Source organism: Marinobacter sp., assembly GCF_052091845.1.
GTDB lineage: Bacteria > Pseudomonadota > Gammaproteobacteria > Pseudomonadales > Oleiphilaceae > Marinobacter.
Genome location: NZ_JBQDCO010000017.1, coordinates 1 through 57,671, shown reverse-complemented (window position 1 = coordinate 57,671; position 57,671 = coordinate 1). Strand labels below are relative to the sequence as shown.

Sequence of the window (57,671 nt, the reverse complement as noted above, 5' to 3'; positions counted from 1 at the left end):
GCCCAACGCTTGGGGCTGTGTATCGCCGGGCCTATCAATTCTCCCGGCTGTTTGATCCTATGCTTGCCATGGAACTGGAAACCGGCAAGCAAAAGGCTCGGCTGGTTACACGCATGGAAGGCAATATCCACGACCCTCATTACTTTCTGCGAGAGAGCATTCTGGTTATCTGGCACCGGCTAGGCAGCTGGCTGGTAGGACAGCCGGTGGGGCTTGAGAAAGCGGAATTCAATTACCCACGCCCACCCCATGGCGATGAGTATCGTCACATTTTCCATTGCCCCCTGGAGTTCGACTCCGATTGCACGGCGCTAACGTTCGATAAGCGTTTTCTATCGGCGCCTGTGATCAGAGACACACCGGAAATTCGTCAATTCCTGAAAACCTCACCAGCGGATCTACTCTCCCGACCCGACGAGAGCAATACGTTTACCGGTAAAATACGTGCGCTCATCGGTCGGGATTTCTCAAAGCCTCTGCCCGATTTTGAGTGGATTGCCAGCGAACTGCACACCAGCCCGCAAACCCTTCGCCGAAGGCTGAAGCAGGAAAACACGTCGTTTCAGGAAATCAAGGATCTTTTGCGGCGGGATATGGCGATCTACTATCTCAGTCGGCAAGAGCTCTCTATTAACGACATTGCTGCCAGAATCGGGTTTACCGAACCTTCTACCTTTCACCGGGCTTTCAAGAAATGGACAGGTGTTACCCCGGGCGCCTATCGTGAAGGCGAACGGGGCAACGACAAGCCGGAGCGTTAGGAGCCCGCAGAGCTGGTTTGCAGGTTCCGGATCAGCTTACCCAGAGTTTGCGCTATTTCCTCAGCCTGGCTTCGGTTTGGCGAAAGCTTCAACAGGCGGGAGCCGTCTCGTGGGTCGTATATCCAACAGGTTGCCACAGCTTGTTCGCAACCCCATTCCACCTGAGGGTTGATACCAAACACCGGAATTTGTGTGGTTTTACGAATGATGCCGGTTGAGCTGTCACGTTGAATTTCCTGAACGGAAACCGCGTTATCGCCTGTACTCAAGCGATACTCGATATCGGCTGGTCGGTCCAGGCGCACAACCGCCTTATCCTGCCGCCACCCGGCAACACCCAGAAGACTATTGAGGTGCAGAACAAGGGCCTCGCGATCAGAATCTGCCAGATACAGCTTGCGCAAAGAGGCGGTTCGTTGGTCCCCTGCGGGCTCAATTACGGCAACTCTGGATTCCTCACCAACCGGCGCTGCCTGAGCCTTCTCTTTTCTTGCCCGCTCAATTCCGGTAATGAGCTTTAAGGATTTTTGGTAATGACTGCCTTCCGTACCTGCCTTTGTTACATAGGCTTCAAGTGCTGCCTGGGCTTCATTAAAATGAGAAGATTGCAGCATAACCCGGCCACGGTAATAGTGATAAGCCGCAGGTTTTTCACCTTCCAGTTGCCGTAAGCGATTCAGGTATTCACTGGCTTCGCCCCAGTTTTCTGCAGTAACGGCTTCTTCGGTAGCCAGCATCAACCGGCGGGTTTCGTGTTCAGGTGCCAACGCGGCGGCCTGCCCGGCTATCAGTGCCGAAACAACAATTGCTGCTTTGGCTAACTGGCGGCCTTTTGACTTTCTGACCGGTAAACGGCTATTCCCAAAACCTACTGCCATGGCACTTACTCCTGCTCGTTATCTGCACCAACTGCCTGTTTTTCCGAATCCGGCTCGTCGTCGTTTATGTCTCGATCAGTGTCCACTTCTGCCTGATCCGTAACAGCTTTCGGCAGCTCCTTTTTTACCCGCACGCCCAGCTCCACAAACCGGTTGGCCTGGGAAATAAGATTGCCTCGCCCCCGGGTCAGCGTGTTCATGGCCGAATCGTAGGTAACCTGTGCGGTATGGAGCTGCCCACCCAGGCGCTCCATGGCTTCCACAAACACCCTAAGTTTGTCATAAACCGCGCTTGCGCGCTCTGCTATCAACCGAGCGTTTTGGCTCTGGCGCTCATATCGCCAGATATTTTCAATGGTTCGTAGCGTTGCCAACAGTGTTGTGGGAGTTACTACAATAATCTTTCGCTCGAAAGCTTCTGCGAAAAGGTTCTCGTCCTGCTGAAAAGCCGCTACAAAAGCCGGTTCTATTGGCATAAACAGGAAAACAAGGTCTGGCGAGTGCAAACCGCCTAGCTGGCTGTAATCCTTTTCGCTGAGCGTGCGGATGTGGTTACGTACGGCATCAACGTGATCTTTCAGCGCTTCTTGCCGGGCACTGTCGTCGTCTTCTGTCATCCACCTTTGGTAAGCCAGCAGCGAGACTTTGGAATCAATCACCAGGTTTCGGCTATCGGGAAGGTTGACCACCACATCGGGTCTCAGCAACTGGTTGTCACTATCCCGATAGCTGCCCTGGGTTTCATATTCTATGCCCTTGCGCAGACCGGATTTTTCCAAAACCCGCTCCAGAATAAGCTCGCCCCAGTTACCCTGTATTTTTTTGTCGCCCTTCAAGGCCCGGGTAAGATTGGAGGCTTCTTCAGTAATCTGGCGATTGAGGTCCTGAAGGGTTTTTATCTCGCTGCGAAGGGCCTGTCTGTCGCGGGTCTCTGTGGTGTAAACATCTTCCACGCGCTTACGAAAATCCTGTAGCTGGTCGCGAAACGGGTTGAGCAACGTATCGAGGCTTGTGCGGGTTTGCCGGGAGAAATGCTCACTTTTTTGCTCAAAAATCCGATTGGCCAGATTTTCAAACTCCTGCTTCAGAGCGTCTCTGTTGTGCTCCAGCAATGCCAGCTTTTCAGCTGCAGAGCGCCGCTCCTCCTTCAGCATAACCTGCTGCTCTCGCAACACCGCCCGGGCTTCGCTCAACTCGGCCGCAAGCTCTTCATTCCGCACTTGCTGGCCTTGGCGTTCCCCCAGTAGCTCGTCTATCCGGCGGCCGTGCGCGGCCACATCCGATTGCAGGCTTGCAGCTCGGTTTTCTGCCCTGGCCTTCGCCAGCAGCACGGCAACAATACTTGTAATGGCTAACAGCAAGATAACCAATGCCGCGACAAACCCCGGCTGGGAACCTATAAATTCACTGACGGCTTCGGGCACAGCCAACACTCCCTCGGGGTTTCGATATTTATCCGGATTAACGTGAGCTTACACACGCATTACATTCTACCGGAAGATAGCAGCCTTTTATCCGACCCATACAGGCCGGGGGCGCACACACTGCCTGCATCTCGACTGTTTGGCAATTTGGCAATGCGCGCGAGTCCGGTTCTGGACGCGCAACGTAATTTGGATTAAAAGGGTAAGCGTCACCGATGATCAATAGCATTACGCTTTTTTAACGGCTTTTTTGGGTCTGGCACACAGCCACAATGGATACAGAACCATGCTGAAAGAACTCTGGCGAAAGCTGGGCACAGAATTTCTACAAACGAATTACACTGAAGATGAGTGTATAGAAACTGCGCCCGGTTTTTATGACCCACCCGAGTTTCGGATTCTCCCTCATATCACTCATACGGGGGAGTTCCACCTTGAGCGGCTAACCGCCATACTCGACAGCCGGTATGGTAGAAGTTATGCCGCCATGGGAGCCAGCAGCGAAGACGGCGTACGTGCGCTTATTCTGTTTGCCGCTCGCATTCAGGACCAGGACGTACAACGGGAACTTTTGCTGCTGTACCTGAACTGCTCTCCACTGATGCAGGAATACCTGCGTTCCAGCGAAATTCTGGGAACAAGCCGCTTTCTTTCGCCGCCTCTTAACCAACGGTAAAGCAATTGGGCGGGTTGCTGATGTATACTCTCGGCCCAGTTATTCTCCGTCATACATTCTCAGACCGTCACAGCATTTTATTCCGGGTGTGTGCGGCAACCGGCTCAGGGGTTTTTCATGCGTTCCAAACGAATTCGAGCTGGTCTATCGAGGCTCTCCATTATTGTTATAGCAGGCACAGTGCTGCTGACGGGGTGTTCGACAGACAAGTATTTCATGGTTCCCAAATCCGACCTTAGCGATTTAAACACTTCGGTTCAAAGCCAGCGCGCCACGTTGGTGACCATGGAGAACAATGCAACAATTCGCCAAGACCTGTATTTGAGGCATAACGAAAACGCCACACAGAAGGTGCTGGAAGCTATCGCAACCCAGGTTGAGAAACCCTCCTGCCCCCCTGTACCAGCTCAGAAAGCTTGCCCCGCCACCAAAAATGAAAAGGGCAGAGCCGACCGGCTTAAAGGAAAAGTTGTGGTGGGTGAGGTTGAGAATTTTTACCTTGCTGGCCCGGGCCTGGTTTATAAAGCCAGAATTGATAGCGGAGCGGAAACTTCCTCCATCGACGCACGCAACATTACTCGTTTCGAACGCGACGGCAATAACTGGGTACGCTTTGACGTACCCATGCCAAACACAGAAGACTTTGTGACCCTTGAAAAAGAAATTTCACGGCGCGTGAAAGTCATTCAGTCCAGCACTGACGAAGCAGAGCGGCGCGTGGTTGTAGAGCTTCAGTTCACTATTGGCGATCACCAGCAAGTGGCAGAGTTTACCTTGGCGAATCGCAGCAACCTGACCTACCAGGCACTTGTAGGCCGCAATGTGCTCAGGGATGTCATGCTCGTTGATGTTGGCAAGGAATACGCTACCGAATTACCAGAATCCATTCGCACCGATATCAACGGGAAATCAAAGTGAACAGTCCCTCCCGCCTACCGTTTTATATTGCCGTTTTCCTGTTAATTGCTGCAGGCATCTCACTCGCAACATGGCGGCACATTGAGCTGGGAATTCCATGGTTAACCGGGGAGCAGCGACCTGTTTGGATGGTAGAAGCCCGAGTTGATTTTGATGGCAGCAACGACCCGGTCGTTGCCAGCCTGAATGTTCCCGAGCAGCCACCTGGATTTCTGATTTTAACAGAGCAGGCTGCATCACCAGGTTTTGGCTTCACCATTATAGATAGCGCCGGCAGCCGCCGGGCTGAATGGACCAAGCGTGAGGCGGCTGGCCCACAAACCCTATATTTCAAGGCCCAGTTCCTACCGGATCCCGGCGCAGAATCTGCGCCACCCGCCCAAAAGCCCGAAACCCAAAAGCTGTTCTGGGAAGAACCCCAGGCAACCGCGGTACGGGAGATTCTGGCCCAGGCCAAAGCACGTTCCAGCACGCCGGAAAGCATGACCCGGGAGCTCATCCGGCTGATGCAACCGGATACTCGAGTGCAGAACACCACCCTGCTGGTTTCTGAAGATAACTATTTGCCACTGCTGGTTAACATGCTCAATCACTCCGGGATCCCGGCAAGAACCGCCGACGGCCTAAAGCTGGAAGATGCCCGCCGACGCCAGCAACTGACAGCGTTTCTGCAGATATACAACGGCGAGCGATGGTTAACGCTCAACCCCAGAACCGCCGCTCAGGGCATTCCGGAGGACATACTACTATGGCGTCAAGGCTCGGAGTCTCTGCTAGACGTAGTAGGCGGCGGCAATTCCCAAGTCAGCTTCTCAATGCTTCGGCAAACCATACCGGCGCTTCAGCTATCTGCCATGCAGGCCGATAGCAACGGCCTTGGCTTTTTGAGCTTCTACGAACTCCCTATTGAAGAACAGAGTATGTTTCGCATGCTTTTGCTGTTACCGCTGGGAGCGCTTGTGGTTGCGTTTATGCGCATCGTGATTGGCATTCGAACGTCGGGCACCTTTATGCCGGTGTTGATTGCGGTTGCCTTTGTGCAAACCACATTGGTACCAGGGCTTGTGGCGTTTTTATCGGTGGTTTCCATTGGCTTGTTAATGCGCGGATATCTCTCCAGTTTGAACCTGCTGCTGGTTTCCCGGATATCAGCGTTAATCATTCTGGTAATCTTCATTACCGCCGGCTTGAGCGTGTTTGGCTACCAGATGGGTTTCAACACGGGTATGACTGTCACCTTCTTCCCCATGGTCATCATCGCCTGGACCATTGAGCGCATGTCCATTCTCTGGGAAGAAGAAAGTGGCAAGGAAGTCCTGATTCAGGGATCCGGCAGTTTGTTTGTTGCCATCTGTGCCTATTTGCTGATGAGTGCACCCCTGGCGGGCCACCTGACGTTCAACTTCCCCGAACTGCACTTCGCTGTTCTGGGACTGATTCTTTTGATGGGCCAATACACCGGCTACAAGCTCACCGAGCTTAAACGCTTCACGCCAATGAAGGCCTACGACTGATATGGACTGGATATCTCCACGCTCACTGAAGCGCCTTGGCATGTTGAACATGAACCGGCGTAATGTGGACTACATAGCGCGCTATAACGAGCGCTCGTCGTACCCGTTGGTGGACAACAAGCTTAAAACCAAGCTGGCTGTTGCCGAGTACGACGTAAAAGCGCCAAAGCTATTGCAGGTAGTGAAACAACAGCACGAGATCTCCCGCTTTCGGGAAATGGCTGCAGACCTGGCCGGCTTTGCCATCAAACCTGCAAAGGGCTCGGGTGGCAAAGGCATTACCGTGATCACCGGCCGGGACGGTGATCACTTTGTGAAAGCCTCTGGCGCCCGCGTGGGCGCACCTGTATTGGAGCGACACCTGACCAACATTCTGGCCGGGCTTTACTCCCTTGCGGGCGCACCCGATGTGGCGATCGTTGAAAACCTGGTGGAGTCCGAGCCTTCACTGGCCCGTTATTCTCACCAGGGCGTGCCCGACATTCGCATCGTCGTATTCCAGGGCTATCCGATTATGGCCATGCTGAGACTTGCAACGGCGGCATCTGATGGCAAAGCGAACCTTCACCAGGGAGCGGTGGGCGTAGGCCTGGATATTGGCACAGGGAAAAGCCTGAATGCCGTGCAGTTCAACCGGCCTATCACACTTCATCCGGATACCGGACTGCCTCTGGGGAATATCCAGATTGATGCCTGGGATGAAATGCTGGAAATGGCTTCTCGCTGCTATGAAGCAACGGGCCTTGGCTATATGGGCGTAGACCTGGTGGTAGACGCCCACGAAGGCCCCTTGCTGCTTGAACTCAATGCCCGGCCAGGCCTGGCAATTCAAATGGCCAACGGACGTGGCTTGCTACCAAGACTGGGGGCCGTTGAAAGCCTGAAGCGTCCTCACTTTACCCCCTTGGAGCGAGCTAACTACGCGATGGAAACCTTCGCCCGTTTGTAAAGCGCGCGACGTTGTATTCATCTTGATGATTACTGCCTTGCTCTACTTTTAGCGCATAAAAAAACCGGAACAAAGTCCGGTTTTTTTATGCGTAGCTACTTTACGTCATCTCACCTCTGGAGATAAGCAGCTTCCGCTCGTGGGTCAGGCCTTTCAGCAAGCCCCAAGTCATGATCAGCAAAATCAACGTAAATGGCAGCCCTGCACTAACAGCGATTGCCTGGATCGCACCCAGAGCATCGGAGCCACCACCAAAGATTAACGCAGCCGCTATCGCACCTTCCATGACCACCCAGAACACACGCTGAGAGGTTGGCGCATCGGTTTTGCCGCCGGCAGTAATACTGTCTACAACCAGGGACCCGGAATCTGACGAGGTAATGAAGAACACCAGTACCAATACAATCCCCACAAACGACAAAATGCTTGTAAGCGGCAGGTTTGCAAACATCTGGAACATCGCGAGAGACACTTCGGTAATACCATCACTGGCGAGTGCACCTACACCTTGATCAAGCTGCTCTAACGCCGCGCCACCAAACGAACTCATCCACACCGCGGTTATAACCGTGGGAATCAGCAGAACTGCCGTTACAAACTCCCGAACTGTCCGGCCCCTGGAAACCCGCGCGATAAACATACCAACGAACGGTGACCAGGAAATCCACCACGCCCAATAGAACACCGTCCAACCATGGAACCATACGTCGTCCTCACGGCCAAACGGGTTACTCAGTGGCACAACGTTAGTCACGTAACTGGATACCGTCACCCAAAAGTTTTCAAGAAGGCTCATGGTTGGGCCGGCAAAAATTACGAAAAACAGCAGAATGCCAGCAAGCGACATGTTGAGGTTACTCAGTATCTTAACGCCGCCATCCAGGCCACGCAGCACTGACATAAGTGCAACAGCCGTCACACCCACGATAATGGCCATCTGGACATTAATACCAGACCCCCAGCCAAACAAATAATGCAGGCCAGAAGCCGCTTGCTGAGCGCCAAACCCGAGAGACGTCGCCAAGCCAAAAATCGTCGCAACCACGGCGAGGATATCAATAATGTGGCCAGGCCAGCCCCATACTTTGTCCTTCAACAAAGGGAAAAAAGCCGAGCGGATAGTCAGCGGCATGTTTTTGTTAAAAGCAAAGAACGCCAACGATAGAGCGACTATTGAGTAGACCGCCCAAGGGTGAAGCCCCCAGTGATACATGGTACCGCCCATGGCAAGTTCGCGTGCTTCGGGCGTATTGGCGGGCACATTAAAAGGCGTTCCAGACCAGCCGGTGTAGTTTGCCACAGGCTCTGCTACCGCCCAAAACATCAGGCCAATACCCATGCCTGCCGCGAAAAGCATCGCAAACCAGGAGATAGTAGAAAACTCGGGTTTCGAGTCCATGCCGCCCAGGCGAATCTTACCCACCGGCATGAAAATTAGCGCAATACACACGATAACAAAGAGGTTGGCGCTTAACAGAAAGAACCAATCAAAGCTTGCGATGATGTCGTTCTTGGCACCATCCAGTAAACTTTTGGCGGCTTCCGGGTACATTAGTGTTCCTACAACAAACAGGATCACCAATATTGCAGTGACCGGAAATACCGGTGCGTGCAGATCCAGCCCGAACGGTTTGATATTGTCCTGGCCGGCTACATAATCTGTTTGATACTCGTCTTTAACTATGTCGCCCACGTGTTGGCGCCTCCTAGTTCTGAATTTAGTATCGAAATATTTAATGATCTGAGGTTCAAATGTTACAGGCGCGCCATACTAATGTTTTGAGTTCAAAACATCAAAAGCCTGAAAACCTCAACCAATCGAGTCAAGCATAGACCAAAGTAGAGCCACGGATAGTGGAAAGTGCAATCAATCGGATAGCAGTCAGGCGCCGTATCTATATACTGGGCACCAACGCAAAAATGCTTGTCACTCACCGCTCTCACGAAGTAAAGCGAGATATTCATGGAGAAAACTACCACTTTCCCGATGCGTTACTCGGCCTACGTTATTAGTGTTGTCGGCTTTACTGCCTCACTGGCGCTTAGTCTGAGCTACGAATCCTGGTATTTAATACCCGCCATATTCGGCGCTTTGGCTTTACTTGGCACCTACGACATACTGCAAACCAGACACACCATCAGCCGTAACTATCCGATTATGGTGCATTTTCGCTATCTGTTTGAATCCATAGGCCCTGAGATTCGTCAGTATTTTATTCAATCTGATAACGACGAACAGCCGTTTTCCCGAGACCAGCGCACCATTATTTACCAGCGCGCCAAAAACGTGCTGGATAAGCGCCCTTTTGGCTCACAGCTCAAAATGTACGACGAGGGTTTTGAGTGGATCAATCACTCGCTGACGCCGTCCAATATTGCCGATAGTAATTTTCGCGTTCATATTGGCCCTCGTTGTGCCAAGCCTTATAGCGCGAGTGTTTTCAATATCTCTGCCATGAGTTTTGGCTCGCTTTCGGCCAACGCGATTCTAAGCCTGAATACTGGCGCAAAAACCGGCAACTTCTATCACGATACCGGCGAAGGCTCTATATCTCGCTACCACAGACAACCCGGTGGCGATTTGGTTTGGGAGATTGGGTCTGGCTACTTTGGCTGCCGCAATAAAGACGGCTCATTCAGCCCTCAGATGTTCGAGAAAAACGCCACGCTCGACCAGGTTAAAATGATAGAGGTCAAACTATCTCAAGGAGCTAAGCCCGGCCATGGCGGCATCCTCCCTGGCGCCAAAGTAACGCCGGAAATTGCCGAGGCCCGGGGCGTATCTGTAGGTGAAGATTGTATTTCGCCCGCTCAGCATTCCGCCTTTTCAACACCCATCGAGATGCTTGAATTCCTGGACCAGCTCCGTGATCTGTCCGGGGGCAAACCCGTAGGTTTCAAGCTCGCTATCGGCCACCCATGGGAGTGGTTCGCTATTGTTAAAGCAATGCTTGAAACCGGCCGCAAGCCAGACTTCATTGTGATAGATGGAGGCGAAGGTGGCACCGGGGCCGCACCATTGGAGTTTATCAACCGTATTGGCACGCCCATGACAGAAGCCCTGCTTCTGGTGCATAACACATTGGTGGGCACCAATCTTAGAGAAGACATCTCTATTGGCGCAGCAGGCAAAATCACCTCGGCTTTCAATATTGCCCGCACCCTGGCCCTGGGCGCCGACTGGTGCAACTCGGCCCGCGGTTACATGTTCTCGCTGGGCTGTATTCAAGCCCTCAACTGCCACACGGGTCGCTGCCCAAGTGGTGTTGCAACCCAAGACCCCAAAAGAAGCAGCAAGCTGGATGTAGAAGATAAAAGCAAGAGGGTATACAACTTCCACAGAAACACCCTGGACGCCCTGCAGAACCTGCTGGAGGCATCAGGCTTACGCCACCCCGGCGAGCTGGGGCCGGAGCACATAGTGCGCCGGGTATCGAAAACAGAAGTGCACTCGTACATTGATCTGTTCCCATTCCTGGCACCCGGCGCGTTGCTTGAGGGCAAAACGGGCTTGGCCGTTTTCGACAAATACTGGGCCGAATCCAAATCGGACACCTTTGAACCGCCAGCGTTCGTCAAACAACTCAGAGAAACCAAGCTCCGATGAACAAAAAGAAAGCGAAACCCACAAAGTCTGTTTATTTTTACTTTAGGCTAGTGTAGACTTCGCTCCCGCTAAGCCACTGAGATTACTCCTTTAAGTTTCAATGGCACACACCGGAAAACTCCTGCTTCAGGAATACGGTCATTAGCGAATCGGGGCGTAGCGCAGCTTGGTAGCGCACTTGCATGGGGTGCAAGGGGTCGTAGGTTCAAATCCTACCGTCCCGACCAAATACCTCAATTAAGCCAGACACTTACGAGTGATCTGGCTTTTTTGTTTTGGGCAGAATCAAAAATAATCAATATAAAACCAAAATCTCTATTTGCTGGCAGCTAGTTTTAGAGCATCCCGAATGCCCTCGCTGGCAACTCCGTTACCTAATTTCTGTGCGACCTGCCAGCTCCCAACCTCCTGAAATTCTCAACTCTCTCACCTCCTTCTACTTATTCTTAAAACGAATTAATAAGTTATCTTATATTCCTTCAAGCCTTAAGAAGATTTTGTTATATTAGCTGCCACTCAATACATCGTTTCAGAGGAATGTCATGCCAAGTAACTTGAAAGGCCTGGTCACTGGCCTTGCGCTTAGCGCCTCAGTATTCGCACAACCGGTGGTAGCCGCTGACCGCGAACTTCTCAATACATCCTATGACGTCGCCCGGGAAGTGTTCGCTGCCTACAACGTGCATTTTACCGAATACTGGGAGCAGGAAACCGGCGAAACCCTTGAGGTCAGCCAGTCTCACGCGGGTTCTTCAAAGCAGGCACAGGCCATTATTCAGGGCTTGAAGGCCGATGTAGCCACCTTCAACCAGGTAACCGACCTGGATATTCTGCACACCCGTGGCGGGCTGATTCCGGAAAACTGGGCTGAACGCCTGCCCAACAACAGCTCACCCTATTACTCCACCATGTCGTTTCTGGTGCGCAAGGGTAATCCGAAAAACATTGAAAACTGGGACGACCTGATCAAAGAAGACGTTGCCCTGGTGATGCCCAACCCGAAAACCTCCGGCAATGGCCGCTATACGTATCTGGCGGCTCTGGGTTACGCCCAGGAACGCTTTGGCGATGACCAGCAGAAAATCGACGAGTATCTGCAGGACTTTCTCGGCCATGTAAAAGTCTTCGACAGCGGCGGCCGTGGCGCCACCACCACGTTTATCGAGCGTGAAATTGGTGATGTACTGCTCACCTTTGAATCAGAAGTGCTGAACCTGGCCGACCGCTATGAAAATGGTGAGTATGAAGTGGTTACCCCCAAGGTGAGCTTTTTGGCCGAGTTTCCCGTGACCTGGGTCGATGAATACGTTAAGCAGAACAACACCGAGGACCTGGCCAAAGCCTATCTGAAGCACCTGTACAGTGAAGACGCCCAGCGCCTGCTGGCCGGCTTTAACTATCGGGTTCACAACGAGACGGTAAAGCAGGAAACCTCGGACCGTTTTCCTGAAGTGAAGCTGCTTCCCATCGATGCCATTGCCGGTAGCTGGACAAACGCCACCAAAGAACACTTTGCCAGTGGCGGCAAGCTCGACCAACTGCAACGTCGGCGGTAGGCCATGTCCACGGCGAACCAGGCCAGCGCGGCGATTCCCCAGCGCTGGCTAAAGCGTCAAACCCGCAGCAAGCGGGTACTGCCGGGGTTCGGTCTGAGCCTCGGTATTTCGCTTTTCTTCATCAGCCTTATTTTGCTGCTGCCGTTGACCGGGCTGATGGTTGAAGTATCCGCCATGAGCTTCAACGAATTCTGGTTCGTAGTCACCGATCCGCGGGTAGTCGCCTCCTATAAAGTGACAGCTCTGGCGGCGTTGGCGGCGTCCCTGTTCAACGGCGCCTTCGGGTTGCTGCTGGCCTGGGTGCTGGTGCGCTATGAGTTCCCCGGCAAGCGGCTGATTGATGCGGTGGTGGATTTGCCGTTCGCCCTGCCCACGGCGGTGGCCGGTATTACCCTGGCCACGCTGTTTGCCGCCAATGGCTGGTACGGGCAGTGGCTGAGCAAGCTGGGTATTGAAGTTGCCTTTACCCCGGTGGGTATCGTGGTGGCCATGGCTTTTACCAGCCTGCCGTTTGTGGTGCGCACGGTGCAGCCGGTTCTGGAAGAACTGGCGCCGGAGGACGAGGAAGCCGCCGTTAGCCTGGGGGCCAGCGACGGCAACGTATTCCGCCGGGTGATCTTTCCCGCATTGTGGCCAGCCTTGCTTACCGGTGTGGCGCTGTCGTTTACTCGCAGCCTGGGTGAGTTTGGTGCCGTTATTTTTATCGCCGGCAATATGCCCTATGTCAGCGAAGTAACCAGCCTGATGATTTTTGTCCGTCTGCAGGAATTCGATTACGCCGCGGCCAGCGCCATTGCCTCAGTGATTCTGCTGGTGTCGTTGCTGATGCTGTTCGCCATTACCCTGTGGCAGGCCCGTTACCTCAAACGCGTAGAAGGACGCTAGCTCAATGCGCACCGCCCCGTCATCTCAGCATCGCCGCGTTGGTGACAGCCCGGTTATCAAGTGGTTGCTCATCGGCACCGCCATCGCCATCACCATGATCCTGCTGATCATGCCGTTGCTGGTGATTTTTGTGGAAGCCCTGGGTGCCGGCTGGGGCACTCTGGCCGACAACCTGCTGGATCAATACACCTGGCATGCCATAGGGTTAACGCTGTTTGTGGCCGCACTCACCGTGCCCCTTAATCTGGTGTTTGGCACCGCCCTGGCCTGGCTGGTCACGCGCTTTCGTTTTCCCGGCCGCAAGTTACTGATCACGCTGATTGATATTCCGTTTGCCGTGTCGCCGGTTGTGGCCGGTTTGCTGTACCTGCTGCTGTACGGCCGCAACGGCTGGATTGGCAGTTGGCTTGCAGACTACGACGTACAACTGATGTTTTCCTGGCCCGGCATTGTCATGGTGACCGTGTTTGTGACCTGCCCGTTTGTGGCCCGCGAACTGATCCCGCTGATGCAGCAACAAGGCAGCGAGGAAGAGGAAGCCGGCGTGGTACTGGGTGCCTCAGGCTGGCGAATCTTCCGCACCATTACCCTGCCCAACATCAAGTGGGCACTGATTTACGGCGTGGTGCTGACCAACGCCCGGGCAGTGGGTGAATTCGGTGCTGTATCGGTGGTGTCCGGCAATATTCGCGGGCAAACCAACACCCTGCCCCTGCACGTGGAACTGCTGTACCAGGATTACAACATTGTGGGCGCCTTTGCCAGCGCCTCACTGCTGGCCGGCATCGCCGTGTTCACGCTGGCAGCCAAAGGCTTTGTGGAATGGCGTCAGGCCCGGGTTATGCACCGCCTGCAATCACAGGAGACCGTATAATGAGCATTACTGTTGACTCTATCAACAAGCGTTTTGGCAAGTACCAGGCGCTGAACAATGTGTCTCTGGACATCCCTGAGGGCAAGCTCACGGCCTTGCTGGGGCCTTCCGGCTCGGGCAAGACAACCCTGTTGCGCATTATTGCCGGGCTGGAGTCTTCTGACAGCGGGCGCATTTGCTTTTCCGGGCAAGATGTTACCGGCCTGCATGTGCGCGACCGCAACATCGGTTTTGTATTCCAGCACTACGCCCTGTTCCGCCACATGACAGTGGCCCAGAACATTGCCTTCGGGCTGGATTCCCTGCCGCGCAAGCAGCGCCCGCCCAAGGCAGAAATTCAAACGCGGGTGAATGAATTGCTGGAGATGATCCAGCTGCCACACCTGTCGCAGCGCTTCCCGGCGCAACTGTCCGGTGGCCAAAAGCAGCGTGTGGCCCTGGCCCGCGCCATTGCCACGCGGCCAAAGATTCTGTTGCTGGATGAACCCTTTGGTGCGCTGGATGCCAGGGTGCGCAAAGACCTGCGGCGCTGGCTGCGCAGTCTGCACGATGAGTTCCACTTCACCAGCATTTTCGTAACCCACGATCAGGAGGAAGCGCTGGAACTGTCTGATCAGGTGGTCGTTATGAGCCAAGGCAATGTTGAGCAGGTAAATGAACCTACCGAGCTGTACGCCCGCCCAGGCAGCCGATTTGTGTTTGATTTTCTCGGGCAGGTAAACGTATTGTCGGGCGAGCTGCAACAAGGCCGACTGAGCCAGGGCAACGCCTGGGTGACGGTCCCTGGCAGCGAGCATCAGGGCAACGCTCAACTTTACTTGCGGCCACACGAAGTGCAGCTGGCCAGTGCACCAACGGCCCACGCCCACCTGCCCCTGCGAATTGAGGCGGTGAGCCTGATTGGCTCAGAAGTCCGTGTTGAGTTGCGCCCGGAAGGCTGGCAAAACGAAAGCACGGACACCATTTGGGAAGTTGGCATCAGTCACTCTGAGTTCAATCACCAGCGTCCCGCCCGTGGCGATTTACGCTACGCCGTGCCAGAAATTGGCCACTTGTTCAACGGTAAAGATTCACAGCCGGAAACAATTGACTGGGCAAGTTCAGAATCGGTACCGCGGATGCGTCTGATCAACAATACATCAGCTTAGCGCGCAGATAAGGGCCCGTTTATAACCGACCCTTGAACTGGCTAACAGCATCAACCACTTGCCGTGCACTGGCTTGAATCACATTCATCACTTTGCCGGCATCGTTAGACAGCACTAAGGCTTTATTTGCCTGGGCCTGACTTCCTTCAATCAAGGTTACGGCTTCTTCAGTAAGCTTTTTGTTCTGAGAAACCACGTCTACAATTTGCGTGGTGGCTATACTGGTGCGAGAGGCCAGCTGGCGAACTTCATCCGCCACCACCGCAAAACCCCGGCCTTGTTCCCCTGCCCGGGCTGCCTCAATTGCGGCATTAAGAGCAAGCAAGTTGGTTTGGTCGGCAATTCCCCGTATGGTCTCTACCAGCTCGAAGACCTTGGCAGACTGCGCATCCAGGGCCACAATCCCTTCGCTGGCACTGTTCATTTCCTCTGCCAGCTTATCCATGATTTGTACCATGGATTCAATAACCGCAAACCCATCTGTTGCGTCTTTGTCGGTTTGTTGGGAGATATCGTAGGCGGTCTCAGCGGTCTGCCGCACCTCTAGCTCGCGATTCATCTGCCTGGTTATGACCGTCGCAAACTTAACCACCTTGTAGAGTTCGCCTTCGTCGTCATGCACTGGATTATAACTGGCCTCAAGCCACACAACATGCCCATTGCTATCTATACGCTTAAACCTGTCAGAGACGTACTCCCCGGATGCCAGGGTCTGCCAAAAATCCACATAGGCCTGGGAGGCTGCTTCTTCAGGCTCACAAAAAATTCGATGGTGCTTACCAATTATTTGGCTTTTTGTGTAATTCACACTTTTAAGAAAGTTATCATTCGCATTCAGGATTGTGCCATTCAAGCTGAATTCAATAATGGCCAATGATCTATCCAGAGCCGTCAACAAGTCCTGATGCTCCCGGGACTTTGATATGGTTCTAGTGAGCTCTTTGGAGTATACGGCTAGTTCAGCTGGCTCATGATCGAGCCGGCTTTTCGGCTGAACAATTGCCCGGTACCAAATATGAGCACCGCTCTTGGCCCTGAATGGCAACGCTCCGTGCCAGTGACTTCCCGTTCGGATCGCCGTAAACATTTGCTTGCTTTATTGAAAAAAAAGGGTGGCACCGTCAATAACGCGACGGCTACCACCCAAGTACAGCTTGTTAAAACGACACTTCAAACGCTAAAGGTCTTAATTACCGCGATAGGTAGAAAACCCATACGGGCTAAGCAGCAATGGTACGTGATAGTGCTCGAGCGTTCCGTCCATAGTGAATACCACCGGGATTTCCGGAAAAAACGAAGACGTATCCTGCTTCTCAAACCATTCACCGGTTTCGAACACGACACGATAAGTGCCATTTACCAAGCTTTCTCCCTCAGGATAAAGTGCACTGATCCGGCCCTTATCGTTGGTTACTGCCTCGCTCAGATCAACCCATTTGTCACCCTCTTTGCGCTCAAGCGTTACGGTAACGTTTGGTGAAGGAAGACCATTCTGGATATTCAGCACGTGCACACTGAGGGGGTTATCGGCCGCCATTGCGAAACTGGACGAACCAGCGAGAATCAAACCTGCAACAATCGATTTTTTAACGCTCATCTTCTTCTCCTGATTAGCAATTTATTTGTTTAAAGTTTCAAGGGCCGCGAGAGCACAGCCTTCATCGATCGCTGAACCACCAGCACCGGCCACGCCTATGGCACCAATCACTTCACCATCTATACGAACGGGGACGCCGCCACCTAATAACAATAATGTACAGCTATCGTAGCTACTCAACAGGAACAGAATGTTTGCAACTTTATTACAAATTGTTCATTGAAAAGCGCACAAAATTTCAGCAACCTGCCAACCTCTATCCATTCGAAACACAGAGCCAGAGAAACCCGGATAATGCGTATTCTTGTTGTTGAGGACGAAGTGAAAGCTGCAGAATATTTACGCAAAGGGCTCACCGAATCGGGGTTTTTGGTGGAGGTAGCCAACAACGGTTTGGATGCCCGGCACTCGATTGAAGAAGACCGTTTTGATCTGGTTATTCTCGACATCATGTTGCCGCACTTGAGTGGCTGGCAATTGCTCGAAATTCTCAGGGAGCGTTCAGGCGCGCCGGTGCTGTTTCTCACCGCCCGGGATTCTGTAGAGGACAGAGTTCGCGGCCTGGAATCCGGCGGCGACGACTACCTCGTTAAACCGTTTTCCTATGCCGAGTTGTTAGCAAGGGTGCGATCACTATTACGGCGAGGAACCGCCACACGTGAACTCAACCGATTCACCGTGGCTGATCTTGATTTTGATCTGAAAAGTCGAAAAGTCTCTCGAGACGGACAGTCTATTACACTGACTAGCCGTGAATTTTCCCTGATGCACCTTTTGCTCACCCATCAAGGTGAAGTGCTCTCTCGCGGCGATATCGCAACACAGATATGGGATATGAACTTCGACAGTGACACCAAGGTAGTCGATGTCGCCATCCGCCGCTTACGAGCAAAAGTTGATGACGGGTACCCGGTAAAACTGATTCAAACGGTGCGGGGTATGGGCTATGTGCTGGAAGCGGAGCAAGAAACGTAATGCGATTCTCACTCAGCCAGCGATTGGCTCTGATGTTTGCCCTAACCAGCATTATTACCCTCGGCCTGATTGGTTTTTTTCTCTACGCCTCACTGGAAAAAGGACTCACCTGACGTGATGATCAAACGCTGGCAGGCCGGCTGGATCGCATGGAGTCACTCCTGACCAACGCAGGTACTGTTTCAAAACTACAAACCATGCCACAGCTTTATGCCAACATGCTTGGTAACACTGAAAACGTACTTTGGGTACTGGATAAAAATGCCAAGGTACTGATAGAAATCAATCCGCCTGGCTTGCCTGTACCCCCGCCCGCCGACCATGAATCCATCAACTTTACGACCGGACAGGATGAAGCCAGCTACAGGCTCGCCAGCTATCAGGCGAATATCGGGAACCAGAAATTAACACTGGTTGCCGGCAAAACTCTCACCGAGCGAAATCATATGCTGGCAGGTTATCGCTCAACACTTTGGTGGGCGCTCTTTCTGGCTGCTGGCACTAGTGCCAGCTTGGGCTGGTTGATCAGCAGGGTCGGGCTCAGGCCGGTGCGGCGGCTGTCTGACAACGTGGCCCGCATCCGCGTTAGCAACCTCGATAAACGCCTCGATCAGGTCAACCAATACCCAGAGCTCAAGCAACTTACCGACCGACTCAACGAGATGATCGCCCGGCTTGAGGCTGGCTTTACCGAGTTATCCCGGTTTTCAGAAGACCTTGCCCACGAAATGCGTACGCCGCTGAACACTCTTATTGGCCAAAGCCAGCAGTGCCTCTGCAGGCCTCGTACTATGGAAGATTACGAAACGCTGGTGCTTTCGAATCTGGAGGAGCATGAACGGTTATCAAGGATGATCAACAGCATGCTGTTTCTTGCGCGCGCAGAGCAGGCAAAAACCAGTATCCAACTGGAACAGGTGTCGATCAGCTCCAGGGTTGCAGGGCTGTTCGATTATTTCGCAGACATCGCGGAAGAACGCTCGATATCGCTGAAAAACGACAGCACCGGTGTGCTTTACGCAGCCCCTGATCTGTTACAGCGAGCCCTGGCAAATTTACTTGATAACGCCCTGCGGCACACACAAGAGGGTGGCATTATCAGGATCTCCTGCCATCACGATGCCGGTTCAGTAGTTCTAAACATATTTAACTCGGGCGAGCACATAGAGGCGGCCCATATCCCTCGCCTCTTCGACCGATTCTATCGCTGCGACCCAGCCCGCCATAATTCACATGAAACAGGTGGGCTCGGTTTAGCTATTGTGGCTTCAATAATGAAAGGTCATGGCGGGAGCGCGAAGGTGGGCAATTTACAGGATGGGGTGAACGTCTCACTCACTTTTCCGGCTCAAACTGAACAAGCTGCGAATCTGTTACCATGAACTGAATTTCTAACCAAGAGCTGAGCCATTATGGATTCAACCAAGTTTTATATTAACGGGGAGTGGGTAACGCCTGCGGGAACCCAAAAGCTAGAGGTTATTAACCCTTCTGATGAAAAAGGGTTCTGCAACATAACACTAGGCTCTCAAGCCGATACGGATAATGCTGTTAGCGCCGCAAAAAAAGCTTTGCCAGCCTGGTCGGCCACCACTAAAGAGCAGCGTTTGGAACTGCTGGAGCGCCTGTTCGAGACCTACAAGGCGCGTGCAGACGAGATGGCACAAACCATAAGCCAGGAAATGGGCGCGCCCATTGATCTGGCTAAATCGGCACAAGTGGGAGCCGGTGCCGCAAACCTGAAGAACACAATTCGTGCTCTGAAATCCTTCACCTTTGAGCACCCGCTGGGCGACCATGCGCCAGACAATATCATTCTGCATGAGCCTATGGGCGTCTGTGCACTGATCACCCCGTGGAACTGGCCGATGAACCAGATCATGCTGAAGGTGCCTGCCGCTTTGGCAGCCGGGTGCACGGTGGTACTCAAACCCTCGGAAATTTCGCCCCTATCGGCCATGCTGTTGGCGGAGATGATTGACAGCGCTGGCTTCCCGGAGGGCGTGTTCAACCTGGTGAACGGCGATGGAGCCGGTGTTGGCTCGCAGCTCTCCAGCCATCCGGATATTGATCTTGTAAGTTTCACCGGCTCTACCCGTGCCGGCAAGGCCATCACCATCGCCGCAGCGGATACCGTGAAGCGGGTCGGCCTGGAGCTGGGCGGCAAAGGCGCCAACATTATTTTTGCAGATGCTGATGAGAAAGCCGTGACCCGTGGCGTGCGCCACTGTTTCGCTAACTCCGGCCAATCCTGCAACGCGCCCACCCGCATGCTGGTGGAAAAATCCATATACGCACAGGCGGTGGAAACGGCTGCACTGATCGCCAGCAAAACCGAGGTGGGCCCTGCCGAAAATGAAGGCCGTCACATTGGCCCTGTCGTCTCAGAGCAGCAATTCCAGAAGGTTCAGGGGCTGATCAAACAGGGTATAGAAGAAGGCGCTACGCTGATGGCCGGTGGTGAAGGACGACCAGACGGGGTTGAAAATGGTTATTTTGTGAAACCGACAGTTTTTTCGGATGTAACGCCCGGCATGACAATCTGGAGCGAAGAAATTTTCGGTCCCGTACTGGCCATCACCCCTTTTGAAACAGAAGAGGAAGCTGTTGAACTTGCCAACGATACTCTTTATGGCCTGACCAACTACATTCAGACCGCCGATAAAGACAGAGCTCGCAGGCTTGCGAGACAGGTCAAATCCGGCATGGTGGAAGTTAACGGCAAATCCGGATCGGCGGGTTTTCCGTTTGGCGGCTTCAAGCAATCGGGTAATGGCAGCCGGGAAGGCGGTGTCTGGGGCCTGGAGGAATTTCTGGAGGTCAAATCGGTCAGCGACTGGTAAAGAAGGTCAGAAGACCGACCGAAGCGACTGACGCCGTCGCTTCGGTCGGTTTTCATTTGTGCCGGTTGCCGAAGTGCATCGCCCCTCAGGCTGTAGCATCCGAGTGATTCACCACACTCATCGCCAGCACCGCCGATTCGTTAACGGGTTTGCTCAGGTAGAACCCCTGCAAAGCACTGCAGGACGTCTCATTAAGGACCTCCTGCGCATCACGGGTTTCGATGCCTTCGGCAACTGTCTCAAAGCCCATAGACTGCAGCATGTGGATCAGGGCCGCAGTCTTTTCACGCTTATCCGGATTGTTTTCTATCTCCTCCAGTAGTTTGGCATCAAGTTTCACCTTCGATACGTAACCGATTTCAGTCAGGTAGCTGAAATTTGAGTAGCCTGCACCAAAGTCATCAATGGCCAGCCTGATGGACTTCGAATCCAGGTAAGACAGCGACTTGTCCAATTCAGGCGTTCGATCCAGAAGAGCATCCTCAGTTACTTCCAGAGTTAACCATTCCATGTTTTCGTAGTTTTCCAGAACGCTGTGCAATTTAGATTCTGGGTCATGAAGTTTTGGCAGATTTTCGGGATGGATATTGATCGATATCTGCAGATTCGCCATCTGCTCATCCTGTTGCACCCACTTGGCCCGCTGCTCTATTGTCTGCAGCATTACCCAACGATCGAGGCTTTCCTGAAGGTGGGCGATTTCCGCTGCCCTCAGAATGGGTCTTGGCTTCAAAAAACCAAGCTCCGGATGGTCCCAGCGAATAAGCGCTTCAACGCCTAACAACTCGCCCCCATTTCCATTTCGGAAATACGGTTGAAAAACGAGGTGAAGGCCATTCTCGATGCCATTTTGCAAGGTCGTTCTTAACTCATACTCTATGCGTAACTGCTCCAGTAGTTCGTCGCTGCTTTTGGGATCGACCAGACTGAACTTGGCGCGCCCCGTTTGCTTGGCGCGATACATCGCGATATCCGCATTGCGAAGCAATAAATCTTCCCGTTCACCATCTTCCGGATAGATTGCAATGCCGATACTCGACGATATAAACAACCGCTCCCCGGCAATCTCGATGGGACTCTTCAGGCTTTCAAGAATGCGTTTGGCAAATTTCTGTGCAAACTCGACTTCCTCCAACTCCTCCATGATCACCACGAATTCGTCGCCACTGATTCTAGCAAAGAAATCGAACTCCCGAATCAGCGATTCCAGTGTTTTCGAGAAATATTTCAGGATGGCGTCGCCTACAGCATGCCCCAGGGAATCATTAATACGCTTGAACTTGTCGATATCAAGAAATAGCAGCCCAAACCGGCTGCCGGAACGCTCGTGCCGGCTCACCACGTCCTGCAAATGAACATTCAGATGCGCCCGATTCGGAAGCCCGGTAAGCTCATCGTACATCGCCAGCCTGTGAAGTTTCTCTTCACGCACTTTGAGCTCGGCAATATCATTACACACGAAGACCCAGCGAACAGAACGATCCAACTCGTCATACAAACGATTAATGGAGACGTACAGAGGCTCAACTACATCACCATGAACGAATTCAAGCTCTCCCCGCCACTTGCCCGTTCGCTCAGCAACACGCCAAATTGCCTCCAGAGTGATCTCAGGTGAGATTGGATGGAAGATGCGCTCCAACTCAAACTCCTCGTTCTCCGTGGTGACAGAGAGCGAGGCAGAAAACGCCCGGTTCAGAAAAACCAGTTTTCTGTCGTCATCAAATACGGCAATTTTCTCATGAGTGTTGTTGAAGACCGCCTCGGCAAGCGCCATCTGTTTCTGCCGGTGGACCAGATCCGAGACATCGCTCTGAATACCGATATAGTGCGTCAACTTTCCCTTGCTCATAACCGGCGCCAGACTCAACCGGTTCCAGAACGGCGTACCGTCTTTTTTATAGTTCAGTACGAGTTCACGACAACTGGTCTGTGCCTGAATGGAGCGCCTGATGCTCCCGACGGCACGAGGGTCGGTGTCAGGGCCCTGCAGAAACCGGCAATTGAGCCCCCTGGCTTCCTGCGAGGCGTAACCGCTCATTTCGGTGAAAGCACGGTTAACGTAAAGGACAGGCATGTCATCGGTCTGGGCATCTGCAATAATAATCCCCTGTTCAGCAGCTTCCATTGCACGCGCCTGCAGTGAGTTATCGCGCAACGCCTGCTCCAGTGAATCGTAGGTTTTCAGAAGCTCGGTGTTGTCCCAAAACAGCAAAATAACGCCATTGAGCTGGCCTTCGTCATTGCGATAGCTGTTCACAGAAAGCTGGTAGTAACGCTCCTCCCCCTTGATCTGGATAAATTCCGGCTTTTGGCTTTCGAACGCCCGACCGATGAGCAGGCGCAGGTTTGGGAGGTCAAGCTTCGTAGACAACTGCTCTACCGGTTTTCCAACGCTCTCATCGTCAAACGCAAAAATGTCAGTGGCGGCGGGGTTGTAATGCGCAATTTGCAAGTTTTTATCCAGCGCCAAAAGCGGGTGCGGCAAGCTTCGCTGAAGGTTTTTCAGATCATAATTCAGGTCGGCGATCTCGTTGACTTTAAACTGAACTTCCTCGTTAACTGTGGTGAGTTCCTCGTTGGTCGATTGCAGCTCCTCGTTTGACGTCTCCAACTCTTCATTGGTTGACTGAAGCTCTTCATTAGCAGACTGCAGCTCTTCGTTGACTGCCTGCAGCTCTTCGTTTGAGGTCTCCAGCTCCTCAATGACAGTTTGCAGGTGCTCCCGCATACCGGTTACTTCCAGCTGAAGCTGCTCTACCCGACCTTCCGATTCCTCGCCGCCGCCTGCGACAGCCTCCTCTTTTAACTCAGCAACATCGTACCGAACCAGATAAAGAGCGTCTTTGTCACTGTTTTCTGCCAGAGGCACCACTTCGAAATAAATCAGGTGCTCATTATGTGCAATTGGCCGCGATTTCTGGACGGCTTTGCTCTTTCGAGCTTTGAACAAGAGGCTTTTGAGTTCCACCTGCAGATTTTTATGAACTATGTTCTGAATATTGAGGCTGGCTTTACCCTTACTGATTTGCGTGATTTCGTTCAAATCGCCGTAAATGAATTTGATGTCCATGATTTCATCAATCACGAACGCCTTATCCATCACATGTCGGGAAATCGCGCGAAACACCCTGTCATCCAGCGTTTCGGTATTACCGGTGTTTTTGGGCGGCACCGCAGATTCCCGGGCTTTAAACGAGTGGTTACTTGGTTTGTAACGCCGATAGACTTCTGTGCCGACAGCGTTTTGACGAACAAATACCCGGCTATCCGTCGACGAGGCTTCAAACAACTCGTTCCCGGGCAGTGATTCGGATTTCCCGAGAAATAAAAGTCCGCCAGGTCGCAGCGCGTAATGAAAGGTAGCCTGCACCTGCTTTTGTAAATCCGGCTTCATATAAATAAGAACATTGCGGCAACTGATCAGATCAACATGCAGGAAAGCCGGATCACCGACCAGATTCTGCCTGGCAAACACGACCATTTCCCGAAGATGTTTTTTAACCTGGCAGCCATCGTTCGTTGGCGTAAAATATTTGCTAATCCTTTCCTTGGAAAGGTCTTTCACCGATACCGACTCGTACCGCCCCCGGCGGGCAAGGGTGAGCGCCTGCATGTCGATATCAGTCGCAAAAATCTGGATATTGTAATCAAATATGGCGCCGCCGAGCGTTTCGTGCAGCAATATGGCAATGGAGTATGCCTCTTCACCGGTGGCGCAGCCTGCCACCCAGATTCGGATCTCATCGCCCTTTGATTTGTTATCGACGATGGACTGGAGGGTTTGTGCAAGCTCTTCAAAGGCTTCGCCATCGCGGAAGAAGGCTGTTACCGATATAAGCATATCCTGATAAAGTTGCTGCAATTCCTCCGGGTTCTGCTGTACAAAGCTCTCATATTCAAACCAACTCGACGTATCCGTGGCTACCATTCGCCTTTGAACACGACGGTGCAGGGTGTTGTCCTTGTACTCGGAAAAATCAACGCCGGACTGCTTCGAAAGCAGATCAAGGATACGGCCGAGAGTCTGCCGTTGGGGCGCTTGTGGTGCTGTATACTCGAGCGGTTCTTTTCGCTCTGCCAGCCGCAGCAGATGCTTCGCTATATCTTTAACGGGTAGCACTCTGTCTACACACGCAGTTTCAATTGCCGAGAGGGGCATGCCATCGTATTTGGCTTCGGAAGGAACCTGGGCCAGAGTGAAGCCCTCGTGGGCTTTGATCACCCTGCAGCCCTGCGAACCATCGCTGCCCGTTCCGGAAAGCACGACACCTGCTGAGCGCCCCTCATAGGCTTCCGCAAGTGATACGAACAGCTCGTTCGCGGAGGGTTTGGGAACACCATGCTGGGCCGTGGCTTCTAACCGAATCAACCCATTCAGCACACCGGCGTTATGACCCGGCGGAATAACATAGGCATGGCCCACTTTAATGGTGGTGTTATTCCTGGCGCTCTCAACCGGTATCTTACTCTCCCGGGAGAGTAACGTGGTTAGCATACTCTCATGATCAGGTGACAAATGCTGGGCAATAATAAGAGACAGGGGGGCAGAGGGGTCCAGGTGACGAAGCAAATGCGTTAGCGCCTCAAGCCCTCCCGCAGAAGCCGCAACACCAACCATGAGGGGGCGAGCATGGGTACTGGCAGTCATAGCAGGTTCCGTTAATGGATTCGTTTATTGCCTTGGCGGGCGGTGGTAGTGTCCGGGCACACTCTTACAATACGCCGACCGCTAATGAATCAATGGGTTGGGGCGATTCTGCTACAAAAAGCTACTCTCGTCTAATTAACTTCAGGAAGTATTCGGCTTTCATCAAAGCAAAAAAAACCGAAGGCAAGCCCTCAGTTTTTGTTGTGACTGTGGCCTGACAGCCTAGCGCACCGGTGTGTTTAGCGCCTCAAGAACGTCTTCCAGCTCAACAATCATCTGCCGGATAAGCTGTTTGTATTGCGTGGTGTCGTCTTTCACTTCATGGCTGCTGAGTTTTTGCTTGGCACCACCAATGGTGTAACCCTGCTCGTACAGCAAACTGCGTATTTGTCGAATAGTAATCACATCGGCACGCTGGTAATAACGACGATTACCCCGGCGCTTTACCGGCGACAGCTGCGGGAACTCCTGCTCCCAATAACGCAAAACGTGCGCTTTAACGGCACACAGCTCTGCGACCTCACCTATTGTGAAGTAGCGTTTCCCTGGTATCGCAGGGAGTTCGTTGTTATGACTGGGTTCCAACATACGCTTCTACTTTTTGCTTCAGTTTCTGTCCCGGGCGAAACGTAACAACGCGTCTTGCGCTTATCGGAATCTCTTCGCCAGTTTTTGGGTTTCGCCCCGGACGCTGCTTTTTATCTCGCAGATCAAAATTGCCGAAACCCGATAATTTTACCTGTTCATTGTGGCTGAGTGCGCCTCTGATTTCATCGAAGAAAGCTTCCACCATTTCCTTGGCTTCGCGTTTGTTCAGGCCCAATTCCTCATACAAGCGCTCTGCCATTTCCGCTTTCGTCAAAGCCGCCATCTCTCAACTCCTTAGTGTTGCCTCCAGCTCATCCCTCAGTGCGTCAATGACACCGGTGAAGAGCGAATGCACTTCGTCTTCATTCAACGTACGCTCAGGATGCTGCCAGAACAGGCTGAGTGCCAGGCTTCGATTGCCCTCACCCAGACTTTCACCTTCATAGACATCAAACGCACGCAACGCAGTCAGGCGCTCCCCGGCGTGTTTTCGAGTTACACGCTCTACGTCGGCAAACGCGACACCGTCACCAATAATAATAGCCAGATCCCGGCGAACTTCCGGGAATTTTGAAATATCTTTGAAATTAGGCACATATCCGGTAACGATCGAATTCAAGGATAGCTCAAACATCAGGATCGTGCCATTAAGTTCAAGATTTTTCTGTACTTGCGGGTGCAGCGTGCCCAACCACCCCACATGTTCACCATCTCGCATGAGCTCGGCTGTCTGGCCGGGGTGCAGCGCAGGGTGCCTGCTGCCGAGAAACCCGATCTCAACGCCCAGCAAACTGAAGAGCCCTTCCAGCTCCCCTTTTACGTCAAAGAAATCTGCAGTTCTGCGACCATTCACCCAGTTTTCAGGGGTTTGTGGCCCAACAACGACGCCTGCGAGCATAGGTTGTTGATCGATATGCTGATCTTCCTGCAAAAAACGCAGGCCTGTTTCGAATAAGCGGATGCGTGGTTGTTGCCGGTTCTGGTTGTGGGCAACGGTCTTCAGCAGGCCGCTCCAAAGACTGGTTCGCATAACAGACAAGTCTGCGGAAATAGGATTCGCCAAGGCGATCCCTTCACGCTCCGGATCTACTTGTGCCTGTATTTTCGGATCCACAAAACTGTAAGTAATCGCTTCCTGGTAGCCCCGGGACACAAAATAGTTCTGTATAGCCGACAACGGCCGTGTGGCTTCCTCATTTAATCTGAGCCCCAGGGAACCTGTTGGCTCGGTAACCGGCAAGTTGTTGTAACCATAGATGCGCCCTACCTCTTCAATCAGATCTTCTTCGATCGAGATATCGGGGCGAAAACTAGGTACAAGGATTCGCCAGCCATCTTTAAGCAGCTTATCAACACGCAAACCGAGCCGGGTCAGGATTTCCTCAACCGTGGTGCGGTCGATTTCCAAGCCCAACACATCCGCGAGACGCTTTGAGCGCAGGTCTATAGAGCACTCTTTTGGCAAGTGTTCGGCACTGGCAACCTCAACGATTTCACCAGGTTCGCCGCCTACAATGTCCATCAGTAGTTTTGTAGCGCGTTCCATGGCTACCCGGGCAAGCTTGTAATCCACACCACGCTCAAAGCGGTGGGACGCATCGGTATGAAGCCCGTAGTGGCGAGCCTTGCCCGCAAGAGAGATGGGTTCAAAATAGGCAGACTCGAGTACCAGATCACGGGTTTTCACACTCACACCTGAATGCTCGCCCCCCATAATACCCGCGATGGCGATGGGCTTTTCGTGATCGGCAATCACTAGCGTTTTGTCTGTCAGTTCAACTTCCTGGCCATCCAGTAGCACCAATGTCTCTGCCGGTTTGGCCATGCGCACGATAATGCCGGTGCTGATCTCATCGCGATCAAAGGCATGCATGGGCTGGCCCTGTTCCAACATTACGTAGTTAGTGACATCCACTGCAGCATCAATCGACCGAACACCGGAGCGGCGAAGTTTTTCTTGCATCCACAGAGGCGTTTCAGCCTGCAAATTCACGTTGCGCAGTATGCGCCCAAGATAACGGGGGCAACCCTCAGGTGCATCCACACGGATTTCAGGTACTTCTGAGTGCACGGCCTCAACAGGATCAATTTGCGGCACATTTGGCACCATACTGTTCAGAACACCCACTTCGCGGGCGATACCTTTAATAGACAGGCAATCGCTCCGGTTGGGAGTCAGATCTACATCAATAGCAACATCATTCAGCTTCAAATAGTCGGTCAGCGCGGAACCAACCGGCGCTTCAGCAGGCAGTTCCATCAGGCCTTCGTGGCTGTCTGATAAACCCAGCTCGGATTCAGAACACAGCATACCTTCAGACGGCTGGCCTCGTAGCTTGGCCGCACGAATTTTGAAATCGCCTGGAAGCACTGCACCCACCACAGCAAAAGGCACCTTGAGACCTTCACGAACATTGGGCGCACCACACACAACCTGGACAATCTGACTGCCATCATTAACCTGACATACTCTCAGCTTGTCGGCATCCGGGTGGGCTTCAACGGACTGAACCTCGCCAACCACGACTCCCTGAAACTTGCCAGCCACCGGCTCGAAGCCATCAACCTCCAGCCCGGCCATTGTAATTTGATCCATTAATTCCTGAGAATTGATGTTCGGGTTAACCCACTCGCGCAGCCACTGCTCACTGAATTTCATGGTTATTGCCTTGTCCTGATGCGGTTTCGACTGTTGATTCGGATGCCGTGAAACGTCGTGTTAACGAAACTGGCGTAAAAAGCGCAGGTCGTTCTCGAAAAACATACGCAGATCGTTTACGCCATATCGGAGCATGGCCAAGCGTTCGGCGCCCATGCCGAATGCAAAGCCGCGATACTCTTCGGCATCAATACCGCAGTATCCAAACACCTTTGGGTGAACCATGCCGCACCCCATAATTTCCAGCCACTTGATACTGCCATCGGCCTCACGCCCCCACTCGATATCCACCTCGGCCGAGGGTTCGGTAAACGGGAAATAAGATGGGCGGAAACGTACTTGAAGGTCGCGTTCAAAAAACACCCGAAGGAACTCTTCAACCGTGCTTTTCAAATCCGCAAAGCTCACATTCTTCTCAACCAGTAACCCCTCAATCTGGTGAAACATAGGGGTATGGGTCATGTCAGAATCACAGCGATACACGCGCCCTGGACAAATCATACGAAATGGCGGCTTTGCGGCTTCCATGGTGCGAATCTGAACGGGCGAGGTATGAGTGCGCAGCAACGTGCCCGGATTAAAATAGAACGTATCGTGCATAGCCCGGGCTGGGTGATGACCCGGAATATTAAGTGCTTCAAAGTTGTGGTAATCGTCCTCAATTTCCGGCCCTTGCTCTACGGTATAACCCGCGCGGGAAAAGAACTCTTCAATGCGTTGCAGCGTACGGGTAACCGGGTGCAAGCCGCCAAGATCCTGACCACGGCCTGGTAAGCTTACATCAATGGACTCACTGGCGAGTTTTTGCTCAATGGCAATGCGCTCCAGGTCGTTCCGTTTGGCATTAATTGCCTGCTCAACCTGTCCTTTTGCCTCATTAATCTTCTGGCCGGCGGCAGGGCGCTCTTCTGCAGAGAGTTTACCCAGGGTTTTTGCCTGCTGGGTAATAGCGCCTTTCTTGCCCAGGTATTCCACACGAATTTGATCAAGCGCCTGCAAGCTGTCGGCTTTTTCGACTGCCGTTAAACCGTCCTGAACCAGTTGCTCCAGGTTTTCCATTGATCCTGCTCCAAACCAGAAGTGGGGATTTCAAAAAATGAAATCTTTAAACAAAAATAGGGGAAGAGCGTGCCCTTCCCCTATTAAACGGCGCCGATTGTACTGACTAATCAGACTTGGACACCGAATCGATTCGTAATCGATGAAAGAGCTAAGCGATCAAAGAGATGCTTTTGCTTTCTCAACCACAGCGGCAAAAGCCTGCTGCTCGTTCATGGCCAGATCGGCCAGAACCTTACGATCGATTTCAACGTTTGCCTTCTTCAGGCCAGCGATCAAACGGCTGTAAGACAGGCCGTTAACCCGGGCGCCTGCGTTGATACGGGCAATCCACAGTGCGCGGAATGAACGTTTGCGATTACGACGGTCGCGATACGCATACTGACCGGCTTTGATAACCGCTTGTTTAGCAACGCGGAATACACGGCTACGAGCTCCGTAGTAACCTTTGGCCTGCTTTAAAACCTTCTTATGACGACGACGTGCAACCACGCCACGCTTAACACGAGCCATACTTTAATCCTTCTACCTTGAAACCGTTGTTAGTGGATGCTGCCTTACTTGCGCAGCATGCGCTTTACGGAAGCCACATCAGATTTGACAACCAATGAAGTACCGCGCAGCTGACGCTTACGCTTAGGGCTCTTCTTGGTCAGGATATGGCTGGTGAAGGCGGACTTGTGCTTGAAGCCGGTAGCCGTTTTTTTGAACCGCTTGGCCGCTCCGCTTTTGGTTTTCATCTTGGACATTTTCTAAAACTCCGCATTCGTTTTTAGTAACATCAATGTGAACCTGAACGACAAAACCCCCGCTTATGGCAGGGGCATCACTGAATCAAATTCACTTCTTTTTGCGGGGAGCCACGATCATGGTCATTTGCCGGCCTTCCATTTTCGGCCGCATTTCAACCTGAGCCAGCGCGTCAATATCTGCTTCAATGCGTTCCATGAGCTTCATACCAATTTCCTGGTGTGCCATCTCACGGCCACGGAAGCGGATAGTGATTTTGCCGCGGTCCCCGCCTTCAAGGAAACGTACCAGGTTGCGTAGTTTTACCTGATAATCCCCTTCTTCAGTTCCTGGTCGGAACTTAAGCTCTTTAACTTGCGTTTGTTTCTGCTTCTTCTTGGCAGCGGCCTTCGCTTTTTTCTCGTCGAAGATCTTTTTGCCATAGTCCATTATTTTACAGACGATCGGATCGGAATCTGTAACCTGTACCAGATCCAGGGTCGCCTCTTCAGCCATTTTGAGGGCGTCTGCGATCGGAACTACACCTACCTGAGTGCCTTCGGCATCGATCAGGCGGACTTCAGTTGCATCAATATTCTCATTGATCGGCGCCTTAGGAGTACGCCCACCCCGATTCGTTCGCTGTTTAATAGTTAATTCTCCGTCTTGATTCTGCCTTTACGCTCAACATCTTCTTTCAGAAGTTGTTCGAACGCTTCAAGCGATAGAGTTCCCAAATCTTCACCTTTGCGGGTTCTCACCGCAACGGCGTTGTTCTCGACTTCTTTATCGCCGACCACAACAAGAAAGGGAACTTTGTTAATTGTATGCTCGCGGATTTTAAAGCCGATCTTCTCGTTTCTCAAGTCAGCATTTACCCTAAAGCCCAAAGAATCCCACTTTTTCGCCAGATTTTGACAATAATCACGCTGATTATCAGTAATGTTGAGGATAGCCACCTGAGTTGGCGCCAACCATGTGGGGAATGCGCCCTCGTATTCTTCAATCAGGATACCGATAAACCGCTCGAAAGACCCGAGTACGGCACGATGCAACATCACCGGCGTTTTACGCTCGGAATTATCTGCAACATACTGGGCCCCCAGACGACCTGGCATAGAGAAGTCTACCTGGATAGTGCCACATTGCCATACACGTCCGATACAGTCCTTGAGAGAAAACTCGATTTTCGGACCATAAAACGCACCCTCGCCTGGTAACAGCTCCCAATCAACCCCTTCGCGGTTCAAGGCCTGCTCCAAAGCCGCTTCGGCTTTATCCCAAACCTCGTCCGAGCCTACACGCTTTTCCGGGCGGGTAGAAAGCTTGTACAGAATCTGGTCAAAACCAAAATCCTTATACACTTCGTGGAGAAGCTCGATAAACTTTGAAACTTCTGGCTGAACGGCATCTTCTTCACAGAAGATATGCGCATCATCCTGGGTAAACCCGCGCACCCGCATCAGGCCGTGCAAGGCGCCAGATGCTTCATTTCGGTGGCAAGAACCAAACTCTGCAAGCCGCAAAGGGAGATCCTTGTAACTTTTCAGCCCCTGATTAAACACCTGAATATGGCACGGACAGTTCATTGGCTTGATGGCAAAGTCGTGCTTTTCGGATTCTGTGGTGAACATGTCGTCGTGGAACTTATCCCAGTGACCGGACTTTTCCCACAAACTGCGTGAAACCACCTGAGGCGTCTTGATTTCTTTGTAATCATGACGGTGCAAGATTCCACGCATGTACTGCTCTATTTCCTGATACAGCGACCAGCCATCGGGGTGCCAGAACACCATGCCCGGCGATTCTTCCTGCATGTGGAAGAGGTCCAGTTTTTTGCCGATTTTGCGGTGATCACGCTTCTCAGCTTCTTCCAGGCGATGCAAGTAAGCTTTTAGTTCTTTTTTATTACCCCAGGCCGTGCCGTATACGCGCTGCAACTGTTCATTGCTGGTATCGCCACGCCAAAATGCACCAGATACTTTGGTTAGCCTGAAGGCCTTGAGCTTACCGGTACTGGGTACGTGGGGACCCCGGCAAAGATCGATGAAGTCGCCCTGACGGTAGAACGAAAGATCTTCGTCACCGGGAATATCTTCAATGATCCGAACCTTGTATTCCTCGCCCATCTCATCGAACAACTTGACCGCCTCGCTACGGGAGAGAACCGAGCGAGAGACCGGAATATCCTGCTTGGCGAGTGCTTCCATGCGTTTTTCAATTCGGCCCAGGTCTTCATTGGTAAATGGGCGGTCGAATTTGAAGTCATAATAAAAGCCGTTATCGATAACCGGCCCGATGGTCACCTGGGCCTCCGGAAACAGCTCTTTAACGGCCATTGCGAGCAAGTGAGCCGTAGAGTGGCGGATAACATCAACACCGTCTTCATCACGTTCAGTGATAATGGCAAGCTCTGTATCCTGTTCGATCCGATGGCTTGTATCCACAAGCTTGCCGTTTACTTTTCCGGCAAGTGCGGCTTTAGCAAGACCAGCACCAATATCGGCAGCTACATCGTGAACGGTTACGGATTCGGCAAAACTGCGGTGACTGCCATCCGGCAGGGTTATGACGGGCATGAAAGGCTCCTGTTGATTGCTCAGCGGTGATCTATACCAGAGATCACATGGTAACGGCGTTCCGCGACACAAACCGCGGGCCGATTCGGAGCGCAGTTTAACAGAAAAAACCCCGGCGGGTTAATGCCGGGGCTTACACAAAGACTTACGAATGTTAGCTGCGGAATCAGCGCGAGGGCACAAAGGCCGGCCGCTCTCCCTCATTGGCCCTGCGCCTCAACTGAGCGAAGGCCAGCAACCCAAGCAGAAGCAATGCGGGAATGAACATCAATTCCTTTGGCGGGCGCGAATTTTCAACCTGCACTGTGTCTATGGTCCAGCCAAAACTGAGCCCGGCCTTTTCCGCATCACTGCCAAAATTCACGAACTCAACGTTCATCACATCGCCAGCCTCTGACACCTCCAGGCCGGCTGCGGCCAGTCTTTTCTCTGGCGTATCACCCGCCGGCAATGGCAGCTTCAGGTATTTGGATACCTCCTCACCCGAAATCGACATGCCCTCAGCCTGAAGAATGATGGGCTGACCGGCAGCCACCTCGTCTACGTGCTGCAGTAGTTCCGAACCCGGGCGGTCAGTTGTGGGCGGGTAGATTTCATCCCACCAAAAGCCCGGACGGAACAGCGTGAACGTAATCAGTAACAGGCATATGGTTTCCCACCAGCGAGTCTTGGTAAACCAGAACCCCTGGGTTGCGGCAGAGAACACCAGCATGGCGGTGACTGCACTGAATACCGTCACCAACAAATCGAACCAGCCAGTAAGGCCGATCAACAATAACTGGGTATTGAAGATAAACATGAACGGCAAAATGGCCGTTCGAATATCATAGGTGAAGCCCTGCACGCCCGTTCGTATAGGGTCTGCCCCCGAAATCGCGGCGGCGGCATAGGCAGCTAACCCCACTGGCGGCGTGTCATCTGCAAGAATGCCGAAGTAGAACACGAACAGGTGCACCGCAATTAATGGCACCAGCAAGCCATTTTCTGCCCCTAAACTGACTATAACCGGCGCCATCAGGGTAGACACCACAATGTAGTTAGCCGTTGTAGGCAGCCCCATGCCCAGGATCAAGCTGATTACGGCAGTGAAGCCAAGCATTAGCAGCAAATTACCGCCAGAAATGAACTCCACAAACTGGGTCATCACCAGGCCGATACCGGTAAGGGTAACGGTACCCACTACTATGCCTGCAGTGGCGGTAGCCACACCAATGCCCACCATGTTGCGGGCACCGGTGACCAATGAGTAAGTCAGATCTACCCCGCCCTGCTTAAAATTATTCAGGTAACTTCCACGGCTTTTGAAAAATGCCTTCAAAGGTCGTTGGGTCATGATGATAAACACCATGAATACTGTGGCCCAGAAAGCCGACAACTGGGGCGAGAAACGCTCCACTGTCAGGCACCAGACAAGTACAACCACCGGCAACAGGAAGTAGAGCCCGGTTTTTACGGTTGGCCCAACCGGCGGCAGTTCGTTAATGATTGAGTCTGGCTCTTCTTCCTCTAAATCAGGGAAGCGCGACCCATAACCAACAAGCCCGACATACGCTGCCAATAACAACGGCGCAAGCACCCACATGGCGGCATCGCCAAATATCTCTTTCGTCCAACCCACACCGTAATAAACCGCAAAGGTAATCAGGCTTAAGCCCAGCAGCATCATCACCCACACAAGCATGCGCTGAGCCAGGGTAGGTTTGTTCAACCGCTCAACGCCCTTCATGTTCATCTTGCAGGCTTCAAGATGCACGATGTAAATAAGCGCCACATAGGAAATCATCGCCGGCAGAATGGCGTGTTTGATGACCTCCAGATAGGAAATACCTACGTATTCCACCATCAAAAACGCGGCAGCGCCCATAATGGGCGGCGTTAGCTGGCCGTTGGTAGAGGCTGCAACCTCCACTGCACCGGCTTTAGTGGCCGGAAAGCCAACCCGCTTCATCAACGGAATAGTAAACGTACCCGTGGTCACCACGTTGGCAATGGATGAGCCGGAAATAACGCCACTCAGACCACTGGCAACCACTGCCGCTTTGGCCGGGCCGCCACGCATGTGGCCAAGCATGGCGTACGCCACCTTAATGAAGTAGCTGCCAGCACCGGCGCGCTCAAGCAATGCGCCAAAAAGCACAAACAGGAAAACAAAACTGGTTGAAACACCCAACGCGACACCAAAAACACCCTCGGTGCCCAGCCACTGGTGCGACGCCAGCTTATTCAGGCTCGCCCCTTTATGGGAAATGACATCTGGCATATAAGGGCCAGCCAGCGAGTAGACAATGAAGACGGTCGCAACAATCGTAAGAGGTAACCCAAGCGCCCGGCGAGTGGCTTCCAGAAGCAACACCAGCCCAAACAGCGCAACGATAAGGTCCTGGGTATTAGGTGCGCCAGGGCGAGTGGCTAACTGATCATAAAAAAAGTATAAATAAGATGCGGAAAACGCGGCTGCCAACGCCAAAACCCAGTCATAAACGGGTACGCTATGGGTGTGCTTACCCCGAATCATGGGGAACGCTGCAAACGCCAGAAACGAGGCGAAAGCCAGGTGAATCGAGCGCGACTCTGTCGAGTTAAGCACGCCAAATTCAAAAATGTACGGTAATGGAGACGCTATCCAGAGCTGGAACAAAGACCAGAACAAAGGAACAATAAAAAGAATGATCGCAGCTGGCCCGGTTGCAGCCCTTCCACCGGATTCGGTCTGAAGAAACTCCTCAACCTTCTGCTTATCGATACGATCCCCGGTGCTCGGGTCGCTATTGGCCATAGCAGAGTCCTGTCAGAGGAAAACGGTTTATAAATTAAAGCTGCGGGCAGAGTTTGCCCACAGCTGCACTAATACCGGGAAACCGGATTAATCGATCAACCCGACTTCTTTGTAGTACTTGGCTGCACCGGGGTGCAATGGCGCACTCAGGGCATCAGACACCATTTCGTCCTTCTTCAGGTTAGCGAAGGCCGGGTGCAGGCGCTTGAAGCTGTCAAAGTTTTCAAACACTGCCTTGACTACTTCATAGACCACTTCGTTGGGTACGTCAGTAGATGATACAAACGTCGCTGCCACGCCAAAGGTGGTCACGTCGTTATCAGAACCACGGTACATGCCACCCGGGATAACGGCCTTGCGGTAGTACGAGTTATCGTCAATCAGCTTCTGCGACGACTTGTTATCGACGTTAACCAGCACGCTGTCACACGAGGTGGTTGCCTCTTTGATAGAGCCGGATGGATGGCCTACGGTGTAGAAGAAAGCATCAATGTTGCCATCGCACAGGGCCTGGGATTGCTCCGCAGCTTTAAGTTCGGCCGCCAGAGAAAACTTATCCATAGTCCAGCCCATTTCTTCCATCAACACTTCGGCTGTTGCACGCTGGCCAGAACCTGGGTTACCGACGGAAACGCGCTTTCCCTCCAGGTCTTTAAAATTCTTGATGCCGGAGCCTTTACTTGCGACAACGGTGAACGGCTCGGGGTGCAGCGAGAATACGGCACGTAAGTCTTTGTTCGGGCCGTCATCCTTGAACTGGCTTGAGCCATTATAGGCATGGTACTGCCAGTCTGATTGTGCAACAGCCAAGTCCAACTCGTTTTGGCGAATGGCGTTAAGGTTATAAACAGAACCGCCGGTGCTTTCAACGGAGCAGCGAATTCCGTGTTCTTTCCGATCCATATTGACCAACCGGCAAATAGCGCCACCAGCGGGATAATAAACGCCGGTTACGCCACCCGTGCCGATGGTTACAAAACGCTGCTCTTGCGCGGAAACGGCCGTTGAAGCCGCACCCAGGCTAAAAGCTGCTGCTACCGCGAATGCGGAAGCTTTAAGTTTAAGTGTCATGTGATTTTTCCTTATTTTGATCGTTGTCATCAACTGCCCGCCAGAACTCGCAAGCAAGCATCGCGCTCGTTACAGAACATAGACCGCTTCACGCTATAAATAAAGGACGGATTAGCACGCTAACCAGTTGAGCGGGCAACAAAAAGCCCGCAGTGCGGGCTTTTTATTTCAGCTGAAAGTTCTATTTCGCGGCGCGGGCCTTGGCAACCATTTGATCAGGCCGCAGCAGGAACCGGGCAAGCGCCGGCAAAAGCCAGATCGCGCCAATCATATTCCACAGGAACATGAAGAACAACAAGAAGCCCATATCGGCCTGAAACTTGATTGGCGAGAAAATCCACGTAACTACGCCAAGCCCAAGCGTAACACCGGTAAACATAACGGCCTTACCGGTAGAGCGCAGTGTCTCAAAATAGGCGTCCTGAAGTGTTTTCCCTTCTAACAGGTAATGCTCCAGCTTGCTGTAGATATAGATACCGTAATCGACACCGATACCCACACCCAGCGCAATTACCGGCAAAGTGGCCACCTTGATGCCAATACCCGATACCGCCATGATCGCCTCGCACAGAATAGAGGTTAGGCCCAACGGCACCACAATACACAGCACAGCCCTAATGGAGCGGAACGTTGCGAAGCACAGAAGGCTTACCACGCTGTAAACCAGGATAAGCATCATATCTTTGGCATTAGCGATTACTTCGTTGGTAGCCGCCTCTACACCGGCATTGCCTGCCGCCAGCAAGAACGTGTGTTCTTCGTTGCTGTTGGCCTTGGCAAACTCTTCAACCCGATCAACCACAGTTTCCAGTGTTTCCGCTTTATGATCTTCCAGAAACACTAAAACGGGGGTCAGGCTGCAATTGGTGTTAATCAGGCCGGAAGGAGCCTCACGAATGGAGGCATTGATAATGGTCTGGTTACGGGAAATCTCGTACCACTTCCAGTTACCCTCGTTCAGCGCCTTGGTCACGATTTTGGAAACATCGGCAAGCGAAGCAGAAGACTGAACGCCCGGGGTGTTTTGCAACTCCCACTGCAATGAATCCATAGCCCGTAAAACACTGTACTGGGTACATTGCTCTACAGGCGTTTCAACCATCACAACCAACACATCGGCACTGGTGGAGTAGTTATCGATAATATACGCGTTATCCAGGTTGTAGCGGGAGTCAGCACGAAGCTCAGGCGCTCCCTGATCAAGATCCCCTACCTTCAGATCCTGCTTATAGTAAAGACCAAGACCCAGACCAATCACGGCAATAAGCAATGAAATCGGGGCAATACCCGGGTGGGCGAAATATGACATCAACCGCCATTTTCGATCCTGCTTTTCGCCCTGGTTCTGTACGTGACGAACACCACCTTTGGAAATACCAAGGTAAGACATGATCAGCACATGCAGAACCAGGTTGGTGATAATAACGAAAGCAACGCCCAGACCAGCCGCTATAGCCAGGTCGCGAATAACGTCGATCTCGATAAAGAACAACGTAAGAAAGCCGAAGGCATCGGATATTAACGCCAGCATGCCCGGTATATAGAGTGCGCGAAATGCCAGACGAGCCGCGGTTACCGCATCAAAACCTTTGCCAGCTTCAACGGCCATAGCATTAACAATCTGAACACCATGGCTAATGCCAATGGCAAATACCAGAAACGGCACAAGAACCGAGTAAGGATCCAGGCCGTAGCCCAGAAGTCTCAGGGCACCTAGCTGCAGGAACACTGCGACAATAGATGTGAAAACCGGTACCAGCGTGCCGGTGATGCAGCGCGAATACCAAAACAGCAACAGCATTGTAAGTAAAATCGTGATGCCGGCGAACCAGGCAATCGACCCAATACCCTCTATCAGGTCACCCACTTTTTTAGCAAAACCCACAATGTGGATGTCAATGTTGGGGTTTTTCCCTTCGTACTTATCCCGAATTTTTTCTTCGAGCTGGCGAGAGAACGCCGCATAATCCAGTGGTTCACCGGTTTCCGGGTTCTTTTCGTACAGCGGAGCGTACACAATGGTGGACTTGAAGTTGTCCGAAACCAGTCGCCCTACTTCGTTAGAGCGAAGAATATTCTGGCGCAGTTGCTCCAGGCTTTCCGGCGAGCCATCATACCCATCGGGAATGACTGTGCCACCCTGAAAACCCTGCTCGGTTACTTCCACCCACCGAACGTTTGATGTCCACAAGGTTTTCAGGCCCGAGCGATCCACCCCATCCAGGTAAAAGGCTTCATCAGTAATCTGCTTTAGAGTTTCCATGTACTCTGCAGTAAAGATGTCACCGCTTTTGGCTTCCACGGCAATACGCACAAAGTTGCCGAGATTTTCTAAATCGTTCCGGTGGTCCAGCATGTTCACAACATAAGGATGCTCAAGCGGAATCATGCGCTCAAAGCTGGCATCCGGCTGGATTTTGATAGCGTTGTAGCCCAAAAACACCGTTAACAACAAAAAAGCGATAAGGATCAGCGCTCTGTTGTTAAAAATCAGGCGTTCCAGAAACGGCTCCGCCTTGGGTGTCGTCAGGTAGTGCTCACCCTTATTGTGGTTCGGGTTGGACATTCAAAAGCCCCTCTATTATTTTTCAGTTGTTGCCACATCAGGGCATTATTGAAGGTTTTTTCCGCGCGCGTCTGTAATTTTGGCGCCGCTTTCACCAACGATAAGAAGATGAGTATCTGAGATAGGTACCACGCTCATGATGCCAGCCCGGTCACTTCGGAAGTGCTCACGAAATGAATCTGCACCATTGCCGCTCATAAGCACTGCGCCACCGTTACCCACCAGCGTTATTCGGCCATCATCAGCCACCGCTCCGTCATTAAGCGTTGCACCGGCGCTATTGGGAACCGTGCGCCAGCTCTTTCCCAAATCGGTCGAGAACAGCATATTGCCACGCAACCCGAAGGCCAGAATTTCATTAACCTGGCCCGTACCAATCACCCCGAACAGAGACCCCGGGTAAGGGCTTTCGCGCCGCTTCCATGTGTCCCCGCCATTCACAGACACGTGGATTTGCCCTGCCTCGCCTACAATAACCAGTGCGCCACCGGTGATGCGGGCAATACTGTTTAAGTGGAAACTTTGGGCGTTCTCGATCTTCGGTGCCCAGTCTTTCCAGGTTTTACCTCCATCTTTTGTACGCAGCGCCATGCCGTAAGCACCCACCACAAAACCGTGGCTCTCATTCTCGAACCAAACACCTAATAATGGGTTTACCGGGCCGATATCCAGGTCTGCCTGCATGTTTTCCAGAGTAAAAACCAGATCATCCAGCGCCCATTCCAGGTCACCTTTCTCTGATTCTGGCGCCTCTTCAATCTGTTCTTCCATCGCCGCAATCTGATCTTCCTTACTGGCGATAGCCAACTTGCTTGCACCAATGCCTGTGAGCTGCAGGCTCCAGCTCTCGCCCGCATCCTCGGTGTGAAGGACAACTCCGCTGTGCCCAACAGCCCAACCGTGAGTGTCCGAACCGAAATCTACGGCTGTTAACGTCACCGAGACAGGAACCTCGCTCTGGGTCCAGGTTTGCCCTTCATCGTCGGAATAAATTATGTGCCCCCGCTCCCCGACAGCCACCACACGTTCACCTGCAAGCACTGCGTCGTTAAGGAGGTTATCGGGGGCCAGGTCGGTTTGCCGAGCCGGGGTTTCTATGATGTCTGCAAGCGCCCATGCCGCTGGCGCGAACCAAGCCATGGAAAGCCCGAGGCAGGCTGCCCCCAGAGTCTTGCACGTCAACCTTCTAGCCATTCAGATCGCCTATTGTGTTGTTTTAACTGTATATCTTGAACCGGCTGTGCCGGTAATAACGGGAAACACAGCGGCACCCATTGATGCCGATACGTGTTGATATCGATTTCAGTGGCTGGGCCATGCTGTGCGACAGCCGCTGACAGGTGCCCGCTTTAACGGACACTCCTGCGGCGCAAGGAAGCCGGAGAAAAATAACGTTTGTTTGGCACATCTTCTGTGAAGACGCGGGTGTTAGGCTCCTCAGTATCCAGGCCAAGAACATGATAACGGCGAGCCTGCAAATCATGATAAACGTCAAGAACCGTCCAAACACCGGGAAGCTCATAATAATTTTTTGCGATGCCCATGGTCACACGCCATAGCTCACCACGGCCGTCATACTGATCCAGTAAAACTGTATTCCAGCTATCGGCATCTACATAGAAGCGACGCTTTTTGTATATGTGGCGCTCACCGTCTTTCAGGGTTGCCTCGACCACGTGAACACGATGCAGCTCCCAACGGGTCAAATCCGGGTTCAGGTGAGAAATACCGAGTATTTCAGAATAAGGCGTGCCTTTTTCACCGATACGGTAGTTGTTGTAAGGAATGTAGATTTCCTTCAACCCTTCATAATTCCAGTTGTAACGATCCAGTGCGCCGTTGAAAATATCTGTGTCATCCGCTGTGCGGAGATTTTCTGCCGCAGCAATCGGTGAATCATAACCAAGGTTTGGCGCGCGGCGAACACGCCGTTGTCCGGCATTGTAGCCCCAGCCATTTCTCGGATTAACGATCTGGTTCAGGGTTTCATGAATCAGAATAGCGCCACCAGCAAGACGTGGTGGGGACTGGGTAAACGAGAGGTAATAGAAAATGATGTTATCTAATTCGTCCTCTCCCCCCTCGGGGTTGTAAAAGTTAAAAAAGACTTCCTGTTGGGAGGTAACCAGCGAATAGTCACCATCACTTTGAACCGCCACTTCACTGGAACGGCGGGTACCGGAGACGCCGCGCCAGCGCGTTAGATGGTTCCAGATTACCTGCCAGGCTTTTTGTTCATTATCTCCGTAAAGAATCGGAAAAGGATAGCCACCGAAAGCACCTTTCAGGCCTTCACCTTTGCCGACAATTTCTGCGTCTACCGCGTTTTCCTTGATATTCTGAGCAACCCAGTCGGGCACCGCGTGAGTACGGCGAGATTTATATACCGGCACACGGAAACTGGTAGGGTAGGTTTCAAGCATTGCAAGAACACCATCAGAAAGATGTTCTGCATACTGATCTTTGTTAGCCGAATTAATGGTAAACAGCACTTCGTCAGCCGGGAATGGATTGATATGATGCTGACCAGCCTCTTTATAGCCCGCAGGAGGCTCGGTTAGCCCACCAGTCCAGTCCGGAATAGTGCCGGCTTTATTTCCGGCCTTAACTGAACCGAACGGCGTGAGATCCTTGCCAAGACGTGAAGCTTCGTTTGGAGAAACTCCGGCCCAAGACGAAAAGGATGCTATCGAGAGGGCAAGCAAGCCCCCGAGTATCGCACTCTTTTTATAATTCATTATATAACCCTGAATTCGACTGGAAGCCCATAAATAGGCTTTTATTGTTACCTGATGGAAAGACAGGCTTTCCGACAGATTAACCGATCTGTCAAGGTTGTCTATCGACCGAAAGTGCGATTTTGTATCCGGCTGTAATCAAGGGTCTGCAATCACAGCCGGATCTGAATTACCCGTTCTCAGCTCTCCAGGCTCTTGTGCACCACCTCGTATAAATCAGCCGACAATTCAGACTTGTCCCGCACTCGTTCCAGGGCCGAACGCATCAGGGCGCTGTATGCCGGGGCGAATTTCTTCCAGCGCGTCAGCGGTGTCACCAAGCGAGCCGCAATCTGCGGGTTGCTGTCGTCCAGCCGACACACCTGGTCGGCCAGAAATTCATAGCCTGAGCCATCCGGATTGTGAAAAGCCGCCAGGTTCTGGCCGGCGAACACAGCAACGACCGAGCGAATCTTGTTCGGGTTTTTCCAATCAAAAGCCGGGTGCTCCAACAGCGCGTGAATCTGCGGAAGCTGGCCGGCACGGTCACTGGATGCCTGCACCGAGAACCACTGTTCAACTACCTGCGGATCCTCCTGAAAACGCTCATAGAAATCTGTCAGAACCTGGGTTCGCTCTGACGCATAATCCGAGTTCACCAGGGCGCGCAGCGCACCCATGCGGTCTGTCATGTTATCGGCGGCACTGAGCTGGGCAAGGGCCAGATCACGACCGGTTTCATCATTGATCATCAATAGCCAGGCCAAAGCAGTATTCCTCAAGCTTCGGCGGGCTACGGACTCCGGTGTAATTTCGTAGACGTCAGTGCCGGTATTGCGGTGATAACACTCAATTAACTCGTCTCGCAGGGCGGTTGCCAGGTATGTCGCCACCCGTTCACGCGTGCGATGAATGGCGGCAACATCCGGGCTATTTGCAAGCTCCACCAGATAGGCTTCTGAGGGTAACTGCATCATTTTGGCTACCAGCGCCTGGTCCAGTGTCGCGTCACCCAGCAGGCTCCGATATGCTTCCACCAGGCGCGGTTCAACCTCCACAGTTTCGGTGGACGCGACCAATGACTGAATCACATCAATGGCAAGTCGCTGACCTGCATCCCAGCGGTTGAAGCCATCTGAATCATGGCTCATCAAAAACAACAACTGTTCGCGACTCCAGGGGTACACCACCCGGACCGGCGCAGAAAAACTGCGCAGTAATGAGGGTACCGGTTTCTGCGAGAGACCATGAAACTCAAAAGTATGACTCGCCTCGGTCAGCTCAAGCACACGTTCAACCGGCGCGCTGGCAGCATTCTGATCGTTTTCAAGAGTGAGCGGTAAGGTTTCTCCATCTGCACCCAGCAACCCCAGTGCAAATGGTATATGTTGTGGCTTTTTATCGGTTTGGCCAGGGGTATCAGGAACAGACTGTTGCACAGTCAGACGATAGACCCCCTGTTCGTCGTCATAGTTATCCGACACCGTGAGCTCAGGCGTACCGGCTTGCTCATACCACAACCGGAACTGGCTGAGGTCGCGGCCAGAGGCGTCTTCCATTGCTCTTACAAAATCATCAGTGGTAACAGCCTGGCCATCATGACGCTCAAAGTACAAATCACTGCCTTTGCGGAACAGTTCCGGACCCAGCAATGTGTGAATCATACGGACGACTTCCTCACCCTTTTCATAAATGGTCAGGGTGTAGAAATTACTGATTTCCATGTAAGACGCCGGGCGTACCGGATGCGCCATAGGGCCGGCATCTTCAGCAAACTGCGCGGTTCTGAGCAGAGTGACGTCTTCTATGCGCTTTACCGTGGATGAGCCCATATCGGCCGAGAAAGTGGCATCACGGAATACTGTGAACCCCTCTTTCAAGCTCAGCTGAAACCAGTCCCGGCAGGTTACCCGGTTGCCCGACCAGTTATGAAAGTACTCGTGGGCAACAATGGATTCAATTCGCTGAAATGCGAGATCCGTCGCGGTTTCCTGGCTGGCCAATACGCAGGACGAGTTGAAGATATTCAGGCCTTTGTTCTCCATGGCTCCCATATTGAAGTCGTCTACAGCTACAATCATGAAGATATCGAGATCGTACTCGCGGCCGTAGGTTTCTTCATCCCAGCGCATCGCGCGCTTGAGAGAGTCCAGGGCATGCCGGGTTTTGGCCGCATTGCGCGCCTCAACGTAAATACGCAAGTCGATGTCCCGGCCAGAACAGGTTGTGAACGTATCCTGTTTTTCGACTAAATCACCTGCAACCAAAGCAAAAAGATAGCTTGGCTTGGGAAATGGGTCTTCCCAAGTAACAAAATGGCGGCCATTATCCAAGTCGCCTTTTTCGACATCGTTACCATTGGACAACAACACCGGGCAGGTGTTTTTATCTGCCTCAATACGAGTACGATAACGAGCCATCACATCTGGCCGGTCCGGGAAATAGGTAATGCAACGGAATCCTTCTGCTTCACACTGGGTACAGAACATTCCCGACGATTTATATAGCCCCTCAAGGCGAGTGTTGTTCTGAGGCTCAATCCAGGTCACAACTTTTAATTCAAACTGAACAGGCACTTTGGCAATAACCAATTGTTCATCGGTCTCTTCATAATCGCCCGCTGCAAGCTCTTTGCCATTCAGTGCAACACTTTCTAGTTTTAGGCTGTCGCCATCGAGAGCCAGCGGCGCAGATTCTTCGGTGGACTCCGGGTTGTGGCGTACCGACAGTGTGCTGTGCACCCTTGCGCCATCATCAAAGAGCTCAAAGCAAAGATCGACAGCGTCCACCAGATATGCAGGCACTTTGTATTCGCTTAGGTGAATAGTTGTTGGCTGATTGGTGCGCATTAGTTGTCTCCAGATGTTTCAACCTGCAACTGACCGAAACGGGCCAGGCAGACATTTTCAGAACGGGCGGGTAAAGAACGCCTTAGGCATCCATTACCCTAAAACGAACTTCATAACCGGTAAATTTGCGAATATTGATTACGCCGGTATCGAGTATCAGGTACTGGCCTTTGATACCTTCAAGAATGCCCTCAACCTCGGGCGTTTTATCCAGGTTATGGGTTTTGATCTTTTCTGGCCAGGTATTCACGGGATAGCTCAGGCCAAGCCCATGCTCGCCCACTTCACGGATAGCATCCTGGCCATGTTCTTCTTTCAGTATCGCTATATCGTCGGCAATCAGTGCCAGTATCCTCTGGCGCTCCTGTGCTAAATCCAGCTCAGGAACATCGCCTTTGAGCATCGCGCGCCAGTTTGTACGATCAGCAACGTGCGTTTTGCAGGCGACTTCAACCAGGCCTGAAAGATAACGGGTTGCCACTCTGAACATGGGAATGGCATCAACCGCACCCTGGTCGATCCAGCGTGTGGGTACTTGAGAGCCCCGAGTAATGCCAACCTTAAGGCCAGAAGAGTTGGCCAGGTAAACCACATGTTCAATCATGCAGTGAGTCTCGCCCCACTCGGGTTCACGGCAAGTGCCCAGATGGTAGTGGCATTTTTCAGGACTCATAATGCAACTATCACACGCCGCCAGCTTACGAAAACAGGGGTAACAGAACCCCTGGCTAAAGCTCTTTTTGGTTTTCCGGTCGCAGTGAATGCAGCGAATCACACCGTCAAACTCGAAGCGCAGAGGTTTGCCAATTAACTCGTTCAGCGGTACGCGGGCATCGCCTACCGCCAACTCATAAGACACCGGGTTGCCTGCATCTGCCGGCATTTTTCTCAGCCGGCCGGTTATATCTGTAAGGTCGCTCAAGATTTAACCTCTACAAATTGTTTCGGATCAGCACCATTATCGCCCGACCGGTTGCCGCGCACAGTCGGATCACACTCGGTGCCCGCTTTGCTGCCCCGATCAAGATAACCCACCCGCTCCTGCTCTGGAATGTTGTGCCGGCTTTCATAATAAATAACGGCTTCCAGGCTGATTTCGCGCTGTTGCGGCGTAAGCTTTCTGCCATCTGGCCATTTCCCCAGTTCGATTGCCTGGCGCAGGCTTTGGTAAACATTGGGATCAAGCCGCGCAATAAGCTCTTCGTAGGTCATCCTGTTCTCCTGAAAAAAACCTTCATAAAAATTGCAGAATCGTTTGACAGGCATAAACGATAATGATTATCATTGCTCTACCAAATGACGACGGTCGTTTCATTTGGTCTCTCTCATCAGGAGCATATTCTGCTTCTTTTATACCCCACCTTCTGGTGGGGTTTTTTTATGCCTGCTGCTTTTTACGGATTGGCAGAATGGCTGCTAACGCTATGCCTGCAACAAAACCGCCCAGGTGCGCTTCGTTTGCCATACGCCCCATGCCCAGCAGTTCTGGTAACGGTGTAAACCCAATCACCATCCACACCACAGCAAAGGTTACCAACGCTGGTGGAAACTGAAACCGTGGGCGTGTTCGCTGACTCAGCCAGCAGTAGCCGAGAATGCCATAAACAACCCCGGAAAGGCCGCCAAAAAAGGGCCCGGAAACCACATATTGCAGACCATTAGAGAGAAGACTGGTTATGATGAAGAGCAGGACAAGCCTGCCCCGGCCATCAAACCACTCAATCTGACTCCCCAAAAACCACAACATCACAGCGTTAAAGATAATGTGAGTCCAGCTAAAGTGTAAAAAATCCGGAGTGAACAAGCGCCAAACCTGGCCGCTGGCAAGCGTGGCAGAAAGCGCATCAAGGCGCTCAGCCATGCTGCCCCAGTCGTATGCCCTGGGGTCTACAATAAGCAGGCTGGCCGTAAGCTGATTGCTCCCAAGGCTGGTAAACCAGGCCATCAAAACACCCACAATGATGATGCCCAGCACCAGTGGAGCATGGCGTGGAGACGGCTGCCAACGCCCGCTCGCAAACACCGGCGACCGATTCTGCTGATCTACCGCCTGCCGAATATCGGGTTCCGCCAGAAACCGTTCCAGTGCCTCTATAACCGGCTCAGCGTGCTCCGGGTTTTCCAGCCACAACACCTGGGAATCGCCTTCCTCACTGATTCTGTGAGGCACACCCCGACCTTTCAACCATTGGCTAAATCCGCCAAGATTTATACTGGTATCCACCTGTTTTACTCGATACACAATCTAACAGTCCTCACAGAGTCTTTAGGCTGAAGGTTGCGCGCTTTAGCGGGCAACACTGTCTTCGCTGATGGGATAATCGGGAGAGTCGTAATGATCCCGTGCCACACTAACCCAGACAAATTTATCCCGGGAAAGTGCCTTCTCACCGTCCATCCGGTATGCCACCAGCCTGCCATATTTCACCGCACTGTAATCAATGCAAGCCACATTGGGCTTCAGTGGAGCTGGTTCGCTTTCCATCCAGTAATGCCCCACAAACACCGGAGGCGCATCCAGCGGATAGCTGATCAACTGCTCGCGCTCGGCCTGCGTCAGAACCCGGCCCGCAACCTCGGGTGGCAAGGGGTCTGGCTGGAACACTACATCGGCGTAAGTTTGTGGGTTATCCGCCCAGAACTTGGTGCGGAAGAACTGCCGCACGTATCCGTCCCGTCCCGTTATGGCCATACCCTGAGGCAGGCGCAAATCTGTGCCCCGCAACAATGTATCCATTACCTGCCCGGCAAACGAGTCGACGGCCGCAGAAGCATGGAGAAAATCCTCATCAATGCAGGCGCCGCCCTGTACCTGTTTGAATTTTTCAATCAGTTCACTGTCCCAACATGCATGCACGGCACGGAAGTCTTCGTCGTCGATAAACAGCGGAATGGTGTAGAACCATTCAAGAAAATCATTCCATTCATGGGGGTAGGCTTCAAACTGATCAAGGGTTTCCCGAATCAGCCTGTCGTGGCGCGAATTGTGTTCCCGCAGCCAGGTTTTGCCGCTGCCTGTCCTGGCCCGGGTGCAATAGCCCAAGGCGTTATACTCGTGATTACCCATCACAATGCGGGCAGAGCCCCGCTCAACCATATTTCTCACCAAGTGAAGGGCTTCACGGATTCTGGGGCCACGATCAATGATATCGCCAATAAATATAGCCTGCCGGCTGCGGTGCTGGTACACGCCGTTAACTTTGCTGTAGCCCATTTGCTCCAGCAGCCGTGCCAGCGTGTTCGCGCAACCGTGTATGTCACCGATAAGGTCGTAACCACGACTTGCAGTAGATGTTTTTTCGGCCATGATCAACTCGCTGCTATTTCGCTTGCCCAGCCCAGTTTGTCACGGCAGGTTGCATAGAAATTATGGTCTGTAGGGTGAATCAGCCGGATCTTGAAGGGCTTTTTGGCAATGCGGATGATATCGCCCGGCGCACAGGCAATATTCATTTGCCCATCAAAGCTGATCTGTGGGTAGGTTTCGTTGGTCTCGCCAATAACCAGCTTAATCTCACTCTTTCCATCCACCACTATCGGGCGGCTACTAAGCATGTGCGGAAACATAGGCACCAGCACAACGGCATCCAGTTTCGGGTGCATAATTGGCCCACCTGCTGAAAGCGAGTAAGCAGTAGAACCCGTAGGGGTAGACACAATCAAGCCGTCCGAGCGTTGGCTATATACAAAGTGGCCATCAACATACAGATCAAAGCCGATCATGCGGGTAGACTTACCCGGGTGCAGCACCACATCGTTCAGAGCCGTACCAAACCCCAGCGGCTGACCATTCCGCTCCACATTGCCATCAAGCAAAAACCGTGTTTCCTCAATATACTCACCTTCCAGCACCTTACCCAGGCGCTCTTCCAAATCGGAAGGCGAAATATCCGTTAAAAACCCCAACCGCCCGCGGTTTACACCAAGCAACGGAATTTTGGACTTTGCCAGCTCCCGTGCCGCGCCCAAAAGGCTACCGTCACCACCAACCACGATGACCAGGTCGCAGATTTCGCCGAGGAGTTTCTTGCTGGCAACCTGCAAGCCATGGCCCGGCAGCATGCTGGCCGTCTCTTCTTCCAGTACCACGTGATAATGTTTGGCGACCAGGTACTGTTTGAGCTGGCGCAGTGATTCAACCACTTTAACGCTGCCCATTCGGCCAATAACGCCTATGTTTCTGAATTGTTCCATGGAGCTTCCTGTGGTGTCGGAACACAGCGAGAGCAGACAAACTACCTCTCGCCCGTATCAATCTGGCCTACAGTCTAACGAAAGTCACCCGGATACTGAAAAAAGTTCCATCGGGCACTGGTTCCATCGGGCACTGATTGCACAACCCGTTCCACTCTCATTTTACCGCTGGTGCTGATCGCAGCGATCAGTAAGACCCGATCGAAACTCCCCCGGCTGGCTAACCCGCAGCAGCGGTTCCCTGCACACGTCTCCATTCTGCAGGTCATGCTGGCATACAGGGCTCTCGTAATGCTCGAGCCATTGCAGGTAGGCCGGCTCATTCATATCGCATCGCTGTGCTGCGAAGGCCGTAGGATTGCAGAAATAGGTTTCAATTTCGTCATATGGCAGGGTCAGATGGCCAATACCCGGATGATAACCGACCAAAAAAACAGACTGGGCTTTCAAGTGGCCCATCACTGTGTTCTCCAGAGGTTCTCTGTGCCTAAGCTCGTGCGCTTCGCGTTCCAGGACAGCAACCTTTTCGTCTCTGTGCTTTAATTCACGCTGTTTACGCTCTAGCTGCTCCCTGAGCAATACCAATTCCGCGTTCACATTTGCGTCGTCACGGCCCTTTTCAATTCCACCGGCAGCAACTTGTTCCTGCATGGCGAGGTACTGCTGGTTACGTTCCGACAAGCGTTCCTTTAGTTGTTCGTTATTAATACGCTGACGCTCATATTTTTGTTCGAGATCAGCCGCTTTGTTGTGCAGGGCTTTAATCTCAAACCGGTGCTCCCGCTGCATTTCTGAAAGCATATCCCGGTGAACGCTCTGCAGGGTCTTAATACGCAAACGCTGCTCGCGGATCAGTTGAGCCACCCGAGCACGGTTAGCGCCAACACGGGCTTCTTCCGCGGCGACAGGCTCGTCTGTCCCGGCACGAAGCACAGGAATATTCTCCTCTTCTGCGGGCTGAACACGACGAAATTTAAGAGAGTTGGCGTTAATGGCTTTACGGATAATCTGAAAGTGGTTGTTGCCCGGGCTCATATCCGGGTCCCACAACTCAGAGGCATATTGCGGTGTTGGGCATTGGCTGCGGCAAACAAGACGAATAGCGCCGCCACCCATATCCGGCCCCTTGGCGCCCAGGCTGGCCAGCTCTTCAACCGGCACACTCCAGCTACTGTCGGCCCTGCCCTCCTCATCAAACCAGATGCGAAAAAAAACAAGCGCACGCACAAGAAGGTCGCCACTGAGATCCACCAGAACGGCTTTTACATCAGTTTCAGCAAGGTCTGACAACCCGACATAGCCATCGAGAAAGGCTCCAAACTCGCTGGCGCGCATCTCGCGGGCCACTTGGTTGCCCTCTATAAATAACACAGCCGAATAATCGGCCGTTGTCTGGCCGGCAGACACCATTGCAGACTCCCTAAAATAAAAAACTCTCTGGCAGACGTAAGCTTACAGTCTATCCAGAGAGTTTCCGGTGCACAGAGAAAAACTGCAACGTTTTGTGATCAGAGTGCTTTTATTACATGCCAGCCGCTAAGCGACACCCCTGATCAATAGCGCGCTTGGCATCCAGTTCTGCCGCAACATCGGAGCCACCAATCAGGTGAACCGGCAGGCCAGCCGCTTCAAGCCCCATCTGAAGCTCTCGCAACGGCTCCTGGCCTGCACACAGGATAATAGTATCTACCGGCAAAATCTGATCTTCGCCCTGCTCCGCCCCCTTGGGCGTTACGGTAATGTGCAGACCCTCATCATCAATTTTGCGATAAGTCACACCGGGAACCATCTGCACCTTTCGGTTTTTCAATGACGTTCGGTGAATCCAGCCAGTGGTTTTGCCGAGGTTTTTGCCAACCTTTGTGGCTTTACGCTGCAGCAAGAACACATCACGGGCAGGCTCTGGTACATCTGGCGTCATGCCTTTGATGCCACCGCGGTGCTCTACGGTCAGATCTACCCCCCACTCTCGCATAAAGTGATCCGAATCCAGTGCGGGGGACGCCCCTTTATGAACAATGAATTCCGACACGTCGAACCCGATACCACCGGCACCAATCACAGCCACTTTCTGACCTACAGGTTTGCGCTCCAGCAAGGCATCCAGATAACCGATTACCTTCGGATGATCGATACCCTCAATTTCTGGCGTGCGCGGCTCTACACCCGTTGCCAGAATAACGTCATCGAAGTTTCCTGCCTTCAAATCGTCGACCGTTACGCGAGTTTCAAGCCGAACATCCACGCCGTGCTTATCCAGCATCACACGGTAGTAGCGAAGAGTTTCGTAAAACTCTTCTTTACCGGGTATACGCTTGGCAACGTTGAACTGCCCGCCAATCTCTTTGCTATCATCAAACAGAGTCACCTTGTGACCACGCTCCGCCGCTACTGAAGCAAATGCCAGTCCCGCAGGGCCCGCACCCACCACCGCAATGGATTTTGGTGCAGCCGTTTTCACATAGGTAAGCTCGGTTTCATTACAGGCGCGGGGGTTAACCAGGCAAGAGGTCAGCTTGCCGCTGAAGGTATGGTCCAGGCACGCCTGGTTGCAACCAATGCAGGTGTTAATTTCATTGGAACGGTCTTCCGCAGCCTTTTGCACAAGATCGGCGTCTGCCAGAAACGGACGCGCCATGGACACCATATCCGCATCACCTTCGGCCAGAATTTTCTCGGCAACGTCTGGCATATTGATTCGGTTGGTGGTGATCAGCGGAATACTAACCTCGTCTTTCAGGCGCTTGGTAACCTTGGTAAAGGCACCACGGGGTACAGAGGTAGCAATGGTAGGCACGCGCGCTTCGTGCCAGCCAATACCAGTGTTTATGATAGTTGCCCCGGCCTTTTCAATTTCCTTGGCCAGTTGCACGACTTCTTCCCAGGTACTGCCGTTTTCGATGAGATCCAGCATGGAAAGGCGATAAATCAGAATAAACTTTTCGCCCACACGCTCCCGCACACGGCGAACAATTTCAATGGGCAGGCGAATACGGTTCTCATAGCTACCACCCCACTGGTCAGTACGGTGGTTGGCATGGGATACAATAAACTGGTTAATGAAGTAGCCTTCAGACCCCATAATCTCTACGCCATCGTAGCCGGCTTTTTGTGCCAACTCAGAACACACGGCATAGTCTTCTATCTGCTTTTCAATACCCTCTTCATCCAATTCTTTGGGCTTGAACGGATTAATCGGTGCCTGAACGGCAGAGGGCCCAACCAAGGCAGGCGAAAATGCATAGCGGCCCGCGTGAAGAATCTGCATACAGATCTTGCCGTCGGCTTTGTGCACCGCGCTGGTGATCACCTTGTGCTGCTCAACTTCATCGTGGTTGGTCATTTTGGCCGCGCCCTGAAATACGGCGCCCTCAGCATTCGGTGCAATACCACCTGTAACGATGAGCCCGACACCACCACGGGCACGCTCGGCGTAGAACTCGCCTAAACGGTCAAAGCCATTTTTTGCCTCTTCAAGGCCCGTATGCATAGAGCCCATAAGCGTGCGATTGCGCAGGCGAGTAAAGCCCAGGTCTAGTGGCTCAAGCATGTTTGGATATTTGGCAAGGCCCGGGGTGGCATTAGTCGTCATTACTGGTCTCCTCAAAATAATCGTTGGCGAAGCCTCTATTGCCCCGCTCGTTTTCATCAACATTTATTATTAGGGCGTAAATTACCAATGCCGCTTGCCTTCAACAATATCCGTGAATAACATTATATTATCTTTAGATCACACAACCCATTCAACAACCCTATGCGCCCACTTAATTATCAAAATCACTTAAACCGTAACCCGCTTGGCGACATCAGCGTTCTTTACGTGAACGTACTCCTGCGTGCGGCCCAGGCCGAGGGAGTAAACACCCGGGATCTGATGCAACGTTTTCAACTCAGCGAGCAAACCCTCACCTCCCATGCAGCACGCATCAGCATTCCGCGCTTTATGAGGTTGGGCCATGCAGCTATAGAGGCGTGCGGCAACCCCGCCCTCGGATTGCGCATGGGTGCATTGTCCCGACCTGTTGATGCGGGTATTGCAGGCCTTGCCGGTGAATCTGCCGGCACCGCCGGCAGTGCCATACAAACGCTCATCCGCTATGCGCGGTTAACCAGTCGTAATAGCCGGGGAATACCAATAGCAGCGCCTGAAACACGACGGCTGACCTTCTATTCCATTCGCCCCTACAATGCCTTTAATTATTTTGTTGTGGATTCGGTGCTGGGCGCCTGGACACAATTTCTACGCACAACCACGGGCCGCTGGGACGTACTTGAACGGGTAACTATGGAATACGCTTCCATCGGGCAGGACGAGCTGTTCGAGGCCTGGTTTCGCTGCCCGGTTCAATTTGGCGCGCCTGACAATAGCATTACCGTAAAACAGGACATCTGGAGCCAGGAAACCTCTCAGGCACAGCCGGCCATGCACGAGAAGCTGTTGCAGCTATGCGACAAGGAAATGCAGGACATTCAGCGGGGCTTAACAACCGGCGACAGAGTACGAAGCCTACTCACACCATTATTCAAAGGGGAAACCCCAAGCCTTGAAACCATCGCCTCGAAACTGGGCGTTACGCCATGGACGCTGCAGCGTCAGCTAGCCGCTGAAGAGACCGGGTTTCGGGAACTGATGGATAACACAAGAAAACAGCTGGCGCGGGACTATATCCGGGAGACCGAGGTATCGTTATCCGAAATTGCCTGGCTGCTTGGCTTTTCTAACCCCGCAGCACTGCATAAAGCCTATAAACGCTGGTTTGCATTAAGCCCGGGGGAACACAGAAAGCAGTTCAGAGTCAATGCTGAATGACACTGGCATAGCGCAGTCAGATTCGAAAGAAACGATTAAAAAATACAGGGATCAAAACAAAAAAGGGGGATAGTTGGCGGAGCGGACGGGACTCGAACCCGCGACCCCCGGCGTGACAGGCCGGTATTCTAACCAACTGAACTACCGCTCCGCGCTAGTTGTAACCGATTGCTTTTAAAGGCAACGCAATCAACGTTTTGATTACTCGGTGACAACGAGAGCGCATTATAAAGAGGTGCCTGCCTATGTCAACGCCTTTCCTGAAATATTTCAGAAAACCAGCGTTTTACATGGCATCGACCATGGCCGCTTTACCTTGCGCTGTTTTGCGATACTCGATAGGGGTCATGCCAGACCAGCGCTTAAACGCACGATAGAAGGTGCTGGGCTCCGAAAAGCCCGTCAGGTATACAATCTCATCAATAGACTCATCCGTTGTAGCCAGCAGTTGCCTGGCCAGGCGGTAACGGAAATCGGCGAGCACCTGGTTAAAGCTGGTCTCTGCCTCTGTAAGCCGGGTGCGCAGCGTGCGAGGCTTAATCCCCAGGCGTGTTGCCACCGCATCCAGTGTTACTTCGCCGCTATCCAGCAACTCGGCAACCACACGTTCAACCAGCCCCACAATATCTTTTTTCTCGAGGCGGGCAACCTGCTCGCTGGCGAAACGCTCATGCAAATCCAAAAGTTCCGGCTCAGCGTGGGGCGACGCATGAGCAAGCAGGCTAGCGGGAAAGTAAAGCCTGTTTTCCTCAGCGCCGAATACGACCTCACAGCCAAGCACCTCTCTAACGTGCTCATACCCTTCAGCGCGCTCATGCTCAAATTCCACTCGTGAGGGGTAAAACTGGTCATCGGTGATAGAACGGAAAAATGTGATCAAGCCCTGCACGAAACATTCGTTGAAATGGCGAAGGCGGCGAACCTCTTCCGAGGCCGTATCCAGCACCATGCAGGCATTATCGCCATCAATATAAAAATCTGTGTTAGCAGCATCACTAAGCAACCGCTGGTAATTTTTTGCCCGCCTTAATCCTTCGCCAAAGGTTGGGCTACTCAGAAACAAGTACTCCAGAACCTGTCCTTTATACACAGGCAAAACCTGCCCAAGATGCAAACCAACATCCGGGTCGCCGGACGCATCCTCAACCACCTGCCAGAAAAACAGTTGTGCGCTGTGAGGGGTGCGAAGCTGCTCGGTGTACACGTATTCTTCGCTCACACCCAAGCGACTAAAAACAAGATCGGTATCAATTCCCTTTGTTTTCATCGCCTCATAGATAAGGCGTAACATCACTCCCGCGTCACGTAGTTCCTGCATAACATCCCGCTTGTATTTATTGGATACTGATTTGGCTGCTTCTTGCTAAAGCCAACTAATACTAACGTCTTGCATTAGAGCATTTCAGGCCACAGGCTCACAGTTGTAACAGATTCCGGATGCAACGGGCACCTGAATTGGTAATCTTTGGCCAAACTTTCATTCGCCGTTCATCAACTTACCGACTACCAGCGAGAGGAATTCATGCCAGACACACTCATTTACCAAAATACGCCGCCGGCTCTGCTACCGCTGTACGGCAAAGCCATTTTGCCTAAAAAAAGCAATTCCGGGGCTGACATTACACTACCCAAACTCGCGGCCGAACTGCTTTGCGCCCACACTTCCAGTCATGATCTGAATCAATACGAGCGCGTGTGCGGTTTTCGCCCTGGCAATCACATACCCATTACCTGGCCGCACATCCTCGCCTTTCCACTCCACCTGAAGCTGCTTACAGAAAAAGCTTTTCCCTTGCCACTCCTGGGGCTAGTGCATTTACGCAACACCATAACCCGGCACCGCGCGATTGGCGTGGGAGAGGCCCTGAAGCTGCATGTTTGCCTGGGAGAGCAAGAGCGCACCAGCCGCGGCATAGAGTTCAGCCTGATAACCACCGCCAGCTCCGCGGGCACAGTGGTTTGGGAGGAAACCAGCACTATGCTCTTCCGGCAACCCAACCAACAGACAGAGCCTGCAGCAACACAGACTCCGCCAACGCTCGAAACGTACCCGGATACAACAGACGTGGAAGTGCCAGAACCCATCGGCCGCCAATACGCCAAAGTGTCTGGGGACAGCAACCCCATTCATATGCACGCGCTGAGCGCCAAGGCTTTTGGCTTCCCGCGGGCAATCGCACACGGCATGTGGAGCAAAGCTCACGCGCTGGCTATTCTAGAGCAACAGGGCGAATGGCCTTCAGGCCCGCTGAGAGTGAGCTGTCAGTTCAAAAAGCCGTTATTCTTACCAGGCACAGCGCAACTGAACTGGCGCACAGAAAAATCCGGGCGAGACTATCAACTGCTCAACGCAAGAGGCGATGCGCCACACCTTAGCGGGCGCATCGAATGGTTCTAAAGGGTGCTTGAGGGGTCGTTTTCGCTGGGTAAGTCAGACGGCGCATTAGCCGCAGGGAGCGTAAAGAAGAACTGAGCGCCACCGCCTTCAGGGCGCTCAAAGCCGATATTCCCTCCCTGAGCTTGAATCAGGGAGCGACAGGTCGGCAGACCAATACCCATACCCTCGTCTTTGGTGGTGTAAAAAGGCAAAAACAGTCTTTCTTCTGCATCTTCCGCAAGCCCCACACCGTGGTCCCGAACATCCACACGCACGCAGCCTTCACTGGTCATTCGGGCACTCACCTCCACTGGCAGGGCAGATTCCGCGGAGCGTGTCGCCTCAAGAGCGTTTCGTATCAGGTTAAGTGCAACCTGCTGCACCTGTATTGGATCGGCCAAAATATCCGGCAAATCCTCAGGCACAAAAAGCTGAATGGCTCCGTCGTTGTTGCGGGCATCTACTTCGGCAAACTGCCGCGTATCCTCCAGCAGCGTGGTTACCGACAACACCTCCTTGCCTGTCGCCGGCTTCTTCATAAACCGTCGAATCCTGCGAATAATTTCACTGGCGCGATGAGATTGTGCCTCAATTTTGTCGAGTGTTTCTTGCAGCAGACTCAAATTCGGGTTTTCGACAGACATCATCCGTTTAGAGACCCGGGCGTAATTGGCAATCGCTGTCAGCGGCTGGTTTACCTCATGCGCAACACCTGCCGCCATCTCTCCCATGGTGGTCAGGCGGGATGTATGTGCCAGTTGGTGGCGCTGCTCCTGTACAAGCTCTCGCGCTTCTTCAAGTGCATGCTCACTCTCAAGCTCAGTCGTAATATCGCGGAATACCACCACTGCCCCTTGCGCCTCATCACTCTCATGCTTCGGTGTGGAGCGGTATTCAGCCGGGAAACCTGTTTCGTCCGCGCGCATCATGCGTATATCACGCTGATTCTCGGCGACACCCAGACGGCATGTAGCTTGCGCTGGCAAGCCATCCGAACATTCTGATGCCGTGGCAAAATGGGTTTCAAAAAAATTGCGCCCTATCAAATCCTCAACAGGGCTACGCATAATAATGGCTGCGGCAGGGTTGGCAAACTCGATGGTGCCGTGCTCATCAAGCCCATAAATGCCTTCGCTGATGGAGTTCAGAATGCGTGCCTGATCGCCCCGAAGTTCCCGGTTACGCGCTTGCAGTTCGCGCTCAAGCCGAATAACACGGGCATGGGTCTTCACCCTTGCGATAACTTCCTGCGACTGGAAAGGCTTGGAGATGTAATCAGCACCACCAAGGGCAAAGCCTTTAACCTTGGCTTGCAGATCATCGAGAGCAGATAGAAACACCACGGCGCAATCAGACGCTTCAGGATCCGCCTTGAGGCGCTCGCAAACCTCATAGCCATCCATTTCCGGCATCATGATATCAAGCAGGACAACTTCAGGCT

The 57,671-nt window shown here is 52.6% G+C and carries 43 protein-coding genes, 2 tRNA genes and 4 pseudogenes (1 of these 49 running past the window's edge); 17 read left to right on the top strand and 32 right to left on the bottom strand.

All coding sequences use genetic code 11. The annotated features are described in order from the left end of the window. Positions 1 to 761, top strand: partial view of an AraC family transcriptional regulator gene (locus tag ACTHYN_RS07645; RefSeq protein ID WP_441811860.1) — the 3' portion only. 265 nt of this gene lie to the left of the window's left edge; 761 of the gene's 1,026 nt are visible here — the last part of the coding sequence; the start codon falls outside the window, past its left edge; the stop codon is at positions 759 to 761. On the opposite strand, the gene ACTHYN_RS07640 is transcribed toward ACTHYN_RS07645, so the two are convergent. After that, the gene (locus tag ACTHYN_RS07640) at positions 758 to 1,639 is read right to left on the bottom strand and encodes a hypothetical protein (RefSeq protein ID WP_441811859.1); all 882 of its coding nucleotides are present in this window, start codon (positions 1,637 to 1,639) and stop codon (positions 758 to 760) included. The genes ACTHYN_RS07645 and ACTHYN_RS07640 overlap by 4 nt on opposite strands. A 5-nt stretch (positions 1,640 to 1,644) precedes the next feature. Beyond that, positions 1,645 to 3,069, bottom strand: a complete 1,425-nt coding sequence (rmuC, locus tag ACTHYN_RS07635) for a DNA recombination protein RmuC (RefSeq protein WP_441811858.1) — start codon at positions 3,067 to 3,069, stop codon at positions 1,645 to 1,647. Positions 3,070 to 3,349: 280 nt separating this feature from the next. Between rmuC and ACTHYN_RS07630 the strand changes: the two genes are divergently transcribed. The 4 genes from ACTHYN_RS07630 to ACTHYN_RS07615 all read left to right on the top strand — a co-directional run bounded on the left by ACTHYN_RS07630 (position 3,350) and on the right by ACTHYN_RS07615 (position 7,120). Then, the gene (locus ACTHYN_RS07630; RefSeq protein ID WP_441811857.1) at positions 3,350 to 3,739 is read left to right on the top strand and encodes a hypothetical protein; all 390 of its coding nucleotides are present in this window, start codon (positions 3,350 to 3,352) and stop codon (positions 3,737 to 3,739) included. A gap of 117 nt (positions 3,740 to 3,856) precedes the next feature. Beyond that, the gene (locus ACTHYN_RS07625; protein ID WP_441811856.1) at positions 3,857 to 4,657 is read left to right on the top strand and encodes an ATP-dependent zinc protease family protein; all 801 of its coding nucleotides are present in this window, start codon (positions 3,857 to 3,859) and stop codon (positions 4,655 to 4,657) included. Further along, positions 4,654 to 6,171 carry an inactive transglutaminase family protein gene (locus ACTHYN_RS07620; protein WP_441811855.1) on the top strand — a complete coding sequence of 506 codons (1,518 nt, stop codon included), beginning with the start codon at positions 4,654 to 4,656 and terminating at the stop codon, positions 6,169 to 6,171. Before ACTHYN_RS07625 ends, ACTHYN_RS07620 begins: the two co-directional genes overlap by 4 nt. Before the next feature lies 1 nt (position 6,172). After that, entirely contained in the window at positions 6,173 to 7,120 is a 948-nt protein-coding gene (locus ACTHYN_RS07615; protein WP_441811854.1) for an alpha-L-glutamate ligase-like protein, read from the top strand. A 100-nt stretch (positions 7,121 to 7,220) separates the two neighbouring features. On the opposite strand, the gene ACTHYN_RS07610 is transcribed toward ACTHYN_RS07615, so the two are convergent. After that, entirely contained in the window at positions 7,221 to 8,813 is a 1,593-nt protein-coding gene (locus ACTHYN_RS07610; protein WP_441811853.1) for a BCCT family transporter, read from the bottom strand. A gap of 270 nt (positions 8,814 to 9,083) precedes the next feature. Here ACTHYN_RS07610 and ACTHYN_RS07605 point away from each other — a divergent pair, with 270 nt between their 5' ends. From ACTHYN_RS07605 to ACTHYN_RS07580, 6 genes are all read left to right on the top strand, one after another. Then, a complete protein-coding gene (locus ACTHYN_RS07605) occupies positions 9,084 to 10,727 on the top strand; it encodes an FMN-binding glutamate synthase family protein (protein WP_441811852.1) in 1,644 nt (547 codons plus the stop codon). Positions 10,728 to 10,877: 150 nt separating this feature from the next. After that, positions 10,878 to 10,954: transfer RNA gene (locus ACTHYN_RS07600), tRNA-Pro, on the top strand. A gap of 315 nt (positions 10,955 to 11,269) precedes the next feature. Then, positions 11,270 to 12,283: a thiosulfate ABC transporter substrate-binding protein CysP gene (gene cysP / locus ACTHYN_RS07595; RefSeq protein WP_441811851.1), complete on the top strand. Its 1,014-nt coding sequence runs from the start codon at positions 11,270 to 11,272 to the stop codon at positions 12,281 to 12,283. Between the two features lie 3 nt (positions 12,284 to 12,286). Next, complete coding sequence (gene cysT, locus ACTHYN_RS07590; protein WP_441811850.1) at positions 12,287 to 13,168, top strand: sulfate/thiosulfate ABC transporter permease CysT; 882 nt, start codon at positions 12,287 to 12,289, stop codon at positions 13,166 to 13,168. Between the two features lie 4 nt (positions 13,169 to 13,172). Further along, entirely contained in the window at positions 13,173 to 14,042 is an 870-nt protein-coding gene (cysW, locus tag ACTHYN_RS07585; RefSeq protein ID WP_441811849.1) for a sulfate ABC transporter permease subunit CysW, read from the top strand. After that, entirely contained in the window at positions 14,042 to 15,190 is a 1,149-nt protein-coding gene (locus ACTHYN_RS07580; protein ID WP_441811848.1) for a sulfate/molybdate ABC transporter ATP-binding protein, read from the top strand. Before cysW ends, ACTHYN_RS07580 begins: the two co-directional genes overlap by 1 nt. Before the next feature lie 19 nt (positions 15,191 to 15,209). Here ACTHYN_RS07580 and ACTHYN_RS07575 read toward each other — a convergent pair. The 4 genes and pseudogenes from ACTHYN_RS07575 to ACTHYN_RS07560 form a co-directional block, all read right to left on the bottom strand. After that, a pseudogene (locus ACTHYN_RS07575) lies at positions 15,210 to 15,644 on the bottom strand (methyl-accepting chemotaxis protein); the annotation flags it as partial. Between the two features lie 117 nt (positions 15,645 to 15,761). Next, positions 15,762 to 16,277 (bottom strand): annotated as a pseudogene (locus ACTHYN_RS07570) (PAS domain-containing protein); the annotation flags it as partial. Positions 16,278 to 16,376: 99 nt separating this feature from the next. Further along, positions 16,377 to 16,787, bottom strand: a complete 411-nt coding sequence (uraH, locus tag ACTHYN_RS07565; protein WP_441811847.1) for a hydroxyisourate hydrolase — start codon at positions 16,785 to 16,787, stop codon at positions 16,377 to 16,379. Positions 16,788 to 16,808: 21 nt separating this feature from the next. Next, a pseudogene (locus ACTHYN_RS07560) lies at positions 16,809 to 16,943 on the bottom strand (heme-binding protein); the annotation flags it as partial. A gap of 138 nt (positions 16,944 to 17,081) precedes the next feature. Here ACTHYN_RS07560 and ACTHYN_RS07555 point away from each other — a divergent pair. The 3 genes and pseudogenes from ACTHYN_RS07555 (at position 17,082) to ACTHYN_RS07545 (ending at position 20,605) form a co-directional block, all read left to right on the top strand. Further along, on the top strand, positions 17,082 to 17,762 hold the full coding sequence (locus tag ACTHYN_RS07555; RefSeq protein WP_441811846.1) for a heavy metal response regulator transcription factor: 681 nt from the start codon (positions 17,082 to 17,084) through the stop codon (positions 17,760 to 17,762). Positions 17,763 to 17,887: 125 nt separating this feature from the next. After that, a pseudogene (locus ACTHYN_RS07550) lies at positions 17,888 to 19,144 on the top strand (heavy metal sensor histidine kinase); the annotation flags it as partial. A 27-nt stretch (positions 19,145 to 19,171) separates the two neighbouring features. Beyond that, positions 19,172 to 20,605, top strand: coding sequence for an aldehyde dehydrogenase family protein (locus tag ACTHYN_RS07545; protein WP_441811865.1), 1,434 nt, complete (start codon positions 19,172 to 19,174; stop codon positions 20,603 to 20,605). A gap of 85 nt (positions 20,606 to 20,690) precedes the next feature. Here ACTHYN_RS07545 and ACTHYN_RS07540 read toward each other — a convergent pair whose 3' ends face one another. Further along, complete coding sequence (locus ACTHYN_RS07540) at positions 20,691 to 25,256, bottom strand: CheR family methyltransferase (protein WP_441811845.1); 4,566 nt, start codon at positions 25,254 to 25,256, stop codon at positions 20,691 to 20,693. A 14-nt stretch (positions 25,257 to 25,270) separates the two neighbouring features. Here ACTHYN_RS07540 and ACTHYN_RS07535 point away from each other — a divergent pair, with 14 nt between their 5' ends. Continuing rightward, positions 25,271 to 25,474: a hypothetical protein gene (locus ACTHYN_RS07535; protein WP_441811844.1), complete on the top strand. Its 204-nt coding sequence runs from the start codon at positions 25,271 to 25,273 to the stop codon at positions 25,472 to 25,474. 4 nt (positions 25,475 to 25,478) lie between these two features. Here the strand turns inward: ACTHYN_RS07535 and ACTHYN_RS07530 are convergent, their stop codons facing one another. The 21 genes from ACTHYN_RS07530 to ACTHYN_RS07430 all read right to left on the bottom strand — a co-directional run bounded on the left by ACTHYN_RS07530 (position 25,479) and on the right by ACTHYN_RS07430 (position 52,635). After that, on the bottom strand, positions 25,479 to 25,844 hold the full coding sequence (locus ACTHYN_RS07530) for a MerR family transcriptional regulator (protein WP_441811843.1): 366 nt from the start codon (positions 25,842 to 25,844) through the stop codon (positions 25,479 to 25,481). Then, complete coding sequence (gene ihfA, locus ACTHYN_RS07525) at positions 25,825 to 26,127, bottom strand: integration host factor subunit alpha (protein ID WP_071264800.1); 303 nt, start codon at positions 26,125 to 26,127, stop codon at positions 25,825 to 25,827. The genes ACTHYN_RS07530 and ihfA overlap by 20 nt, the downstream gene beginning before the upstream one ends. A 3-nt stretch (positions 26,128 to 26,130) precedes the next feature. Beyond that, positions 26,131 to 28,503 (bottom strand): phenylalanine--tRNA ligase subunit beta, encoded by a 2,373-nt coding sequence (pheT, locus tag ACTHYN_RS07520; protein WP_441811842.1) that lies wholly within the window; start codon positions 28,501 to 28,503, stop codon positions 26,131 to 26,133. Between the two features lie 60 nt (positions 28,504 to 28,563). Then, complete coding sequence (pheS, locus tag ACTHYN_RS07515) at positions 28,564 to 29,562, bottom strand: phenylalanine--tRNA ligase subunit alpha (protein WP_441811841.1); 999 nt, start codon at positions 29,560 to 29,562, stop codon at positions 28,564 to 28,566. Between the two features lie 159 nt (positions 29,563 to 29,721). Then, a complete protein-coding gene (gene rplT / locus ACTHYN_RS07510; RefSeq protein ID WP_441811840.1) occupies positions 29,722 to 30,075 on the bottom strand; it encodes a 50S ribosomal protein L20 in 354 nt (117 codons plus the stop codon). Positions 30,076 to 30,119: 44 nt separating this feature from the next. Beyond that, positions 30,120 to 30,311, bottom strand: coding sequence for a 50S ribosomal protein L35 (rpmI, locus tag ACTHYN_RS07505; RefSeq protein WP_441811839.1), 192 nt, complete (start codon positions 30,309 to 30,311; stop codon positions 30,120 to 30,122). Positions 30,312 to 30,402: 91 nt separating this feature from the next. Further along, positions 30,403 to 30,942 carry a translation initiation factor IF-3 gene (gene infC, locus ACTHYN_RS07500; protein WP_441811864.1) on the bottom strand — a complete coding sequence of 180 codons (540 nt, stop codon included), beginning with the start codon at positions 30,940 to 30,942 and terminating at the stop codon, positions 30,403 to 30,405. A 2-nt stretch (positions 30,943 to 30,944) separates the two neighbouring features. Next, a complete protein-coding gene (gene thrS, locus ACTHYN_RS07495; protein ID WP_441811838.1) occupies positions 30,945 to 32,870 on the bottom strand; it encodes a threonine--tRNA ligase in 1,926 nt (641 codons plus the stop codon). Between the two features lie 166 nt (positions 32,871 to 33,036). Continuing rightward, complete coding sequence (locus tag ACTHYN_RS07490; RefSeq protein WP_441811837.1) at positions 33,037 to 35,646, bottom strand: TRAP transporter permease; 2,610 nt, start codon at positions 35,644 to 35,646, stop codon at positions 33,037 to 33,039. Positions 35,647 to 35,733: 87 nt separating this feature from the next. Then, a complete protein-coding gene (locus ACTHYN_RS07485) occupies positions 35,734 to 36,717 on the bottom strand; it encodes a TAXI family TRAP transporter solute-binding subunit (RefSeq protein WP_441811836.1) in 984 nt (327 codons plus the stop codon). Between the two features lie 181 nt (positions 36,718 to 36,898). Further along, positions 36,899 to 39,283 carry an efflux RND transporter permease subunit gene (locus tag ACTHYN_RS07480; RefSeq protein WP_441811835.1) on the bottom strand — a complete coding sequence of 795 codons (2,385 nt, stop codon included), beginning with the start codon at positions 39,281 to 39,283 and terminating at the stop codon, positions 36,899 to 36,901. Between the two features lie 45 nt (positions 39,284 to 39,328). Continuing rightward, the gene (locus ACTHYN_RS07475; RefSeq protein ID WP_441811834.1) at positions 39,329 to 40,477 is read right to left on the bottom strand and encodes a WD40/YVTN/BNR-like repeat-containing protein; all 1,149 of its coding nucleotides are present in this window, start codon (positions 40,475 to 40,477) and stop codon (positions 39,329 to 39,331) included. A 155-nt stretch (positions 40,478 to 40,632) separates the two neighbouring features. Then, a complete protein-coding gene (locus ACTHYN_RS07470; RefSeq protein ID WP_441811833.1) occupies positions 40,633 to 42,021 on the bottom strand; it encodes a DUF1329 domain-containing protein in 1,389 nt (462 codons plus the stop codon). 179 nt (positions 42,022 to 42,200) lie between these two features. Continuing rightward, positions 42,201 to 44,849 (bottom strand): aminopeptidase N, encoded by a 2,649-nt coding sequence (gene pepN / locus ACTHYN_RS07465; RefSeq protein ID WP_441811832.1) that lies wholly within the window; start codon positions 44,847 to 44,849, stop codon positions 42,201 to 42,203. 82 nt (positions 44,850 to 44,931) lie between these two features. Continuing rightward, the gene (locus ACTHYN_RS07460; protein WP_441811863.1) at positions 44,932 to 45,732 is read right to left on the bottom strand and encodes a DUF2797 domain-containing protein; all 801 of its coding nucleotides are present in this window, start codon (positions 45,730 to 45,732) and stop codon (positions 44,932 to 44,934) included. A 35-nt stretch (positions 45,733 to 45,767) separates the two neighbouring features. Next, positions 45,768 to 46,061 carry a YeaC family protein gene (locus ACTHYN_RS07455; RefSeq protein ID WP_441811831.1) on the bottom strand — a complete coding sequence of 98 codons (294 nt, stop codon included), beginning with the start codon at positions 46,059 to 46,061 and terminating at the stop codon, positions 45,768 to 45,770. A 166-nt stretch (positions 46,062 to 46,227) separates the two neighbouring features. Further along, complete coding sequence (locus ACTHYN_RS07450; RefSeq protein WP_441811830.1) at positions 46,228 to 47,091, bottom strand: rhomboid family intramembrane serine protease; 864 nt, start codon at positions 47,089 to 47,091, stop codon at positions 46,228 to 46,230. Positions 47,092 to 47,136: 45 nt separating this feature from the next. Continuing rightward, complete coding sequence (locus ACTHYN_RS07445; RefSeq protein ID WP_441811829.1) at positions 47,137 to 48,156, bottom strand: metallophosphoesterase; 1,020 nt, start codon at positions 48,154 to 48,156, stop codon at positions 47,137 to 47,139. Between the two features lie 2 nt (positions 48,157 to 48,158). Continuing rightward, positions 48,159 to 49,043 carry an NAD(+) kinase gene (locus ACTHYN_RS07440; protein WP_441811828.1) on the bottom strand — a complete coding sequence of 295 codons (885 nt, stop codon included), beginning with the start codon at positions 49,041 to 49,043 and terminating at the stop codon, positions 48,159 to 48,161. A 162-nt stretch (positions 49,044 to 49,205) separates the two neighbouring features. Continuing rightward, on the bottom strand, positions 49,206 to 50,453 hold the full coding sequence (locus tag ACTHYN_RS07435) for a DNA repair protein (protein WP_441811827.1): 1,248 nt from the start codon (positions 50,451 to 50,453) through the stop codon (positions 49,206 to 49,208). 112 nt (positions 50,454 to 50,565) lie between these two features. Then, the gene (locus tag ACTHYN_RS07430; RefSeq protein WP_441811826.1) at positions 50,566 to 52,635 is read right to left on the bottom strand and encodes an oxidoreductase; all 2,070 of its coding nucleotides are present in this window, start codon (positions 52,633 to 52,635) and stop codon (positions 50,566 to 50,568) included. Positions 52,636 to 52,797: 162 nt separating this feature from the next. Here ACTHYN_RS07430 and ACTHYN_RS07425 point away from each other — a divergent pair, with 162 nt between their 5' ends. Then, the gene (locus ACTHYN_RS07425; RefSeq protein WP_441811825.1) at positions 52,798 to 53,853 is read left to right on the top strand and encodes an AraC family transcriptional regulator; all 1,056 of its coding nucleotides are present in this window, start codon (positions 52,798 to 52,800) and stop codon (positions 53,851 to 53,853) included. A gap of 74 nt (positions 53,854 to 53,927) precedes the next feature. Here ACTHYN_RS07425 and ACTHYN_RS07420 read toward each other — a convergent pair. Both ACTHYN_RS07420 and ACTHYN_RS07415 read right to left on the bottom strand, forming a co-directional pair. Then, a tRNA-Asp gene (locus ACTHYN_RS07420) sits at positions 53,928 to 54,004 on the bottom strand. A 135-nt stretch (positions 54,005 to 54,139) separates the two neighbouring features. Continuing rightward, entirely contained in the window at positions 54,140 to 55,171 is a 1,032-nt protein-coding gene (locus ACTHYN_RS07415; protein ID WP_441811824.1) for an AraC family transcriptional regulator, read from the bottom strand. A 204-nt stretch (positions 55,172 to 55,375) separates the two neighbouring features. Between ACTHYN_RS07415 and ACTHYN_RS07410 the strand changes: the two genes are divergently transcribed. Beyond that, complete coding sequence (locus tag ACTHYN_RS07410; protein WP_441811823.1) at positions 55,376 to 56,251, top strand: MaoC/PaaZ C-terminal domain-containing protein; 876 nt, start codon at positions 55,376 to 55,378, stop codon at positions 56,249 to 56,251. On the opposite strand, the gene ACTHYN_RS07405 is transcribed toward ACTHYN_RS07410, so the two are convergent. After that, on the bottom strand, positions 56,248 to 57,671 hold a 1,424-nt coding region (locus tag ACTHYN_RS07405), incomplete at its 5' end, for an ATP-binding response regulator (protein ID WP_441811822.1). The genes ACTHYN_RS07410 and ACTHYN_RS07405 overlap by 4 nt on opposite strands.

Excerpts from the sequence above, each read along its gene's own strand:
- ACTHYN_RS07640 (WP_441811859.1), bottom strand. The coding sequence starts at position 1,639 with ATGGCAGTAGGTTTTGGGAATAGCCGTTTACCGGTCAGAAAGTCAAAA.
- ACTHYN_RS07630 (WP_441811857.1), top strand. The coding sequence starts at position 3,350 with ATGCTGAAAGAACTCTGGCGAAAGCTGGGCACAGAATTTCTACAAACG.
- ACTHYN_RS07625 (WP_441811856.1), top strand. The coding sequence starts at position 3,857 with ATGCGTTCCAAACGAATTCGAGCTGGTCTATCGAGGCTCTCCATTATT.
- ACTHYN_RS07615 (WP_441811854.1), top strand. The coding sequence starts at position 6,173 with ATGGACTGGATATCTCCACGCTCACTGAAGCGCCTTGGCATGTTGAAC.
- ACTHYN_RS07605 (WP_441811852.1), top strand. The coding sequence starts at position 9,084 with ATGGAGAAAACTACCACTTTCCCGATGCGTTACTCGGCCTACGTTATT.
- cysP (WP_441811851.1), top strand. The coding sequence starts at position 11,270 with ATGCCAAGTAACTTGAAAGGCCTGGTCACTGGCCTTGCGCTTAGCGCC.
- cysT (WP_441811850.1), top strand. The coding sequence starts at position 12,287 with ATGTCCACGGCGAACCAGGCCAGCGCGGCGATTCCCCAGCGCTGGCTA.
- cysW (WP_441811849.1), top strand. The coding sequence starts at position 13,173 with ATGCGCACCGCCCCGTCATCTCAGCATCGCCGCGTTGGTGACAGCCCG.
- ACTHYN_RS07580 (WP_441811848.1), top strand. The coding sequence starts at position 14,042 with ATGAGCATTACTGTTGACTCTATCAACAAGCGTTTTGGCAAGTACCAG.
- uraH (WP_441811847.1), bottom strand. The coding sequence starts at position 16,787 with ATGAGCGTTAAAAAATCGATTGTTGCAGGTTTGATTCTCGCTGGTTCG.
- ACTHYN_RS07555 (WP_441811846.1), top strand. The coding sequence starts at position 17,082 with ATGCGTATTCTTGTTGTTGAGGACGAAGTGAAAGCTGCAGAATATTTA.
- ACTHYN_RS07540 (WP_441811845.1), bottom strand. The coding sequence starts at position 25,256 with ATGACTGCCAGTACCCATGCTCGCCCCCTCATGGTTGGTGTTGCGGCT.
- ACTHYN_RS07535 (WP_441811844.1), top strand. The coding sequence starts at position 25,271 with ATGGATTCGTTTATTGCCTTGGCGGGCGGTGGTAGTGTCCGGGCACAC.
- ACTHYN_RS07530 (WP_441811843.1), bottom strand. The coding sequence starts at position 25,844 with ATGTTGGAACCCAGTCATAACAACGAACTCCCTGCGATACCAGGGAAA.
- ihfA (WP_071264800.1), bottom strand. The coding sequence starts at position 26,127 with ATGGCGGCTTTGACGAAAGCGGAAATGGCAGAGCGCTTGTATGAGGAA.
- pheT (WP_441811842.1), bottom strand. The coding sequence starts at position 28,503 with ATGAAATTCAGTGAGCAGTGGCTGCGCGAGTGGGTTAACCCGAACATC.
- pheS (WP_441811841.1), bottom strand. The coding sequence starts at position 29,562 with ATGGAAAACCTGGAGCAACTGGTTCAGGACGGTTTAACGGCAGTCGAA.
- rplT (WP_441811840.1), bottom strand. The coding sequence starts at position 30,075 with ATGGCTCGTGTTAAGCGTGGCGTGGTTGCACGTCGTCGTCATAAGAAG.
- rpmI (WP_441811839.1), bottom strand. The coding sequence starts at position 30,311 with ATGTCCAAGATGAAAACCAAAAGCGGAGCGGCCAAGCGGTTCAAAAAA.
- thrS (WP_441811838.1), bottom strand. The coding sequence starts at position 32,870 with ATGCCCGTCATAACCCTGCCGGATGGCAGTCACCGCAGTTTTGCCGAA.
- ACTHYN_RS07490 (WP_441811837.1), bottom strand. The coding sequence starts at position 35,646 with ATGGCCAATAGCGACCCGAGCACCGGGGATCGTATCGATAAGCAGAAG.
- ACTHYN_RS07485 (WP_441811836.1), bottom strand. The coding sequence starts at position 36,717 with ATGACACTTAAACTTAAAGCTTCCGCATTCGCGGTAGCAGCAGCTTTT.
- ACTHYN_RS07480 (WP_441811835.1), bottom strand. The coding sequence starts at position 39,283 with ATGTCCAACCCGAACCACAATAAGGGTGAGCACTACCTGACGACACCC.
- ACTHYN_RS07475 (WP_441811834.1), bottom strand. The coding sequence starts at position 40,477 with ATGGCTAGAAGGTTGACGTGCAAGACTCTGGGGGCAGCCTGCCTCGGG.
- ACTHYN_RS07470 (WP_441811833.1), bottom strand. The coding sequence starts at position 42,021 with ATGAATTATAAAAAGAGTGCGATACTCGGGGGCTTGCTTGCCCTCTCG.
- pepN (WP_441811832.1), bottom strand. The coding sequence starts at position 44,849 with ATGCGCACCAATCAGCCAACAACTATTCACCTAAGCGAATACAAAGTG.
- ACTHYN_RS07460 (WP_441811863.1), bottom strand. The coding sequence starts at position 45,732 with ATGCCGGCAGATGCAGGCAACCCGGTGTCTTATGAGTTGGCGGTAGGC.
- ACTHYN_RS07455 (WP_441811831.1), bottom strand. The coding sequence starts at position 46,061 with ATGACCTACGAAGAGCTTATTGCGCGGCTTGATCCCAATGTTTACCAA.
- ACTHYN_RS07445 (WP_441811829.1), bottom strand. The coding sequence starts at position 48,156 with ATGGCCGAAAAAACATCTACTGCAAGTCGTGGTTACGACCTTATCGGT.
- ACTHYN_RS07440 (WP_441811828.1), bottom strand. The coding sequence starts at position 49,043 with ATGGAACAATTCAGAAACATAGGCGTTATTGGCCGAATGGGCAGCGTT.
- ACTHYN_RS07435 (WP_441811827.1), bottom strand. The coding sequence starts at position 50,453 with ATGGTGTCTGCCGGCCAGACAACGGCCGATTATTCGGCTGTGTTATTT.
- ACTHYN_RS07430 (WP_441811826.1), bottom strand. The coding sequence starts at position 52,635 with ATGACGACTAATGCCACCCCGGGCCTTGCCAAATATCCAAACATGCTT.
- ACTHYN_RS07425 (WP_441811825.1), top strand. The coding sequence starts at position 52,798 with ATGCGCCCACTTAATTATCAAAATCACTTAAACCGTAACCCGCTTGGC.
- ACTHYN_RS07415 (WP_441811824.1), bottom strand. The coding sequence starts at position 55,171 with ATGCAGGAACTACGTGACGCGGGAGTGATGTTACGCCTTATCTATGAG.
- ACTHYN_RS07410 (WP_441811823.1), top strand. The coding sequence starts at position 55,376 with ATGCCAGACACACTCATTTACCAAAATACGCCGCCGGCTCTGCTACCG.